Origin of the sequence: Streptomyces sp. NPDC047002, from assembly GCF_040704505.1 — a bacterium.
Lineage (GTDB): Bacteria > Actinomycetota > Actinomycetes > Streptomycetales > Streptomycetaceae > Streptomyces.
In genome coordinates this window covers 110,604-168,274 of record NZ_JBEYWC010000014.1, presented here as the reverse complement: position 1 = coordinate 168,274, position 57,671 = coordinate 110,604, and the positions used below count along the sequence as shown (strand labels likewise).

The 57,671-nt window shown below is 73.3% G+C and carries 46 protein-coding genes, 1 tRNA gene and 1 pseudogene (2 of these 48 cut by a window edge); 28 read left to right on the top strand and 20 right to left on the bottom strand.

All coding sequences use genetic code 11. The features are described from left to right. From AB0910_RS16185 to iolC, 5 genes are all read right to left on the bottom strand, one after another. A protein-coding gene (locus AB0910_RS16185; RefSeq protein ID WP_366745223.1) for a CoA-acylating methylmalonate-semialdehyde dehydrogenase crosses the window boundary here: on the bottom strand, positions 1-1,211 show its 5' portion. 292 nt of this gene lie to the left of the window's left edge; the window shows 1,211 of its 1,503 coding nt (coding positions 1-1,211); it begins with the start codon at positions 1,209-1,211; its stop codon lies off the left edge, out of view. A 58-nt stretch (positions 1,212-1,269) separates the two neighbouring features. Beyond that, a complete protein-coding gene (iolD, locus tag AB0910_RS16180) occupies positions 1,270-3,162 on the bottom strand; it encodes a 3D-(3,5/4)-trihydroxycyclohexane-1,2-dione acylhydrolase (decyclizing) (protein WP_366745222.1) in 1,893 nt (630 codons plus the stop codon). Next, positions 3,159-4,190, bottom strand: a complete 1,032-nt coding sequence (gene iolB / locus AB0910_RS16175) for a 5-deoxy-glucuronate isomerase (RefSeq protein WP_366745221.1) — start codon at positions 4,188-4,190, stop codon at positions 3,159-3,161. Before iolB ends, iolD begins: the two co-directional genes overlap by 4 nt. 71 nt (positions 4,191-4,261) lie before the next feature. Then, on the bottom strand, positions 4,262-5,143 hold the full coding sequence (locus AB0910_RS16170) for a deoxyribose-phosphate aldolase (RefSeq protein WP_366745236.1): 882 nt from the start codon (positions 5,141-5,143) through the stop codon (positions 4,262-4,264). 95 nt (positions 5,144-5,238) lie between these two features. Then, positions 5,239-6,261, bottom strand: a complete 1,023-nt coding sequence (gene iolC, locus AB0910_RS16165) for a 5-dehydro-2-deoxygluconokinase (protein WP_366745220.1) — start codon at positions 6,259-6,261, stop codon at positions 5,239-5,241. Positions 6,262-6,419: 158 nt separating this feature from the next. Between iolC and AB0910_RS16160 the strand changes: the two genes are divergently transcribed. The 3 genes from AB0910_RS16160 to AB0910_RS16150 all read left to right on the top strand — a co-directional run bounded on the left by AB0910_RS16160 (position 6,420) and on the right by AB0910_RS16150 (position 8,234). Further along, positions 6,420-7,355, top strand: a complete 936-nt coding sequence (locus AB0910_RS16160) for a sugar phosphate isomerase/epimerase (protein ID WP_366745219.1) — start codon at positions 6,420-6,422, stop codon at positions 7,353-7,355. A 352-nt stretch (positions 7,356-7,707) separates the two neighbouring features. Then, the gene (locus AB0910_RS16155) at positions 7,708-7,905 is read left to right on the top strand and encodes a MerR family transcriptional regulator (protein WP_345644049.1); all 198 of its coding nucleotides are present in this window, start codon (positions 7,708-7,710) and stop codon (positions 7,903-7,905) included. A gap of 110 nt (positions 7,906-8,015) precedes the next feature. Next, on the top strand, positions 8,016-8,234 hold the full coding sequence (locus AB0910_RS16150; protein ID WP_366745218.1) for a heavy-metal-associated domain-containing protein: 219 nt from the start codon (positions 8,016-8,018) through the stop codon (positions 8,232-8,234). A gap of 453 nt (positions 8,235-8,687) precedes the next feature. Here AB0910_RS16150 and AB0910_RS16145 read toward each other — a convergent pair whose 3' ends face one another. The 5 genes from AB0910_RS16145 to AB0910_RS16125 all read right to left on the bottom strand — a co-directional run bounded on the left by AB0910_RS16145 (position 8,688) and on the right by AB0910_RS16125 (position 15,688). Continuing rightward, complete coding sequence (locus tag AB0910_RS16145; RefSeq protein WP_366745217.1) at positions 8,688-10,001, bottom strand: citrate synthase; 1,314 nt, start codon at positions 9,999-10,001, stop codon at positions 8,688-8,690. A 120-nt stretch (positions 10,002-10,121) separates the two neighbouring features. Then, positions 10,122-12,407: an ATP-dependent RecD-like DNA helicase gene (locus AB0910_RS16140; RefSeq protein WP_366745216.1), complete on the bottom strand. Its 2,286-nt coding sequence runs from the start codon at positions 12,405-12,407 to the stop codon at positions 10,122-10,124. Between the two features lie 115 nt (positions 12,408-12,522). Beyond that, complete coding sequence (locus AB0910_RS16135) at positions 12,523-13,320, bottom strand: sugar phosphate isomerase/epimerase family protein (RefSeq protein ID WP_366745235.1); 798 nt, start codon at positions 13,318-13,320, stop codon at positions 12,523-12,525. Between the two features lie 44 nt (positions 13,321-13,364). Further along, positions 13,365-14,540, bottom strand: coding sequence for a dihydrodipicolinate synthase family protein (locus AB0910_RS16130; protein WP_366745215.1), 1,176 nt, complete (start codon positions 14,538-14,540; stop codon positions 13,365-13,367). Further along, positions 14,537-15,688 (bottom strand): Gfo/Idh/MocA family oxidoreductase, encoded by a 1,152-nt coding sequence (locus AB0910_RS16125; RefSeq protein WP_366745214.1) that lies wholly within the window; start codon positions 15,686-15,688, stop codon positions 14,537-14,539. Before AB0910_RS16125 ends, AB0910_RS16130 begins: the two co-directional genes overlap by 4 nt. Positions 15,689-15,828: 140 nt before the next feature. Between AB0910_RS16125 and AB0910_RS16120 the strand changes: the two genes are divergently transcribed. Continuing rightward, entirely contained in the window at positions 15,829-16,914 is a 1,086-nt protein-coding gene (locus tag AB0910_RS16120; protein ID WP_366745213.1) for a LacI family DNA-binding transcriptional regulator, read from the top strand. Between the two features lie 172 nt (positions 16,915-17,086). Beyond that, positions 17,087-17,902, top strand: coding sequence for a sugar phosphate isomerase/epimerase family protein (locus tag AB0910_RS16115; protein WP_366745212.1), 816 nt, complete (start codon positions 17,087-17,089; stop codon positions 17,900-17,902). Between the two features lie 126 nt (positions 17,903-18,028). On the opposite strand, the gene AB0910_RS16110 is transcribed toward AB0910_RS16115, so the two are convergent. Together AB0910_RS16110 and AB0910_RS16105 are read right to left on the bottom strand one after the other, a co-directional pair. After that, positions 18,029-19,480, bottom strand: a complete 1,452-nt coding sequence (locus tag AB0910_RS16110; RefSeq protein ID WP_366745211.1) for a S28 family serine protease — start codon at positions 19,478-19,480, stop codon at positions 18,029-18,031. 131 nt (positions 19,481-19,611) lie between these two features. Continuing rightward, positions 19,612-23,436 (bottom strand): ABC transporter ATP-binding protein, encoded by a 3,825-nt coding sequence (locus AB0910_RS16105; protein ID WP_366745210.1) that lies wholly within the window; start codon positions 23,434-23,436, stop codon positions 19,612-19,614. A 546-nt stretch (positions 23,437-23,982) separates the two neighbouring features. Here AB0910_RS16105 and AB0910_RS16100 point away from each other — a divergent pair. The 3 genes from AB0910_RS16100 (at position 23,983) to AB0910_RS16090 (ending at position 27,589) form a co-directional block, all read left to right on the top strand. Next, on the top strand, positions 23,983-25,161 hold the full coding sequence (locus AB0910_RS16100) for a methyltransferase domain-containing protein (RefSeq protein ID WP_366745209.1): 1,179 nt from the start codon (positions 23,983-23,985) through the stop codon (positions 25,159-25,161). Positions 25,162-25,524: 363 nt separating this feature from the next. Then, complete coding sequence (locus AB0910_RS16095) at positions 25,525-26,682, top strand: acyl-CoA dehydrogenase family protein (RefSeq protein WP_366745208.1); 1,158 nt, start codon at positions 25,525-25,527, stop codon at positions 26,680-26,682. Between the two features lie 31 nt (positions 26,683-26,713). Beyond that, the gene (locus tag AB0910_RS16090; RefSeq protein WP_366745207.1) at positions 26,714-27,589 is read left to right on the top strand and encodes an acyl-CoA thioesterase II; all 876 of its coding nucleotides are present in this window, start codon (positions 26,714-26,716) and stop codon (positions 27,587-27,589) included. A 97-nt stretch (positions 27,590-27,686) separates the two neighbouring features. Here AB0910_RS16090 and AB0910_RS16085 read toward each other — a convergent pair whose 3' ends face one another. Then, positions 27,687-28,472, bottom strand: a complete 786-nt coding sequence (locus AB0910_RS16085; RefSeq protein ID WP_366745206.1) for a phosphatase — start codon at positions 28,470-28,472, stop codon at positions 27,687-27,689. A gap of 484 nt (positions 28,473-28,956) precedes the next feature. Beyond that, positions 28,957-29,694, bottom strand: coding sequence for a TetR/AcrR family transcriptional regulator (locus AB0910_RS16080; protein ID WP_366745205.1), 738 nt, complete (start codon positions 29,692-29,694; stop codon positions 28,957-28,959). Between the two features lie 89 nt (positions 29,695-29,783). Here AB0910_RS16080 and AB0910_RS16075 point away from each other — a divergent pair, with 89 nt between their 5' ends. From AB0910_RS16075 to AB0910_RS16060, 4 genes are read left to right on the top strand one after another with little or no spacing between them, the layout of a single operon-like run. Further along, positions 29,784-31,400, top strand: coding sequence for a carboxyl transferase domain-containing protein (locus AB0910_RS16075; protein WP_366745204.1), 1,617 nt, complete (start codon positions 29,784-29,786; stop codon positions 31,398-31,400). A 16-nt stretch (positions 31,401-31,416) separates the two neighbouring features. Continuing rightward, the gene (locus AB0910_RS16070) at positions 31,417-33,474 is read left to right on the top strand and encodes a biotin carboxylase N-terminal domain-containing protein (RefSeq protein ID WP_366745234.1); all 2,058 of its coding nucleotides are present in this window, start codon (positions 31,417-31,419) and stop codon (positions 33,472-33,474) included. Continuing rightward, positions 33,471-34,445 carry a hydroxymethylglutaryl-CoA lyase gene (locus AB0910_RS16065; RefSeq protein WP_366745203.1) on the top strand — a complete coding sequence of 325 codons (975 nt, stop codon included), beginning with the start codon at positions 33,471-33,473 and terminating at the stop codon, positions 34,443-34,445. Before AB0910_RS16070 ends, AB0910_RS16065 begins: the two co-directional genes overlap by 4 nt. 8 nt (positions 34,446-34,453) lie before the next feature. Beyond that, on the top strand, positions 34,454-35,614 hold the full coding sequence (locus AB0910_RS16060) for an acyl-CoA dehydrogenase family protein (protein WP_366745202.1): 1,161 nt from the start codon (positions 34,454-34,456) through the stop codon (positions 35,612-35,614). A gap of 868 nt (positions 35,615-36,482) precedes the next feature. Here the strand turns inward: AB0910_RS16060 and AB0910_RS16055 are convergent. Both AB0910_RS16055 and AB0910_RS16050 read right to left on the bottom strand, forming a co-directional pair. Continuing rightward, complete coding sequence (locus AB0910_RS16055; RefSeq protein WP_366745201.1) at positions 36,483-36,893, bottom strand: PIN domain-containing protein; 411 nt, start codon at positions 36,891-36,893, stop codon at positions 36,483-36,485. Then, complete coding sequence (locus tag AB0910_RS16050) at positions 36,890-37,111, bottom strand: type II toxin-antitoxin system VapB family antitoxin (RefSeq protein WP_366745200.1); 222 nt, start codon at positions 37,109-37,111, stop codon at positions 36,890-36,892. Before AB0910_RS16050 ends, AB0910_RS16055 begins: the two co-directional genes overlap by 4 nt. 211 nt (positions 37,112-37,322) lie before the next feature. Here AB0910_RS16050 and AB0910_RS16045 point away from each other — a divergent pair, with 211 nt between their 5' ends. From AB0910_RS16045 to glmS, 8 genes are all read left to right on the top strand, one after another. Continuing rightward, positions 37,323-38,363, top strand: coding sequence for an ABC transporter substrate-binding protein (locus AB0910_RS16045; RefSeq protein WP_366745199.1), 1,041 nt, complete (start codon positions 37,323-37,325; stop codon positions 38,361-38,363). A gap of 1 nt (position 38,364) precedes the next feature. Then, positions 38,365-39,225 carry a siderophore-interacting protein gene (locus AB0910_RS16040; RefSeq protein ID WP_366745198.1) on the top strand — a complete coding sequence of 287 codons (861 nt, stop codon included), beginning with the start codon at positions 38,365-38,367 and terminating at the stop codon, positions 39,223-39,225. Between the two features lie 433 nt (positions 39,226-39,658). Then, positions 39,659-41,125, top strand: a complete 1,467-nt coding sequence (locus AB0910_RS16035) for an aspartate aminotransferase family protein (RefSeq protein WP_366745197.1) — start codon at positions 39,659-39,661, stop codon at positions 41,123-41,125. Beyond that, entirely contained in the window at positions 41,109-42,428 is a 1,320-nt protein-coding gene (locus AB0910_RS16030; protein WP_366745196.1) for a lysine N(6)-hydroxylase/L-ornithine N(5)-oxygenase family protein, read from the top strand. Before AB0910_RS16035 ends, AB0910_RS16030 begins: the two co-directional genes overlap by 17 nt. Further along, complete coding sequence (locus tag AB0910_RS16025; RefSeq protein WP_366745195.1) at positions 42,425-43,045, top strand: GNAT family N-acetyltransferase; 621 nt, start codon at positions 42,425-42,427, stop codon at positions 43,043-43,045. Before AB0910_RS16030 ends, AB0910_RS16025 begins: the two co-directional genes overlap by 4 nt. After that, the gene (locus AB0910_RS16020; protein WP_366745194.1) at positions 43,042-44,832 is read left to right on the top strand and encodes an IucA/IucC family siderophore biosynthesis protein; all 1,791 of its coding nucleotides are present in this window, start codon (positions 43,042-43,044) and stop codon (positions 44,830-44,832) included. Before AB0910_RS16025 ends, AB0910_RS16020 begins: the two co-directional genes overlap by 4 nt. A gap of 151 nt (positions 44,833-44,983) precedes the next feature. Further along, positions 44,984-45,259 (top strand): hypothetical protein, encoded by a 276-nt coding sequence (locus tag AB0910_RS16015; RefSeq protein WP_366745193.1) that lies wholly within the window; start codon positions 44,984-44,986, stop codon positions 45,257-45,259. A 73-nt stretch (positions 45,260-45,332) separates the two neighbouring features. Further along, positions 45,333-47,162 (top strand): glutamine--fructose-6-phosphate transaminase (isomerizing), encoded by a 1,830-nt coding sequence (gene glmS, locus AB0910_RS16010; protein ID WP_366745192.1) that lies wholly within the window; start codon positions 45,333-45,335, stop codon positions 47,160-47,162. Positions 47,163-47,543: 381 nt separating this feature from the next. On the opposite strand, the gene AB0910_RS16005 is transcribed toward glmS, so the two are convergent. Then, positions 47,544-48,065, bottom strand: coding sequence for a universal stress protein (locus tag AB0910_RS16005; protein ID WP_366745191.1), 522 nt, complete (start codon positions 48,063-48,065; stop codon positions 47,544-47,546). A 1,305-nt stretch (positions 48,066-49,370) separates the two neighbouring features. On the opposite strand from AB0910_RS16005, the gene AB0910_RS16000 reads away from it, so the two are divergent. From AB0910_RS16000 to AB0910_RS15990, 3 genes are all read left to right on the top strand, one after another. Continuing rightward, positions 49,371-50,621, top strand: a complete 1,251-nt coding sequence (locus AB0910_RS16000; protein ID WP_366745190.1) for a helix-turn-helix domain-containing protein — start codon at positions 49,371-49,373, stop codon at positions 50,619-50,621. Positions 50,622-50,631: 10 nt separating this feature from the next. Then, positions 50,632-51,234, top strand: coding sequence for an oligoribonuclease (gene orn / locus AB0910_RS15995; protein ID WP_366745189.1), 603 nt, complete (start codon positions 50,632-50,634; stop codon positions 51,232-51,234). Between the two features lie 91 nt (positions 51,235-51,325). Further along, positions 51,326-51,398 (top strand) — tRNA-His (locus AB0910_RS15990). Between the two features lie 682 nt (positions 51,399-52,080). Here the strand turns inward: AB0910_RS15990 and AB0910_RS15985 are convergent. Then, positions 52,081-52,608, bottom strand: coding sequence for a flavoprotein (locus AB0910_RS15985; protein ID WP_366745188.1), 528 nt, complete (start codon positions 52,606-52,608; stop codon positions 52,081-52,083). Positions 52,609-52,726: 118 nt separating this feature from the next. Here AB0910_RS15985 and AB0910_RS15980 point away from each other — a divergent pair. Next, positions 52,727-53,152 (top strand): annotated as a pseudogene (locus tag AB0910_RS15980) (helix-turn-helix transcriptional regulator); the annotation flags it as partial. A gap of 507 nt (positions 53,153-53,659) precedes the next feature. Then, positions 53,660-53,989, top strand: a complete 330-nt coding sequence (gene cutA / locus AB0910_RS15975; protein WP_366745233.1) for a divalent-cation tolerance protein CutA — start codon at positions 53,660-53,662, stop codon at positions 53,987-53,989. 78 nt (positions 53,990-54,067) lie between these two features. Here the strand turns inward: cutA and AB0910_RS15970 are convergent, their stop codons facing one another. Beyond that, on the bottom strand, positions 54,068-54,658 hold the full coding sequence (locus AB0910_RS15970) for a hypothetical protein (RefSeq protein ID WP_366745187.1): 591 nt from the start codon (positions 54,656-54,658) through the stop codon (positions 54,068-54,070). A gap of 220 nt (positions 54,659-54,878) precedes the next feature. Between AB0910_RS15970 and AB0910_RS15965 the strand changes: the two genes are divergently transcribed. Further along, a complete protein-coding gene (locus AB0910_RS15965; RefSeq protein ID WP_366745186.1) occupies positions 54,879-55,376 on the top strand; it encodes a hypothetical protein in 498 nt (165 codons plus the stop codon). 68 nt (positions 55,377-55,444) lie between these two features. Then, positions 55,445-55,801 carry an ANTAR domain-containing protein gene (locus tag AB0910_RS15960; RefSeq protein WP_366745185.1) on the top strand — a complete coding sequence of 119 codons (357 nt, stop codon included), beginning with the start codon at positions 55,445-55,447 and terminating at the stop codon, positions 55,799-55,801. Between the two features lie 21 nt (positions 55,802-55,822). On the opposite strand, the gene AB0910_RS15955 is transcribed toward AB0910_RS15960, so the two are convergent. Then, a complete protein-coding gene (locus tag AB0910_RS15955) occupies positions 55,823-56,974 on the bottom strand; it encodes an aromatic acid exporter family protein (protein WP_366745184.1) in 1,152 nt (383 codons plus the stop codon). Positions 56,975-57,513: 539 nt separating this feature from the next. On the opposite strand from AB0910_RS15955, the gene AB0910_RS15950 reads away from it, so the two are divergent. Then, positions 57,514-57,671, top strand: partial view of a CDGSH iron-sulfur domain-containing protein gene (locus AB0910_RS15950; RefSeq protein ID WP_366745183.1) — the 5' portion only. It continues 97 nt past the right edge of the window; only the first 158 of its 255 coding nucleotides appear in the window; its start codon is at positions 57,514-57,516; its stop codon lies off the right edge, out of view.

Sequence of the window (57,671 nt, the reverse complement as noted above, 5' to 3'; positions counted from 1 at the left end):
TTGATCAGCTCGACGGCCTCCTCGTAGGTCTCCGCGCGCAGCACGCACAGCACCGGGCCGAAGATCTCGTCGCGGTACGCGTCGGAGCCGGTGGGGACGCGGTCCAGCAGGGACAGGCCGATCCAGTGGCCGTTCTCGTAGCCCTCGACGGTGAAGTCCGTGCCGTCGAGCACCACTTCGGCGCCCTGGGCCGCCGCGCCCCGCACATAGCCCGCGACCTTGTCGCGGTGGGCGGCGGTGATCAACGGGCCCATCTCGGACGCGGGGTCGCCGCCCGGCCCGATGGTGATCTTCCGGGCGCGCTCCACGATCCGCTCGACGAGCGGGTCGCCCGCGGAACCGACCGCCACCACGGCGGAGATGGCCATGCAGCGCTCCCCCGCGGAGCCGTAGGCGGCCGACACCGCGGCGTCCGCCGCCGCGTCGAGGTCCGCGTCGGGCAGGACCAGCATGTGGTTCTTGGCGCCGCCCAGCGCCTGCACCCGCTTGCCCGCCGCCGTCGCCCTGGCGTGGATGTGGCGGGCGATGGGGGTGGACCCGACGAAGGACACGGCCGCCACGCCGGGGTGGTCGAGCAGCCCCTCGACCGCCTCCCGGTCGCCGTGCAGGACGTTCAGCACGCCGTCGGGCAGGCCCGCCTCCTGCGCGAGCCGCGCCAGCAGCACGGAGGCCGAGGGGTCCTTCTCGCTGGGCTTCAGCACGAAGGTGTTGCCGCACGCGATCGCCACGGGGAACATCCACATCGGCACCATCGCGGGGAAGTTGAACGGCGTGATGCCCGCGACCACCCCGAGCGGCTGCCGGATCGACGCCACGTCCACCCGGCTCGCGACCTGCGTCGACAGCTCGCCCTTGAGCGCCGTGGTGATGCCGCACGCGAGCTCCACGATCTCCAGGCCGCGCGCGACCTCGCCGAGCGCGTCGGAGTGGACCTTGCCGTGCTCCGCGGTGATCAGCGCGGCGATCTCGTCGCGGTGCGCGTCGAGCAGGGCGCGGTAGCGGAAGAGGACCGCGGTGCGCTGCGCGAGCGAGGACGTGCCCCACGTGGCGTAGGCGGCGCGCGCGGCGGCGACCGCGGCGTCCACCTCGTCGGCCGAGGCGAACGCGACCCGGGTGGTGACCTCGCCGGTCGCCGGTTCTGTGACGTCGCCGTACCGGCCGGACGCGCCCTCGGCGGACGCGCCGCCGATCCAGTGGTTCACGGTCTTCATCGGCGGGATCTCCTTCGCAGTTCTGGTCGCGTCCGGTGGCCCGCGGCGCCCGCGCCCCTCACAGGTGGCGGCGGCGCGCGGCGCGCTCCCTGTCGTACGCCTCGCGGGCCAGGAGCGCGGCCCGGCGGGACGCCGTCTCGGCCACGGGCACATCCCACCACGCCTGGGCCGGCGGCACCGCGGACACTGTGTCGGGCGTTTCGGTCTCCACGTAGACACATGTGGGGGCGTCGGCGGCGCGCGCGGCGGCCAGCGCCTCCCGCAGGTCGCCGACGGTCTTCGCGCGCAGCACCCGCATGCCGAGGGCCGCGGCGTTGGCCGCGAGGTCGACAGGAAGCGGCTCTCCGGTGTACGCGCCTGCCGCGTCGCGGAAGCGGTACGCGGTGCCGTAGCCCTCCGCGCCGACCGACGCGGAGAGGCCGCCGATGGAGGCGTAGCCGTGGTTCTGCAGGATGACCAGCTTGAACGGCAGCCGCTCCTGCACAGCGGTGACGATCTCGGTGGGGTTCATCAGATACGTGCCGTCGCCGACGAGCGCCCAGACCGGGCGGCCGGGCGCGGCCGTCAGCACGCCGATGGCGGCCGGGATCTCGTAGCCCATGCAGGAGTAGCCGTACTCCACGTGGTACTGGTCGCGCGACCTGGCCCGCCACAGCTTGTGCAGGTCGCCGGGGAGCGAGCCGGCCGCGTTGATGACGATGTCGTCCGCGGTCACCAGCGCGTCGAGGGCGCCGACGACCTGCCCCTGCGTGGGGCGCGCCGTGTCGTCGGGCGCGGCGAACGCGGCGGTGACCCGCTCCTCCCAGCGCTCCTTGGCCGCGCGGTAGTCCGCCGCGTACGCCGCCTCGACGCGGTGGCCGGCGAGCGCGTCGGCGAGGGCTTCGAGGGCGGTGCGCGCGTCGGCGACCAGCGGGTGCGCGGCGAGCTTGTGCGCGTCGAAGCCGGTGACGTTGAGGTTGAGGAAGCGGACGCCGGGGCGGGCGAAGAGGGTCGAGGACGCGGTGGAGAAGTCCGACCAGCGGGTGCCGACGCCGATGACCAGATCGGCCTCGCGTGCGAGGGCGTTCGCGGGCGCCGTGCCGGTGTGCCCGACGGCCCCCACGTCGCAGGGGTGGTCGTACGGCAGGGAGCCCTTGCCCGCCTGGGTCGACGCGACGGGGATGCCGCTCGCCCCTGCGAACGCGTCGAGCGCCTCCTCGGCGCGGCTGTGGTGCACCCCGCCGCCCGCCACCAGAAGCGGGCGCTCGGCTTCTCTCACGAGCCGTACGGCGTCGGCGAGTTCGGCCGGGTCGGGCGCCTGGCGGCGGATGCGCCACACGCGCTCGCCGAAGAACTCCTCGGGCCAGTCGTACGCCTCCGCCTGGACGTCCTGCGGCAGCGCGAGGGTGACGGCGCCGGTCTCCGCCGGGTCGGTGAGGACCCGCATCGCGGCGAGCGCCGCGGGCACCAGCGCCTCCGGCCTGGTGATCCGGTCGAAGTAGGCGGAGACGGGCCGCAGGGCGTCGTTGACGGACACGTCGCCCGCGGTGCGCGCCTCCAGCTGCTGGAGCACCGGGTCGGCGGGGCGGGTGGCGAAGGTGTCGCCCGGCAGCAGCAGCACGGGCAGCCGGTTGACGGTGGCGAGCGCGGCGCCGGTGACGAGGTTGGTCGCGCCGGGCCCGATGGACGTCGTCACGGCCTGCGCGGAGAGCCGGTCGCACTGCCGGGCGTAGCCCACGGCGGCGTGCACCATGGCCTGTTCGCTGCGGCCCTGCACGTACCGCAGGGCGCCGTCCGCCTCGACCAGCGCCTGCCCGAGGCCCGCGACGTTGCCGTGGCCGAAGATGCCCCACACGGCGTCGATGAGCCGGTGGCGCTCGCCGTCCCGCACGGTGTACTGCCGCGCGAGGAAGGCGACCAGCGCCTGCGCGGTGGTCAGCCTGCGGGTGGCGGAAGTCGGCGTGGAGCTCATCGGAAGTCCCCTCGGACGGCACCGCGGTCGGCGGCGGGCGCGGTGTCGGCGGGTCCCGCGCCGCCCGCGGGCGCGGTGCCGGGCGGCGGCGCGGGCGCGTCCGCCGTGTACAGCGGGAGCCGCGGGTCGACGGCCTGGCCCGGCCAGGTGTCCCTGATCCAGCCGTGCCCGGGGTGGTCGCTGATGAGCCATGCCCGCTCGCCCGAGCCCGCCATGACGTTGAGGTAGTACATCGCGCGGCCTGGCGCCGCGATCGACGGGCCGTGCCAGCCGTCGGGGATGAGGACCGTGTCGCCGCCGCGCACCTCGACGAGCAGGTCGGTGCCGCCCTCACGCGAGGGCGAGACGCGGTGGTATCCGACGCCGTCGTCGGCGGCGCCCCCCGGGCCGGGGTCCCCGCCGCCCGCCGCGCCCTCGCGGCCGTCGATCTCGAAGTAGTAGATCTCCTCCAGCACGGACTCGGCGCCCGGACGGTGCTCGTCGTGCTTGTGCGGCGGGTAGGACGACCAGTTGCCGCCGGGCGTCAGCACCTCCACCGCGATCAGCCGGTCGCACGCGAAGACATCGGCGGCGGCGAAGTTGTTGACCTGGCGCGAGCAGCTGCCCGCGCCGCGCAGCTCCACGGGGACCTCCGGCGCGGGGCCGTAGCGAGCGGGGAGTCGTCGCTCGCACTTCGCCCCTGCCAAGGCGAACCGGCCCCCCGCACCGGAGGCGATCTGGGCGCTGCCGTCGCGCGGGAGGTACGCGAAGTCGCTGACCCCGCGGAAGACGCTGTCGCGGCCGCGCAGTGCGAAGGTCTCACCCTCCGTGCGCACCGTACAGCCGCCGGTGAGCGGCAGCACGATCCACTCGCTGCCGCCGGTGGCGAAGGTGTGGCTGCCGCCGGGCGGCAGGTCGAGCACGCGCAGCGAGCAGTACGTCCACCCGGCGCGCCCCGGCCCGATGTCGAGCGCGTAGGGGCCCGCGGCTGCCTCGCCCGCGCGCACGTGGCGGTCCGTGCCGCCCGGGTGCCCTGTCGGTGCCGTCATGCGTTCACTCCTTCCCCCGCCCGGCCGCCTCCGCCGTGCGGGCCCGTGCGCCGCCGGGGCCCGCCCGGCGTTCAGAGCAGCCCCACGGCCGTGTCGACCGCCTTCACCACGTCACCGTCCGCCGGGTACAGCAGCGACCTGCCGGCGACAAGCCCCTGCACGGTCGGCAGCCGCAGCGCGCTGCGCCACTTCTCGTACGTACCCTCCTGGTCGTCCCCGATCTCACCGCCGAGCAGGACGGCGGGCAGCGTGGACGCCGCCATGACGCGGGCCATGTCCGCGGGTTCTTCGGTGACCGGCACCTTGAGCCAGGTGTAGGCGGAGGTCCCCGCGAGCCCGGAGGCCACGGCGATGGAGCGGGTGACGGCGGCGGCGCTCAGGTCGCTGCGCAGCTGCCCGTCGGGGCCCCTGCGGCACAGGAAGGGCTCCACGAAGACGGGCAGGCCGCGGGCGGCCATCGCGTCCACGGCGCGCGCCGCGGACAGCAGCGTGGCGACCGAGCCGCTGCCCGGGTCGTCGTAGTCGACGCGCAGCAGCAGCTTGCCCGCGTCGAACCCGGCGGCCACCACGTCCTGCGCGCGGTACCCGGTGAAGCGGTCGTCCAGCTCGAAGGCGGCGCCCGCGAGGCCGCCCCTGTTCATGGAGCCGACCACGACCCGGTCTTCGAGGGCGCCGAGGAGCAGCAGGTCCTCAAGGACGTCCGCGGTGCCGAGCACGCCGTCCACGCCCGGCCTCGACAGCGCGAGGCAGAGCCGGTCGAGCAGGTCGGCGCGGTCGGCCATGGCGAGCGGGTCGCCGCCGACGCCGAGCGCGCCGCGGGCCGGGTGGTCGGCCGCGATGATCATCAGCCGTCCGGTCGGGCCGAGCAGCGGCCTGCGCGACCGCAGCGCCGCCGCCTCGGCGACGGCCCCCGGCCGCGCGGCGCGCAGCCGGGCGAGCGCCCCGACGTCGATCAGGCCCTGCGCGGTCCTCGGCACGGCGGGAGGCCTGGTGCGGGCGGCGGCGGGCTCCCGAGCCCCCGGCCCGCGTGCGGCGTACTCCCGGGCGCTCACCGTCCGCTCCCCGGGCCGTGCGGCGCCGCGGTCCCTGCCGCCTCGACGGGCGGCGCCTCGCGCTCGGGCGGCACCGGGCCGCCGGCCACGACCTGGTCGACCTCCTCCGCGTACGGCATCGCGGAGGAGCAGGCGAGCCGGGAGGCGACGATCGCGCCCGCCGCGTTGGCGTACCGCATGGTGTGCTCCAGCGGCCGGCCCTCGACGAGGCAGCGGCACAGCGCACCGCCGAACGCGTCGCCCGCGCCGAGGCCGTTGACGACCGCGACGGGGACCGGCGGCACCTGCGCGTACGTACCGTCGCGGTGGACGGCGAGCACACCGGCCGGGCCCTGTTTGACGACGGCGAGCTCGGGTCCCGCGGCGAGCAGGGCGCGGGCCGCCGCGTGCGGCTCGCGCTCGCCGACCGCCGCCTCGCACTCGTCGAGGTTGCCCACGGCGACCGTGGCCCGCGCGAGGGCCGCCGCGTACACCTCGCGCGGGTCCTCGTCCCAGAACATCGGCCGCCAGTCGAGGTCGAAGACCGTGATGCCGCGCCGGGCGCGGTGGTCGAGCGCCGCGAGCGTGGCGGTGCGGCTCGGCTCTGCGCACAGCCCGGTGCCGGTCATCCAGAAGACGCGGGCCGCTCCGACGGCGCCGAGGTCGAGCTCGTGCGGGTGGATCTCCAGGTCGGGTGCCTTGGGGCGGCGGTAGAAGTGGAGCGGGAAGTCGTCGGGCGGGAAGACCTCGCAGAAGGTGATCGGCGTCGGGTACGCGGCCACCGGGTCGACCCAGCGGTCGTCGACGCCGAACTCCCGCAGCTGCCGGTGGAGGTAGGCGCCGAACGGGTCGGCGCCCGTGCGGGTCACGACGGCCGTGCGCAGCCCGAGCCTGGCGCAGGCGACGGCGACGTTGGCGGCCGAGCCGCCGAGGAACCTGCCGAAGCTGTCCACGTCCTGGAGGGGCACGCCGGTCCGCAGCGGGTACAGGTCCACGCCGATCCGGCCCATCGTGATCACGTCGTACGGTCCGGGGTCCATGGGTGCCGCCCCTCCGCCTCTCTCGGACCTGCCTCGCGGGCTCTCCTCGCGGAGACCGGGACCTGTCTACTGCGCCGCGCGAAGCCCTGTCAACGCTATGTCCGGACATTCGGACGTTGTCTTGACACTGCTTCGCGGCGGCCGGGAAGCTGACCGCCATGGCCTCATCAGCGCCCTCGTCACCGCCGCCGCAGCCGCCGTCGTCGTCGCGCATCCGAGTGGGCTCGGCCCCCGACTCGTGGGGCGTCTGGTTCCCCGACGACCCGCGCCAGGTGCCGTGGCGGCGCTTCCTCGACGAGGTCGCGGAGGCGGGGTACGAGTGGATCGAGCTGGGCCCCTACGGCTATCTGCCGAGCGAGCCCGCGCGGCTGCTCGACGAGACGGCCGGCCGGGGCCTGCGGGTCTCGGCGGGCACGGTCTTCACCGGGCTGCACCACGGCCCCGGCGTCTGGGACGCCACCTGGGAGCACGTGGCGTCGGTCGCCGCCCTCGCGCGGGCCGCTGGCGCCGAGCACCTCGTCGTCATCCCCGCGTTCTGGCGGGACGACAAGACGGGCGAGGTCGTCGAGGACCGGACGCTGACGGCCGCGCAGTGGCGGGACCTCACGTCCCTGACCGAGCGCCTCGGCCGCGAGGTGCGGGAGCGGTACGGGCTGCGCACCGTCTTCCACCCGCACGCCGACACCCATGTGGACACCCCAGAGCACGTGGCGCGCTTCCTCGACGCCACGGACTCCGACGCGGTGTCGCTCTGCCTGGACACCGGGCACTACGCGTACTGCGGCGGCGACAGCGTCGAGCTGATCGAGGCGTACGGCGAGCGGCTCGGCTATCTGCATCTGAAGCAGGTGGACACCCGGGTGCTCGCGCAGGTGGCGGCGGAGGGGCTGCCGTTCGGGCCCGCCGTGGCGCGGGGCGTGATGTGCGAGCCGCCGGGCGGGGTGCCCGCGCTGGAGCCGGTGCTCGCGGCGGCGGGGCGGCTCGGCGTCGACCTGTTCGCGATCGTGGAGCAGGACATGTACCCGTGCGAGCCTGACCGGCCGCTGCCGGTCGCCCGCAGGACCCGGCGCTTCCTGCGCGGCTGCGGGGTCTGACCGCACGGGCCTCCGGCTCCGTTTCCCTCCGGCGACGGGCGGCGGGCCCCCGCGCCCGCCGCCGTCAGCGCGCGTCCCCGCGCTTCACTACAAGGGTTTCCCTTTCGCCACAAGAGTTGACGTTCGCGGACTTCCACCCCAGAGAACCGTTTCTGTCACAAAAGTTGATCATTGGTCACGGATATCTCCGTTACACGGGTTTCGGGCCACAGGCGCGTGACAGGCATCGACACCCCGTCACTCTGCGCAGCTGAATGGGCACAGGCTCGGTGATCCACGAGCCGATCGCACCGCGGACCCCCCGGCGGCCGTCAGGACCGCCGCCGCGGTGCGCGCAGGGAGGCGCCTCACCATGACCGACACCGGACTCTGGTCCTACAAGGAGATCGCCGCGCACATCCGCGTGCAGCCGGACACCGTCCGCTCGTACCGCAAGCACGGCCTCCTTCCGTCGCCCGACCACGTGGAGAACGGCAAGCCGTACTGGTTCGCGGACACGATCCGCGCCTGGGTGGCGAACCGCCCGGGCAACCGGGGACGGCGGGGCTGACCGCGCCGGGCCGGCCGCACGCCCCCCCCCGATCGGCCGGGCAGTCGGCCCTATACCCCCTAGGGGTACAGTGGGGACACCCTGCCACCACGTTCGTCCGGGAGGACGCCATGAGCAACGTCATCACCGTCTACCAGGTCACGGGCATGAGCTGCGGCCACTGCGAGGGCGCGGTCGCCGAGGAGATCTCCGGGATCGAGGGCGTCCTGTCCGTCGAGGCCGCCGCGGACACCGGCAAGGTGACGGTGACGTCGGCGAGCCCGCTCGACGAGGGCGCCGTACGCGCCGCGGTCGACGAGGCCGGGTACGAGCTCGCGGCCCGCCCCTGACCGGCCCCGCGCCCGCCGGCGGCGGCCGCCACCTGGAGACATGACCAGGTCTTTACCGTTGCCTGTCCTTCACATGGGGCACGAGTCCTTCACAGCGAGACCTAGATCACATAGATTTATGGGTAACCATTCGAGCAGCTCGTGTGTCATAGAGGACGATGCCATTGAACGTCTTGGGGGACGTTCACGAGATGTCTTGGGGGACATCTCGGGCAAGGCGCTAGACCGGGGACGTGCACCGGGGAGCTTGAGCGGCCCTCCCGTACGTACCCCGGTCGAACCGCACACGTAGCCGCACCTGGTTACGGCATACGCCCGGCCCGGATCCCGTGGGGGGAATCCGCTCCGGGGATATGGAAAGCGCCCCGCCTACCGACCCGTGGGGGGATCGGTGGCGGGGCGCTTTTCGCGTCTCCCGACCCGCGCTCGGCGGGTCCGGCTCAGCGGGTCCGCTCAGCGGGCCTCGACCGGCACGAAGTCGCGCTCGACCGCGCCCGTGTAGATCTGCCGCGGACGGCCGATGCGGGAGCCGGGCTCCTTGATCATCTCGGTCCACTGGGCGATCCAGCCGGGCAGCCTGCCGATGGCGAACAGGACCGTGAACATCTCGGTCGGGAAGCCCATGGCCCGGTAGATCAGGCCGGTGTAGAAGTCGACGTTCGGGTAGAGCTTGCGCTCGACGAAGTAGTCGTCCGCGAGGGCGTGCTCCTCCAGCTTGAGCGCGATGTCGAGCAGCTCGTCCGACTTGCCGAGGGCCGAGAGGACGTCGTGCGCCGCCGCCTTGATGATCTTCGCCCGGGGGTCGAAGTTCTTGTAGACGCGGTGGCCGAAGCCCATCAGCTTGACGCCGTCCTCCTTGTTCTTCACCTTGCGGATGAAGGTGTCGACGTCGCTGCCGCTGGCCTGGATGCCTTCCAGCATCTCCAGCACGGACTGGTTGGCGCCGCCGTGCAGGGGGCCCCAGAGGGCGTTGATGCCGGCGGAGATCGAGGCGAACATGTTCGCCTGCGAGGAGCCCACGAGGCGCACGGTGGACGTGGAACAGTTCTGCTCGTGGTCCGCGTGCAGGATGAACAGCTTGTCCAGGGCGGAGACGACGACCGGGTCGAGGTCGTACTCCTGGGCCGGGACGGAGAAGGTCATCCGCAGGAAGTTCTCGACGTACCCGAGGTCGTTGCGCGGGTAGACGAAGGGGTGCCCGACGGACTTCTTGTACGCGTACGCGGCGATCGTCGGCAGCTTGGCGAGCAGCCGGATCGTCGAGAGGTCGCGCTGGCGCTCGTCGAACGGGTTGTGGCTGTCCTGGTAGAACGTCGACAGCGCGCTGACCACGGAGGACAGCATCGCCATCGGGTGGGCGTCCTTGGGGAAGCCGTCGTAGAACCGCTTGACGTCCTCGTGGAGCAGCGTGTGCCGGGTGATCTCGCTCTTGAACGCGGCGAGCTGGTCGACGGTGGGCAGCTCACCGTGGATCAGCAGGTACGCCACCTCGACGAAGCTGGACCGCTCGGCCAGCTGCTCGATGGGGTAGCCGCGGTACCGCAGGATGCCCTGCTCGCCGTCCAGGTAGGTGATCGCGGACTGGTAGGCGGCCGTGTTGCCGTAACCGCTGTCCAGGGTCACCAGACCGGTCTGATTGCGGAGCTTGCCGATGTCGAAGCCCTTGTCACCGACGGTGCTGTCGATCACCGGGTAGGTGTACTCGCCATCGCCGTACCGAAGTACTACCGCGTCGTTGTCGCGTTTCTCGCTCACGTCATCCCTCACCGACGTAGTGCCTCTTCTTCGAGGTGCCCTGATGTCTCTACCATCCCCCATTTGGCGCAGGAAGGTGCACTCGGGGTCGACCATTGGGCTCATTGGCGGCACTCAGTGCCGCCAACCTCCTCATCCTGCCCCCTTCGCCCCGGTTCCGGAAGTCCTACGTGATGTTTCATACCCCGACGCTCCGAGGGCGAGGCGGTGGTCGAGCGCGGTGAAGCGGCGGCCGGCCGACACGGCACGCACGGCCTGCCCGATCGCCTGCCGCGAGCCCACGAGGACGACGAGCCGCTTGGCCCGGGTGACCGCCGTGTACAGCAGATTGCGCTGGAGCATCATCCAGGCGCTCCTGGTCACGGGGATGACGACGGCCGGGTACTCGCTGCCCTGGGAGCGGTGGATGGTGACCGCGTACGCGTGGGACAGCTCGTCCAGCTCGTCGAAGTCGTACGGCACCTCCTCGTCCTCGTCGGTGAGCACGGTCAGCCGCTGGTCCTCCTGGCTCAGGGCGGTGACGACGCCGACGGTGCCGTTGAAGACTCCGTTGCGCCCCTTCTCGTAGTTGTTCCTGATCTGCGTGACCTTGTCGCCCACGCGGAAGACCCGGCCACCGGCGCGCCGCTCGGGCAGGTCGGGGCGCGCGGGCGTGATGGCCTGCTGGAGCAGCCCGTTGAGCACGCCGGCGCCCGCGGGGCCGCGGTGCATCGGGGCGAGCACCTGCACGTCCCTGCGCGGGTCGAGGCCGAACTTCGCGGGGATGCGGCGCGCCGCCACGTCCACGGCGAGGCGGCCCGCGTCCTCCGTCTCCTCGGCGACGAACAGGAAGAAGTCGTCGAGCCCCTGGGTGACGGGCGGCCTGCCCTCGTTGATCCGGTGCGCGTTGGTGACGACGCCGGACTGCTGGGCCTGGCGGAAGATCCGGGTGAGCCGCACGCGCGGCACGGGTCCGCCCTCGGCGAGCAGATCGCGCAGCACCTCGCCCGCGCCCACCGAGGGCAGCTGGTCCACATCGCCGACGAGCAGCAGGTGGGCGCCGGGCGGCACGGCCTTCACCAGCTTGTTGGCGAGCAGCAGGTCCAGCATGGACGCCTCGTCCACCACCACGAGGTCCGCGTCGAGCGGGCGGTCCGCGTCGTACGCCGCGTCGCCGCCCGGCTTGAGTTCGAGCAGCCGGTGCACGGTGGAGGCCTCGGCGCCCGTCAGCTCGGCGAGCCGCTTCGCCGCCCGGCCGGTCGGGGCGGCGAGCACCACGGTGGCGCCCCGGGCGCGTGCCAGCTCCACCACCGAGCGCACGGTGAACGACTTGCCGCAGCCGGGGCCGCCGGTCAGGACGGCCACCTTCTCCGTCAGCGCGAGCCGCACCGCCTGCTCCTGCTCGGGGGCGAGGGAGGCGCCCGTGTGCCCGGAGAGCCAGCGCAGCGCCCTGTCCCAGTCCACGTCGCGGAAGGCCGGCATGCGGTCCTCCTGGGCACGCAGCAGGCGGCGCAGCCGCCCGGCGAGCGACAGCTCTGCGCGGTGGAAGGGGACGAGGTAGACGGCGGTGACGTCCTCGCCGTCCGGTCCGGGCACCCGCTCGCGCACCACGCCCTCCTCGTCAGCGGCGAGCTCGGCGAGGCACTCGATGACGAGCCCCGTGTCGACCTGGAGCAGCTTGACGCCGTCCGCGATCAGCTGGTCCTCGGGCAGGAAGCAGTGCCCCTGGTCGGTGGATTGCGACAGCGCGTACTGGAGCCCCGCCCTGACCCGCTCGGGGCTGTCGTGCGGGATCCCCACGGACTGGGCGATCCGGTCCGCGGTGAGGAAGCCGATGCCCCACACGTCGGCGGCGAGGCGGTAGGGCTCCTCGCGGACGACGGTGATCGACGCGTCCCCGTACTTCTTGTAGATGCGCACGGCGATGGAGGTGGAGACGCCGACGCCCTGGAGGAAGACCATGACCTCCTTGATGGCCTTCTGCTCCTCCCAGGCGTCGGCGATCTTCCTGGTGCGCTTGGGGCCGAGCCCCGGCACCTCGATCAGCCGCCTCGGGTCCTGCTCGATGACGTCGAGGGTGTCGAGGCCGAAGTGGCTCACGATGCGGTCGGCGAAGACCGGTCCGATGCCCTTGACGAGCCCGGAGCCCAGGTAGCGGCGGATGCCCTGGATCGTGGCGGGCAGGGTGACGCGGTAGTTGTCGACGGTGAACTGCCTGCCGTACTGCGGGTGGGAGCCCCAGCGGCCCTCCATGCGCAGCGACTCGCCCGGCTGGGCGCCGAGCAGCGCCCCGACGACGGTCAGCAGGTCGCCGCCGCGCCCGGTGTCGACGCGTGCGACGGTGTAGCCGGTCTCCTCGCTGGCGAACGTGATCCGTTCCAGTACCCCTTCGAGGACGGCGAGGCCCTGCGGGGTGGTCTGCTGGGGCGTACGGGGCATGCCCAGACGCTACCGCCGCGCTCGGACGGCCCTGTGCCCCCGGGCCCCGCGGGATGCGGGGCCCGGGGGGCGCGGGGCCCGGGGGGCGCGGGGCCCGGGGCCCGGGGCGTGGTGCTCAGAGCGCGTGCCGCACGTAGCGGCGGGCCACGTCCGCGAGGAGTTCCGCTCCGTCGCGCCGCCACAGCTCGTCGTTGAACAGCTCCACCTCGATCGGGCCCCGGTAGCCCGCGGCGTCCACCCGCTCGCGCCAGCCCCGCAGGTCCACCGCGCCGTCCCCGATCAGGCCGCGGCCGTTGAGCACGCCCGCGGGCAGCGGGGTGACCCAGTCGGCGAGCTGGAAGGAGTGGATCCTGCCCGCCGGCCCGGCGCGCGCCACGGCGTCGGGGGCCCGGTCGTCCCACCAGATGTGGTAGGTGTCCACGACCACACCGACCTGCTCCGCGGGGAAGCGCTCCGCGAGCGCGAGCGCCTGGTCGAGCGTGGAGACCACGCACCGGTCCGAGGCGAACATCGGGTGCAGCGGCTCGATCGCGAGCCGCACACCGCGCTCCCCCGCGTACGGGGCGAGTTCGGCGAGGGCGTCCGCGATGCGCTCCCTGGCGGCGCCGAGGTCCCGCTCGCCCGCGGGCAGCCCGCCGGAGACCAGCACCAGGGTGTCGGTGCCGAGGGCGGCGCACTCGTCGACAGCGGCCCGGTTGTCGGCGAGCGCCGCGGCCCGCTCGCCCGGGTCGACCGCGGTGAGGAAGCCGCCCCTGCACAGGGTGGTGACGCGCAGCCCCGCGTCCCGCACGAGCCGCGCCGCGGCCGCGACCCCGTACTCCTGCACGGGCGCGCGCCACAGCCCGACGCCGGGCACGCCCGACCGCACGCAGGCCTCGGTGAGCTCGGGCAGCGAGAGCTGCTTGACGGTCATCTGGTTGACGCTGAAGCGGCTCAGGTCGCCGGCCACGCGCGCGCTCACTCCCCCACCCCGTACACGGCGAGCAGGCTCCGCATCCTGGCGGCGGCCAGCGCGGGGTCGGGGAACAGGCCGAGCGCGTCGGCGAGTTCGTACGCCCGCGCCAGGTGCGGCAGGGAGCGCGCCGACTGCTGGTGCCCCGCCATCGCGAAGTGGCCCTGGTGCCCGGCCAGCCAGGCGAGGAGGACCACGCCCGTCTTGTAGAACCGGGTGGGCGCCTCGAACAGGTGGCGGGACAGCCCGACGCTCGGGTCGAGCAGCTCCCCGAAGCCCTTGGCGTCGCCGGTGTCGAGCACCCGCAGCGCCGCGGCCGCCAGCGGCGCGAGGGGGTCGAAGACGCCCAGCAGGGCGTGGCTGAAGCCCTGTTCGTCCCCGGCGATCAGCTCCGGGTAGTGGAAGTCGTCGCCGGTGTAGCAGCGCACGCCGTCCGGCAGGCGGCGGCGCACGGCGACCTCGCGCCCGGCGTCGAGCAGGGAGATCTTGACGCCGTCGACCTTGTCGGGGTGGTCCGCGATCACGTCGAGGAACGTGGCGGTGGCCGCGTCCAGGTCGGTGCTGCCCCAGTAGCCGTCGAGCGCGGGGTCGAACATCGGCCCGAGCCAGTGCAGGACCACCGGCCGGTCGGCCTGGCGCAGCAGATGGGCGTAGGTCTCCCGGTAGGTGTCGGGGCCCTCGGCCACGGCGGCGAGGGCGCGCGAGGCCATCAGGACGGCCTGCGCCCCGGTCTCCTCGACGAGCGCGAGCTGCTCCTCGTACGCGGCCCGCACCTCGGCCAGGGAGTGGGCGCCGGGGGCGAGCTGGTCGGTGCCGACGCCGCAGGCGATACGGCCGCCGACGGCCCGCGCCTCGGCGGCCGAGCGGCGGATCAGCTCGGCGGCGCCCGCCCAGTCGAGGCCCATGCCGCGCTGCGCGGTGTCCATGGCCTCGGCGACGCCGAGTCCGTGCGCCCACAGGTGGCGGCGGAAGGCGAGGGTGGCGTCCCAGTCGAGCGCCGCCGACCCGTCCGGGGTCGTGTCGGCGTACGGGTCGGCGACGACGTGCGCCGCGGCGAGGACCGTACGGGAGGCGGCGGGCGCGCCCCCCGCGGCCGCGGCGAGGAACGCGGCGGGCTCTGCGCGGTGGGTGTAGGGCCTGAGTCCGCCGCCCGCCACGGGCAGCAGCAGCCGGGCGCTCACAGGCTCAGCTCCGGCACGTCGAGGCGGCGGCCCTCCGCGTGGGAGCGCAGGCCGAGTTGGGCGAGCTGCACGCCGCGCGCGCCGGCCAGCAGGTCCCAGGCGAACGGCTCGTCGAGCGCGACATGGCGCAGGAACAGCTCCCACTCGGCCTTGAAGCCGTTGTCGAACCCGGTGTTGTCGGGGACCTCCTGCCACTGCGCGCGGAAGTCGTAGGTGGCGGGCAGGTCGGGGTTCCACACCGGCTTCGGGGTGGTGCCGCGGTGCTGCGCGCGGCAGGTGCGCAGGCCGGCGACGGCCGAGCCGTGGGTGCCGTCGACCTGGAACTCGACCAGTTCGTCGCGGTTGACCCGCACCGCCCAGGAGGAGTTGATCTGCGCGACGGCGCCGCCCTCCAGCTGGAAGATGCCGTATGCGGCATCGTCGGCCGTCGCCTCGTACGTCCTGCCCTGCTCGTCCACGCGCTGCGGGATGTGCGTGGCGACGTGCGCCTGGACGGAGGTGACGCGGCCGAAGAGGTCGTGCAGCACGTACTCCCAGTGCGGGAACATGTCGACGGTGATGCCGCCGCCGTCCTGCGCGCGGTAGTTCCAGGAGGGGCGCTGGGCCTCCTGCCAGTCACCCTCGAAGACCCAGTAGCCGAACTCGCCGCGCACGGAGAGGATCCGGCCGAAGAAGCCGCCGTCGACGAGACGCTTCAGCTTCAGCAGGCCCGGCAGGAAGATCTTGTCCTGCACGACGCCGTGCTTGACGCCCGCCGCGGTGGCGAGGCGCGCGAGGTCGAGCGCGCCGTCGAGGTCGGTCGCGGTGGGCTTCTCGACGTAGATGTGCTTGCCCGCGGCGACGGCCTTCTTGACGGCCTCGACGCGCGCCGAGGTGACCTGCGCGTCGAAGTAGACCTCGACGCTGTCGTCGGCGAGCACCGCGTCGAGGTCGGTGGACCACTCGGTCAGGCCGTGGCGCCCCGCGATCTCCCGCAGCGCGTGCTCGCGGCGGCCGACGAGCACCGGCTCGGGCCACAGGGTCTCGCCGCCACCCAGGTCGAGGCCGCCCTGCTCTCTCAGCGCCAGCACGGAGCGCACCAGGTGCTGCCGGTAGCCCATCCGTCCCGTGACGCCGTTCATGGCGATCCTGACTGTTCTGCGTCCCACGAGGTTCCCTCCACCCACACGTAGCAAGCGCTTTCTACCGTGAGGAAAGCTAACCTGCTCCGGGGCCCCGGACAAGGGCGGCGCCGGGATCGGCTGCCCGGCGGGCGCCAGGGGCGGCGCGGACACGGCGGAGGAGAGCGATGACAGTGACCCTGGCGGATGTGGCGGCACGCGCCGGGGTGTCGCCCGCCACCGTCTCCCGCGTGCTGAACGGCAACTACCCGGTGGCCGCGGCGACCAGGGACCGGGTGCTGCGCGCCGTCGACGACCTGGACTACGTGCTCAACGGCCCGGCGAGCTCGCTCGCCGCCGCCACCTCCGACCTGGTGGGCATCCTCGTCAACGACATCGCCGACCCCTTCTTCGGCATCATGGCGGGCGCGGCCCAGACGGAGATCGCGGGCCAGGAGGCGGCGGGCGGGCCGGGCCGCACCGGCGGCGAGAAGCTCGCGGTGGTGTGCAACACCGGCGGGTCGCCCGAGCGCGAACTGACCTATCTCACCCTGCTCCAGCGCCAGCGCGCGGCGGCGGTGATCCTCACCGGCGGCGCGCTGGAGGACGCGGAGCACGGCGCGGCCATGGCGGCGAAGCTGGGGCGGCTCGCCGCGGCCGGGACCCGGGTGGTGCTGTGCGGCCGCCCGCCGCTGCCCGGCGGCGACCCCGCGCTCGCCGCCCTCGCCTTCGACGACCGGGGCGGCGGGCGGCGCCTGACGGAGCATCTGCTGGCGCTCGGGCACCGCGCGATCGGCTATGTGGCGGGCCCGCGGGAGCGCACCACCACCCGCCACCGCCTCGACGGCCACCGCGCCGCGCTACTGGCCGCAGGGGCGCGGGGCGCGGGCGACGCCGCCGCGCAGGACCGGCTCACCCTGCACGGCCCGTACACCCGCGGCTCCGGCTACGAGGCCACCCTCGAACTGCTGCGCAGGGAGCCCGGCCTGACCGCGGTCGTGGCGGCCAACGACACGGTCGCGCTCGGCGCCTGCGCGGCCGTGCGCGACCAGGGGCTGCGCATCCCGCAGGACGTGTCGGTCGCGGGCTTCGACGACCTGCCGTTCTCGGTGGACGCGGTGCCCGCGCTGACGACCGTGCGCCTGCCGCTCCAGGCGGCGGGGGCGCGCGCCGGGCGGCTCGCGATGGGCACGGAGGCGCCGCCGCCCGGCGGGATCGCGACGATCCCCGCCGAGCTGATGGTCCGGGCGTCGACGGCGCCGCCGCGCGGCTGAACCGGGCCCCACACGACAGCGGGGTGCGGGCGTGCGTCCGCGCGGGGTGCGTGCCGCACGCGGGCCGCGATCCGCACGGTTCCCCGCGGCGTCGAGGGGCAGGCTGGGGCGTGCGGGGTCCGTGTGCAGGCCCCCGCGGCGCGGACGAGGACCAAGAGGGAGGAACACACTCGTGAAGCTGGCCTTCTCGACCCTGGGGGTGCCCGGCATGCCGGTCCCCGACGTGGTCGCACTCGCGGCGTCGGCGGGCTACCGGGGGGTGGAGCTGCGCGCGCACCGGGAGGAGCCCGTGCACCCGGGCCTCGGCGCCGCCGAACGCGCCGCCGTGGTAGAGGAGTTCGCCCGCGCGGGCGTGGAGATCCTCGCGGTCGCGGGATACGCGAGGGCCGCCGACCTCACGGTCTCGGACAGCGCTTTCGACCAGGAGCTCGACGGCCTGCTGCGGCTCGCCCACGACCTGGGGGCCCGGTACGTGCGGGTGTTCCCCGGCGCGGGCGACACGCCGGGCCCCGAGGCGGACGCCGCGGCCGCCAGGCGGCTCGGCCTCGCGGCCGAGACCGCGGGCGACCTCGGGGTGCGCATCCTGCTGGAGACACACGACTCGCACCGCACGGGCCGGGAGGCGGAGCGCGTGGTGGCCGCGGTGGGCCATCCGCGGGTCGGTGTGCTGTGGGACGTGATGCACACCTGGCTGGGCGGCGAGACGCCCGATGCCACCCGCGCCGCCCTCGGCCCCTACCTGGGATACGTGCAGGTCAAAGACATCGCCTCGCGCGAGGACACCACACCGCTCGCGCTCGGCGCCGGAGTGCTGCCGCTGGCCGCGTGCCTCGGCGGCCTCTCCCCCGCCACCCTGCCCGACGGCACGCCGCCCGAGGATTTCTGGGTGTGCTGGGAGTACGAGAAGCGGTGGTACGCGGACGCGCCGCCGCTGCCCCCGCTGCTGGCCGCGGGGCGCGAGCACCTTGAGGCGCTGCGCACGGCCTGAGGACGCCCCGCGCGACCGTGCCCGCCGCCTGTCTGCCGGGGCGGCGGGCGCGCGGTGCGCGGTGCGGTGCCGCGGCGGCCGTACGGCCGGGCCCCGGCCCGTACGCGGCGGGCCGGGGCCGCCGGGCTACGGCAGTGTCGCGGGCCCCCGGGTCAGCGGCCGCTCGTCCAGCCGCTTGTCGAACGGTGCGAGCGGCCTCGCCTTGGTCTCGTCCCGCTGGACCGTCGGGGAGGCGACGCCCGCCCAGGCGAGGATGCGCGCCGTCGCCCTGGCCTTCTGGGCGGGCACGAGGCCCGCGACGTCCGCGCCGTGGTTGGCGCCCGGCGCCGTGAAGACGTAGCTGTCGTGCGAGCCCTGTCCGACGCGGAAGCGCTCGGAGCCCCACGGGTCGTTCTGCCCGTACACGAACAGCATGTGGTCGGCGTGGTGGCGCACCCAGCCGTCCACGTCCGGCATCGCCGACGGGTCGAAGCGCATCGGGATCGAGCGCGGCACGAAGTGGCGCGGCGGCTGGTAGCCGTAGCGGCTGAGGCCGCCGAGCCAGGGCTGCCTGATGTCGGGCGAACCGAGCTGGGTGCCCGCCTGGTAGTAGTACGGCGTGTACGTGGCGAGCCCCTGGTCGGTGTAGGCGGAGAAGCCGGAGATCGCGTCGACGCTGTCGTAGATCTGCTGGTCCGTGGCGGCCCCTGCGTCGGCGGGCAGGGAGTCGCAGTCGGAGACCAGGCTGTACTGCCAGAACGCCCACACGTAGTCGAGCACGACCGCCTCGTACGCCTTGTCGAGACCGCCGACCGTGTCGAAGGTGTAGCCGCCCGCGCGGGCCCAGTCGGCGTACCTCGCCTCAAGGGGAGCGCGCCGGATCAGGGCCTCGCGCTGCACGGACTCGACGCGCTCGCGGCACGCGGGGGTGCCGACGGTCGCGAGGAAGCGGTCGTACGCCGAGTCCTCCGCGTTGACCACGTCGTTCGGCGCCACGTACGCGACGACGCCGTCCATGTCGCGCGGGTAGAAGCGCTCGTAGTAGGTGGCGGTCATGCCGCCCTTGGAGCCGCCGGTCGCCAGCCAGTGCTTCGGGTAGATCTTCTTGAGCGCTGCGAAGACGCGGTGCTGGTCGCTCGCCGCCTGCCAGATGTCCAGCTTCTTCCAGTCGGCGGGCTCGGGCCGCGACGGGGTGAAGTAGCGGTACTCCAGGGAGACCTGGTTGCCGTCGACGATCTGCGCCGGCTCGCTGCGGCTCGGCGTGGTGGAGACGTTGTAGCCGCCGGTGAAGAAGACCGTGGGCCGGTCGACTCCCTTGTGCAGCAGGGTGATCCGCTGCTCGAAGGTGCCGCGCGACGGGTGGCGGTGGTCGACGGGCTGGGTGTAGCCGAGGACGAAGTAGCGGTAGCCGTCGACCGGCTTCTCCTGGAGGAGGCTCATGCCGGGGATCGCGAGGATGCGGTCCTCGATGTCCGTGCCGGGCCCCGCGGGGGCGGCGGCCACGTCGGTGTGCGGTTGCGCGGCGTCGGCCGCGCCTGCCGTGCCGAGCGCGCCTATCAGCAGCGCGAGACCCAGCAGCCATCTGAGCGCCTTGCCCATTCACACTCCCTCGTGTTCATGACAGACGCAGCGACAGTACGGGGACCGGCGGGCGGCCCGCCAGGCCCCGGGTCCTTTCGGGGAGCCGAACCACCCGGCCGGCTCCCCGCACGCTCCCCGCGCCGGCGCGCTCACGCCACGGCGGGCTCCTCCTCGCCGACGAAGCTGCGCCACAGGCGCGCGTACCGGCCGCCGAGGGCGAGCAACTCCTCGTGGGTGCCGTCCTCGGCGACCCTGCCGTGGTCCATCACGACCACCCGGTCGGCGCGCGCGGCCGTGGTCAGCCGGTGCGCCACCACCAGCGTCGTACGGCGTCCCGTCAGCCGCTCCGTCGCCTGGTTGACGGCCGCCTCGCTCGCCAGGTCGAGCGCGGCGGTGGCCTCGTCGAGCAGCAGCACGTCCGGGTCGACGAGCTCGGCCCTGGCGAGCGCGATCAGCTGGCGCTGGCCCGCGGAGAGGTTGCGGCCGCGCTCGGCGACCCGGTGCAGATAGCCGCCGTCGAGCGTGGCGATCATGTCGTGCGCGCCGACCGCGCGCGCCGCCGACTCGACCTCGGCGTCGCTCGCGCCGGGGCGGCCGTACGCGATGGCGTCGCGGACCGTGCCGGGGAAGAGGTACGCCTCCTGCGGCACCACGCCGAGCCGGTGGCGGTAGCCGGCGAGATCGAGGTCGCGCAGGTCCTCGCCGTCCACGGTGACCCGCCCGCCTGTCGGGTCGTAGTACCGCGCGACCATCTTGACGAGCGTGGACTTGCCCGCACCCGTCTCGCCGACGAAGGCGACCGTCTGGCCCGCGGGGATGCGCAGGTCCACCGCGCTCAGCGCGGCCTCCGCGCGCGCGGCGCCCGGCGCCGCGCCCTCCTGCGCCTCGCCGCCCACGCTGTCGGCCGCGTAGTGGAAGTCGACGCCCTCGAAGGCGATCTCGCCGCGCAGCGAGCGCACCGGGCGCGGGTGCTCGGCCGGGGGCGTGGACGTCGGCTCGCGCAGCAGCTCCTGGATGCGGGTGAGCGAGACCGTGGCCTGCTGGTAGCCGTCGAAGACCTGCGAGAGCTGCTGCACCGGCGCGAAGAACAGGTCGATGTAGAGCAGGTAGGCGACGAGCGCGCCGGTGGTGAGCGTCCCGTCCTGGATGCGGCCCGCGCCGACGATCAGCACGGCGGCCGCGGCGAGGGACGAGAGGAACTGCACGAACGGGAAGTACACGGAGATCAGCCACTGGCCGCGGGTGCGGGCCTGAAGGTAGTGCCTGCTGCGCCCGGCGAACCGCTGCCCGCCGTCGCGCTCGCGCCGGAACGCCTGCACGATCCTCAGGCCCGACACGGTCTCCTGGAGGTCCGCGTTGACCACGCCGATCCGCTCGCGGGCCAGCGTGTACGCCCGCACGCTCTTGCGGCGGAAGACGTACGTGCCGACGACGAGCGCGGGCAGCGTCGCGAACACCACGAGCGCCAGCTGCACGTCGATGACCAGCAGCACCACCAGGATGCCGAGGAAGGTGATCGCCGAGACCAGCGCGGTGACCAGGCCCGTCTGGAGGAACGTCGACAGGGCGTCCACGTCCGTGGTCATCCTGGTCATGATCCGGCCGGTCAGCTCGCGCTCGTAGTAGTCGAGCCCGAGCCGCTGGAGCTGGGCGAAGATCTTCAGCCGCAGCGCGTACAGCACCCGCTCGCCCGTCCTGCCGGTCATCCGGGCCTCGCCGATCTGCGCGGCCCACTGGGCGAGCGCGACGAGCAGGCCGAGCCCGGCCGCCGTCCACACCGCGCCGGTCGCGACCCGGTCGACGCCCTGGTCGATGCCGTGCCGCACCAGCACGGGCAGCAGCAGGCCCATTCCGGCGTCCGCCGCGACGAACAGCAGGCTCGCCGTGAGGGCGCCGCCGAACCCGTGCAGCAGCCTGCGCAGGCCGTACGAGTCCTCGGGGCGCACCGCGCGGTCCTCGTCCACCTCCGGCTCGTCCACGGCGGGCGGCAGCGCGGCGACCTGCGCGAGCAGCTCTGGGGTGGCGCCGGCGCCACCCGCATCGCCCTCAGCGCCCACAGCGAGTGCCTCGTCCCGTGCCCACAGCGTGGGCGTGATGCCGCGCTCGGCGTCGAACCCGGCGTCGAACTCCGCGTCGATGCCCGCGCGGGCGGCCTCCTCGCACGCGGCGCTGCGCTCGGCCTGGGGGCGCCGCTCGGCCCCGGGCGCGGGCACCGCCGTCTCGAAACCGGGCTCGGCGGGCGCGTCGCCGAGCTCGTCCGGGTCGGTGAGCAGCCTGCGGTAGAGCGGTGAGCGGCGCTGGAGCTCGTCGTGGGTGCCGATGTCGGCGAGCCGCCCGCCGTCGAGGACGGCGATCCGGTCGGCGAGGCCGAGGGTGGAGCGCCGGTGCGCGATGAGCAGGGTCGTACGGCCCGCCATCACGCCGCGCAACGCCTCGTGGATCTCGTGCTCGACGCGGGCGTCCACCGCGGAGGTGGCGTCGTCGAGCACGAGCAGCCGCGGGTCGGTGAGGATCGCGCGGGCGAGCGCGACGCGCTGGCGCTGGCCGCCCGAGAGGGTGAGGCCCTGCTCGCCGACCTTGGTGTCGTACCCCTCGGGCAGCGCGGCGATGAAGCAGTCGGCCTGCGCGAGGCGGGCGGCGCGCTCCACGTCCTCGCGGGTGGCGTCGGGGCGCCCGTAGGCGATGTTGGCGGCGACGGAGTCGGAGAACAGGAAGCTGTCCTCCGGCACCAGGCCGATCGCGGAGCGCAGCGACGCGTACGTCAGCTCGCGCACGTCGCGGCCGCCGACGAGGACGGCGCCGTGCGCCACGTCGTAGAAGCGCGGCAGCAGCAGGGACGCGGTGGACTTGCCGCTGCCGGACGAGCCGACGAGGGCGACGGTCTCGCCGGGCTCGACGCGCAGCGAGAAGCCGTCGAGCACGGGCCTGCCCTCCTGGTAGGCGAAGGTGACGTCGTCGAACTCGACGGATGCCTCGGCGTCGGCCGGCAGCTCCTTGGTGCCCTCGGCCATCAGGGGCTCGGTGTCGATCAGTTCGAGTACGCGCTCGACGCCCGCGCGGGCCTGCTGCCCCACGGTCAGCACGACGGCGAGGCTGCGGACCGGCCCGACGAGCTGCGCGAGGTACGTGGAGAACGCGACGAACGTGCCGAGCGTGATCGTGCCCCGGGTGGCGAGCCAGCCGCCGAGCGCCAGCATCGCGACCTGGCCGAGGGACGGCACGGCCTGGAGCGCGGGCGTGTAGCGGGCGTTCAGCTTGACCGTGCGCAGCCGGCCGGCGAACAGCTTCCTGCCGATCGCGCGCAGCTTCCCCGTCTCCTGGTCCTCCTGCCCGAAGCCCTTGACGACGCGCACGCCGGTGACGGCGCCGTCCACGACGCCCGCGACGTCGGCCGCGCGCATCTGCGCGTACCAGGTGGCGGGGTGCAGCCGGGAGCGGCTGCGGCGGGCGATCGCGTAGACGGCGGGGGCGACGGCCAGCGCGACCAGGGTCAGCGGCGGCGAGAGCACGGCCATGATCACGAGGGAGACCACGAACAGCAGGATGTTGCCGATCGTCATGGGCAGCATGAACAGCAGCCCCTGGATCAGCTGGAGGTCGCTGGTGGCGCGGCCGATGACCTGCCCGGTGCTCAGCGCGTCCTGGCGCCGCCCGTCGAGGCGGGTGAGCGAGCCGTACATGTCGGTGCGCAGGTCGTGCTGGACGTCCAGCGCGAGCCTGCCGCCGTAGTAGCGGCGCAGCAGCGTCGCGACGTAGATGACGGCGGCCGAGGCGACCAGCAGGCCCGTCCACGTGGTGAGCGACCCGTGGTGCGAGCCGATCACGTCGTCGATGACGACCTTGGTGATCAGGGGGACGAAGGCCGTCACGCCCATGCCGGCGAACGAGGCGCCGAGCGACAGCACCACCCTGCGGCGGTACCGCCACGCGTAGCCCGTCAGCCGCCGTGCCCAGCTCTGTTTGCCCGCCGCCACTGGTGATGCGCCTCCTGTTGTCGTCGTCGCGCCGTACGGCCCGGCCGCGGGCCTCCCCCACCCGCGGCCGGCGGGCCCCGGCCATGCCTACCAGCCCCGTCTGCCGCGGGCACCAACGCCAAGCAACACAGAATTCATCCTTCCGCTTCCCGTCACCCCCAGAAGAACCCCAAGTCAGGACCAACGACCGACCCCCAGGGACCCCCGCCCTAGGCCCCGAGCCGCACACATGTCCGCCCCCGCGCACCGCGGCACCCCCGGCGCGGCCGGCGCACCGCCGGGAGCACGGCAGGGCCGGGAGCCCCCGCGCGAGCACCGGCCGCCCGGCGCCATCCGCCGGTTCCCTCTTTCGAGGACTGCCACGGCCCGCGGGAGCCGGGCATCCTGAGGCCCTGGGCTGCGGGGAGAGAGGGAGGACCATGGCGAAACACGAGAAGCCGCCGCAGGAGCCTGGCCAGGGCACTCCGCCACCGGGAAACAGCGACGGTCAGGTTCCGCCGCCACCGCCGTCGACCGGCAAGCGCAAGAAGTAGAGGGAGCGGGCGAATGGCCGGGAGGGGACAGATCGTGCCGGAGCTGGACAGGCTGGCCGGGGCGCTCGCCGAGCAGATGGCCGGGCGCGGGGACTGGCCGTCCCGCTCGCCGTGGATCCGCGCGGCCATGGAGGCACTGCCACGGCACCTGTTCGCTCCCGATCTGCTGTACCACTGGGACGGCCGCGCGTACGTGCCGGTCGACCGGCGTACGGACCCGGACGGCTGGACACGGCTGGTGTACGCGGATCCCGATACGGCAGCGGTCCCCCAGGTCACGAACGGGCTCCCCAGTTCGAGCCTGTCGTGTGCCGCGGTGGTGGCCGACATGCTGGACTCCCTCCTCCTTGAACCGGGACAGCGTGTCCTCGAACTGGGCACGGGCACCGGCTGGAACGCGGCGCTGCTGGCCCGCAGGGCGGGCCACGGCCGCGTCGCGAGCGTGGAGGTGGACGAGGGCTTGGCCGGCGCGGCGCGGGAGCGCGTCGAGGCCGCGGGCACGCCCGTCGACGTCCGTGTCGCGGACGGCGCGCTCGGCCTGCCGGAAGGCGCCCCGTACGACCGGGTCATCGCCACCTACGCCGTCCCGCGGGTCCCCTGGACCTGGGTCGAGCAGTGCGCCCCCGGCGGACGGATCGTCTTCCCGTGGGGCCCGCTCGGGCACGTCGCGCTGACCGTGGCCCCGGACGGCCGGTCCGCCTCGGGCCGGGTGCAGGGGCTCGCCCAGTTCATGTCGGCCCGCGGCGCCGAGGACCGGGCCCGGGACTACGCGGCCGTACGCGGGACCGGGCCCGCGGACGGCGAGCGGCCCGTCCACCGCGACCTGACGCCCCTGCACGAGGGGTACGGGCTCCGGTTCGCGCTCCGCGTCGCCGTCCCCGGCCTCCGGCTCACCACCGCGGTCGACGAGGACGGCGTCAACGCCTGGCTCCACGACGGCCACGGCTCATGGGCCTCCCTCACCGCGGAGCCCGACGGCACCACCACGGCCCGCCGAGGCGGGCCGCGCCGGCTGGCCGACGAGGTCGAGCACGCCTGGGACAGGTGGCGGGCGCTCGGCAGCCCGGGCCCGCGCGAGTACGGCATGACGGTGCACCAGGACCGGCAGTACGTCTGGTGCCTCGACCCGGCCACCGGCCCGCGCTGGCCCGTCGGCGACGGCGCACCGGCACAGCCGCGTCCCGCGCACTGAGCCCCGGCCGCGGTACGGCCCCGCCGAGGCGGGGCCGTACCGCGGCCGGCGGGCGGCGTGCCCAGGGCCTGTCTGACCATTCCCGTCGTCGCCCAAAGGACGGCCGCGCGGCGTCAGGTGCGTGCTCTCGGCGTGCCGGGCCTGGGCCCCACCGCGCGGTCCGGATGCCGGTCGCGGTCGTGTGAGGGCGCTCAGGCCGGGTCGGCCGCGGGGGCGGGGGCCGGCCTGGACACGCCTGCTGACCGCCCGGTAACTTGGGCTGAGCAAGCGCTTAGGGCTGTGCGTCGCCGCGTCGCACCGGCCGAGCCGCTCGCGCCCCGCGTTCCCGGAGGCGGCCCATCGCGCCGCAGAGGAGGCCCTGCCATGCGCCGTACGGTCTACAACGAGGACCACGAGTCGTTCCGCCAGACCCTCAGGGCCTTCATCGAGGGCGAGGTCGTCCCGCAGTACGAGGAGTGGCTGGCCGCGGGCCAGGCGCCGCGCGACTTCTACCGGAAGCTGGGCGAGCTGGGCGTCTTCGGCATCGAGGTGCCCGAGGAGTACGGCGGCGCCGGCATCGAGTCGTTCAAGTTCCAGGCCGTGATCTCCGAGGAGACCGCGCGCGCCGGCGTCGCGTTCGGCGGCTCCGGCGTGCATGTCGCGCTGTGCCTGCCGTATCTGAAGGCGTACGCCTCGGACGAGCAGATGAAGCGGTGGATGCCCGGCTTCGTCAGCGGCGACACCATGTTCGCCATCGCCATGACCGAGCCCGGCACCGGCTCCGACCTCGCGGGCATGAAGACCACGGCCAGGCTGTCCGACGACGGCACCCACTACGTGCTCAACGGCGCCAAGACCTTCATCACCGGCGGTGTGCACGCCGACCGCGTGATCGTCTGCGCCCGCACCGCGCCGCCGTCCGCGGACGACCGCCGCTTCGGCATCTCGCTGCTCGTCGTGGACACCGCGTCCGAGGGGTACGCGGTCGGCCGCAAGCTCGACAAGATCGGCCTCAAGACCTCCGACACGGCCGAGCTGTCCTTCACCGACGTCAAGGTCCCCGTCGCCGACCTGCTCGGCGAGGAGAACAAGGGCTTCTCCTACCTCGGCCAGAACCTGCCGCAGGAGCGCCTCGGCATCGCCTTCGGCGCGTACGCGCAGGCCGCCGCCGCGATCCGGTTCACCAAGCAGTACGTGCAGGACCGCACGGTCTTCGGCAAGTCCGTCGCGTCCTTCCAGAACACCAAGTTCGAGCTGGCCGCCTGCCAGGCCGAGGTGGACGCGGCCGAGGCCGTCGCCGACCGGGCCCTGGAGGCGCACGACCTGGGCGAGCTGACGGCCGCCGAGGCCGCGTCAGCCAAGCTGTTCTGCACCGAGGTCGCCAGTCGCGTCATCGACCGCTGCCTCCAGCTGCACGGCGGCTACGGCTACATGAACGAGTACCCGATCGCCCGTCTGTACGCCGACAACCGCGTCAACCGCATCTACGGCGGGACGAGCGAGGTCATGAAGATGATCATCGCCAAGTCCATGGGTCTGTGACCGGGCGCGCGTCCTGGGCGAGACTCCTGCCATGAACAGCGAACTCGACACCCTGCTCGGCCTGCTCGACCTGGAGCGGATCGAGGAGGACATCTTCAGGGGACGCAGCCACACGGCCGTCGTGCCGCGCGTCTTCGGCGGCCAGGTCGCCGCCCAGGCCCTGGTCGCCGCGGGCCGCACGGTGCAGGAGGACCGCGGGGCGCACTCGCTCCACGCGTACTTCCTGCGCCCCGGCGACCCGGGGGTGCCCATCGTCTACACGGTGGACCGCATCAGGGACGGTCGCTCGTTCACCACGCGCCGGGTGGTGGCCGTCCAGCACGGGCAGCCGATCTTCCACCTTTCGGCCTCCTTCCAGGTGCACGAGGAGGGGCTCGACCACCAGGCCCCGATGCCCGAGGCGCCCGACCCCGAGTCGCTGCCCTCGGGGGACGAGCGGCTCGCGCGCTACGCGGAGCAGTACCTCAGCCCCCAGGTCGCCGACCGGCTGCGCCAGACCCGCTCGGCCATCGACCTGCGGTATGTGCAGGAGCCGCCGTTCGCCACGGTCGGCCAGGTGCGCGAGGCGCGCTCCCAGGTGTGGTTCCGCACCTACGGCAAGCTCGCGGACGACCCGCTGCTGCACGTCTGCCTCGCGACGTACGCCTCCGACATGACGCTGCTCGACTCGGTCCTGCTGGCGCACGGGCGCGGCGGCTGGGCGGTCGGCGACATCGTCGGCGCGAGCCTTGACCACGCGATGTGGTTCCACCGGCCGTTCCGCGCCGACGAGTGGCTGCTGTACGACCAGGAGTCGCCGTCGTCGTCCGGCGGGCGCGGCCTCGGCCAGGCCCGCATCTGGACGCGGGACGGGCGGCTCGCCATCTCGGTGATCCAGGAGGGCGTGATGCGGGTCCCGCGCGGCTGACGCGGTCCCGCGGCCGGCGCACCCGATCCCGGCCGCGTGTGCCCGGCACGCGCCGCGCCGCGTCACGCGCCCCGCCACGTCAGGCGGACCGCCCGCGTCAGGCGGCGGACAGGCCCGCGGTGTGCAGCAGGTACGCCGTCATCGGGTCGTAGTGGCGCGGGCTCGTCACATGGTCGTCGAGCGGGATGGTGACCTGGAGCGTGCCCTCGGCCTCCGCGAGGAACAGCGCCGGGTCGTTGCAGTCCGCGTACCCCATCGCGTCGAGGCCGCGCTGGCCCGCGCACCCGGCCCAGCCGTGGTCGGCGACGACGAGGTCGGGCAGCGGCCTGCCCTCGCGCTCCAGGCTGTCGAGCACCGCCCGCATCGGCTCGGGCGAGTGGGTGTGCCAGAGCGTGGCCCCGCGCTCCAGCATCGTCACGTCCGCGAACTGGACGACCATGCCCTCGTCGGCGAACAGCCCCTCAGGGATCCGGACGATCTCGCAGCCCGCGGCGCGCAGCGCGTCCGCCGTCTGCCGGTGCACGTCGAGCAGCCCGCCGGGGTGGCCCGTGGCGAACAGCACCCGCTCCTTCGCCTCGGCCGCCTTGCGCAGCCGGCCCGCCATCCGGTCGAGGGCGTCGATGGTCAGCTCGGGGTCGATGGTGTCCTGCCCCGACCTGAACTGCGGGTCGTCGACGACGCCGCAGCGCTCCGCCATCACCGCGAGCACGTCCTGCTCGTCCGTCCACCGGTCGCCGAGCTCGATGCCCAGCCAGTAGTGGCGGTCGCCGTTGGCGAGTTTCCGGTAGTGGGAGAGGTTGTTGTCGCGGGGCGTCGCGACGTCCCCGGCGATGCGGGTCCTCACGAGGTGCTCGGCGAGCTCGGCGCGGCTGGGTATCGGCATGTGCCCCATTGTGCCGTCACCCGGCGCCGGGCCGCCGCCCGTCCCCGCGGTCGCGTGCGCAGCGCGCCGCTGGGTACCCTGCCCGCCGCAGATCTCACACTTTCCGGCGGTGTCATCGACGGCGCCGCGACTACCGGCTCTCCGCCGAGCGCGGGCACCCGCTGGTCCTCGCCTTCTGCCCGGGCGACAACAGCGCCGTGTGCACCCGGCGGATGTGCTCGCACTCCGGCGGCCTCGGACAGCGCACCGAGCTGGGGCCGCAGATGTGGGGCATCAGCCCGCAAGGCAGCCTGTCAGCAACATGAGGGCTTCGCGCGGGTCAACGGGCTGCGCTTCCCGCTGCTCGCCGACACCGACCGCGCCGTCGCGCGGGCCTTCGGGATCGCGGCGCCCGACCGGGCCTGACGCCGACGCGCCGGGAGCCGTGCGTCCGCGCATCCGTGCGCCGGGGGGTACGCCTCCGGATCCGGCCTGCCGCGCCCGGTCAGCCGCGCCCGGCCTCGCCGCCGACGCCCTCGGCCGGGCCGGTCCCGCCTGCCCCGGCCACCGGGGCCTGTCGCTCCCCCGGGTCCACCGGGTGGACGCCCGACACGCCGGAGGACGGTGCGGCGTCCGCGCGCGCGGGCCACGGCGCGAGCGAGGCGAAGGCGCCGTGCGCCAGCCTGCGCAGCAGCTCCGCCGTGCCCGCGCGGTCCGGCAGACCGTCCCGGTACGAGCTGAAGTGCGGGGTCGAGTTCAGCAGGCCGAACACCGCGTGCACGGCGGCGCGGGCCTCGGCCTCGGGCACCCGCCCGTACAGCTCCCGCACGACGCCGACCCACAGCTCCACGTACTGCCGCTGCAGCTGGCGCACCAGCCTGCGGTCGGTGTCCCGCAGCCGGTCGAGCTCGCGGTCGTGCAGCGTGATCAGCGGCCGGTCGTCGAGCGCGAAGTCGATGTGCCCCTCGATCAGCGAGGCGAGCACCGCGGCCGGGCCGCCGTCCGCCGCGGAAGCGGCGCGCCGCCTGCCGCCGTCGAGAAGGCGGCGGCTGATGCCCACGAGCAGCTCGGCGAGCATCGCGTCCTTGCCGGCGAAGTGCCGGTAGAGCCCGGGGCCGCTGATGCCGACCGCGGCGCCTATCTCGTCCACCCCCACGCCGTGGAACCCGCGCTCCGCGAAGAGGCGGGCCGCGTGCCTGAGGATCTGCTCCCTGCGGGTCGGTGCCGCCGTTCTGGTCGTCATCGATTCATTCTAGACAGAGGTGTTAGCGGTCGTTAACCTGGTCGGTGGGGTTAACGCTCATTAACCGAACCGTGCAGGGGGTCCCGCAGATGCGACAGGCACCGGTGCTCGCGAGCGCCGCCGATCCCTCGGCCGAGAGCTGGCGGGTGAACGAGGCGGCCCACGAGGCGCTCGCCGACGAGCTGCGCGGGCGCCTCGCCGCGGCGGCGCGGGGCGGCGGCGAGCGGGCCCGCGCCCGGCACACGGCCCGCGGCAAGCTGCTGCCGCGCGAGCGGGTGGACGCCCTGCTCGACCCCGGCTCCCCCTTCCTCGAACTGGCGCCGCTCGCGGCGGAGGGGATGTACGGCGGGGACGCCCCCGCAGCCGGTGTGATCGCCGGGATCGGCCGGGTCTCGGGCCGGGAGGCGATGATCATCGCCAATGACGCGACGGTCAAGGGCGGCACGTACTACCCGATGACGGTCAAGAAGCACCTGCGCGCGCAGGAGGTGGCGCTGGAGAACCGCCTGCCGTGCCTGTACCTGGTCGACTCGGGCGGCGCCTTCCTGCCGATGCAGGACGAGGTCTTCCCCGACCGCGACCACTTCGGCCGCATCTTCTACCACCAGGCGCGGATGTCGGCGGCGGGCATCCCGCAGATCGCCGCGGTCCTCGGGTCCTGCACGGCGGGCGGCGCGTACGTGCCGGCGATGAGCGACGAGGCGGTGATCGTGCGCGGCCAGGGCACGATCTTCCTCGGCGGCCCGCCGCTGGTGAAGGCGGCCACGGGCGAGGTCGTCACGGCGGAGGAGCTGGGCGGCGGCGAGGTCCACTCGCGGATCTCCGGCGTGACGGACCACCTCGCCGAGGACGACGCGCACGCACTGCGCATCGTGCGCACGATCGTCTCGACGCTGCCGGGGCGCGGCCCGCTGCCCTGGTCGGTGGAGCCGGTCGAGGAGCCGAAGGCCGACCCGGGCGGCCTCTACGGCATGGTCCCCGTCGACCCCCGCACCCCGTACGACGTGCGGGAGGTGATCGCGCGGGTGGTGGACGGCTCGCGGTTCGCCGAGTTCAAGGCCGAGTTCGGCACGACGCTGGTGACGGGCTTCGCCCGGGTCCACGGCCACCCGGTGGGCGTCGTCGCGAACAACGGCATCCTCTTCTCCGAGTCGGCGCAGAAGGGCGCGCACTTCGTCGAGCTGTGCGACCAGCGCGGCATCCCCCTGCTGTTCCTCCAGAACATCTCGGGCTTCATGGTCGGCAGGGACTACGAGGCGGGCGGCATCGCCAAGCACGGCGCGAAGATGGTCACGGCGGTGGCCTGCGCCCGGGTGCCCAAGCTGACGGTGGTGGTGGGCGGTTCGTACGGCGCGGGCAACTACTCGATGTGCGGGCGGGCCTACTCGCCGCGCTTCCTGTGGATGTGGCCCAACGCGAAGATCTCCGTGATGGGCGGCGAGCAGGCCGCGGCGGTCCTCGCGACCGTCAAGCGCGACCAGTTGGCGGGCCGCGGCGAGGAGTGGCCCGCGGCGGACGAGGAGGCGTTCAGGGCCCCGATCCGCGAGCAGTACGAGCGGCAGGGCAGCGCCTACTACGCGACGGCGCGGCTGTGGGACGACGGGGTGATCGACCCGCTCGACACCCGCAGGGTGGTCGGCCTCGCGCTGACGGCCTGCGCCAACGCACCGCTGGGCGAGCCGGGTTACGGCGTCTTCAGGATGTGAGGAGTCGGGAGTGACGATGTTCGACAGTGTCCTGGTCGCCAACAGGGGCGAGATCGCCGTCCGGGTGATCCGCACGCTGCGGGCGATGGGGCTGCGCTCCGTCGCGGTGTTCAGCGACGCGGACGCGGACGCGCGCCATGTGCGCGAGGCGGACACGGCCGTCAGGATCGGTCCTGCGGCCGCGGCCGAGAGCTATCTCTCGGTGGAGCGGCTGCTCGACGCGGCCCGCCGCACGGGCGCGGACGCCGTGCACCCCGGATACGGCTTCCTCGCGGAGAACGCGGGCTTCGCCGCCGCCTGCGCCGACGCGGGCCTGGTGTTCGTCGGGCCGCCCGCGTCCGCGATCGAGCTGATGGGCGACAAGATCCGGGCGAAGGAGACGGTGGCGGCAGCGGGCGTGCCGGTGGTCCCCGGCTCCTCGGGCAGCGGCCTCTCCGACGCCGAACTCGCGGCAGCCGCGCGGGAGATCGGCATGCCGGTGCTGCTCAAGCCGTCGGCGGGCGGCGGCGGCAAGGGCATGCGCCTGGTGCGCGAGGAGGCGGCGCTCGGCGAGGAGATCGCGGCGGCCCGCAGGGAGGCCCGCGCGTCCTTCGGCGACGACACCCTGCTCGTGGAGCGGTGGGTGGACCGGCCGCGCCACATCGAGATCCAGGTGATGGCCGACGCGCACGGCCGCGTCGTGCACCTCGGGGAGCGCGAGTGCTCGCTCCAGCGGCGCCACCAGAAGGTGGTCGAGGAGGCGCCTTCGGTCCTGCTGGACGGGGCGACCCGCGCGGCGATGGGCGAGGCCGCGGTAGCCGCGGCGAAGTCCTGCGGCTATGTGGGCGCGGGCACCATCGAGTTCATCGTGCCGGGCGCCGACCCCTCCGCGTACTGCTTCATGGAGATGAACACCCGCCTCCAGGTGGAGCACCCGGTCACCGAGTACGTGACCGGGCTCGACCTGGTCGAGCTCCAGCTGCGGGTCGCCGCGGGCGAGCCGCTGCCGCTCGCGCAGGAGGACGTGGCGCTGACCGGGCACGCGATCGAGGCGCGGCTGTGCGCGGAGGACCCGGCGCGCGGCTTCCTGCCCACCGGCGGCTCGGTGCTCGCGCTGCGCGAGCCCGCGGGCCCCGGCGTGCGCACGGACTCGGGCCTCAGCATCGGCACGGAGGTCGGCAGCGCGTACGACCCGATGCTCGCCAAGGTCGTCGCGTACGGCCCCGACCGGGCGACCGCGGTGCGCAGGCTGCGCGGCGCGCTCGCCGGGACGGTGACGCTGGGCGTCACGACCAACGCGGGCTTCCTGCGGCGGCTGCTCGCCCACCCCAGGGTGGTCGCGGGTGACCTGGACACGGGCCTGGTCGAGGCGGAGGCCGAGGGGCTGTTGCCCGCAGGCGTGCCGCCCGAGGTGTACGCGGCGGCGGCGCTGCTGCTGCGCGCCGAGCGGGACGCGGCGCGGCAGGCCGGCGTCTGGCGCGACCCGTTCGCCGCGGGCGACGGCTGGCGGCTCGGCGGGACGCCCGCCTGGGTGCCGTACCCGCTGCGGGTGCCGGGCGGCGAGCCGGTGGCGGTGCTGCTGCGCGGCGGCGAGGCGCGGGTCGGCGAGGCCGCCCCGGCCCCGGCCAGGCTGGTGGGCACGGGCACAGCTACAGGTACAGACACCGGGACCGGCACAGACACCGGCACCGGGACCGGCACCGGGCGTGAAGCGGCGTACGTCGGTGTGGAGTTCGGCGGCGCCGTGCACCGCTTCGCGGCCCTGGCCACGCCGGAGGGCGTGTGGCTCGGCAGGGACGGCGACAGCTGGGAGGTCCGCCGCCACGACCCGGCGGCGGCCGGGCGCTCCGCGGCCGCGGCGGGCGGCGGCTCGCTGACCGCGCCGATGCCCGGCACGGTGACGGTCGTCAAGGTCGCGGCCGGCGACACCGTCGCGGCGGGCCAGAGCCTGCTGGTGGTCGAGGCGATGAAGATGGAGCACGTCGTCTCCGCCCCGTACGCGGGCACCGTCACCGAACTCGACGTGCGGCCGGGCGCGACGGTCGCCATGGACCAGGTGCTCGCCGTCGTCACACCCGACGAGGAGGGCTCATGAGCGAGGCGCCGCGTACACCGGAGGCCGCGGGCGGTCCTGAGGCGCTGCCGATGGCGGTGCCCGCGGACGGCCTGCCGCCCCGGGTGCGGATCTACGAGGTCGGCGCGCGCGACGGCCTGCAGAACGAGTCGGCGGTCGTCCCCGTCGGGGTGAAGGCCGAGTTCATCCACCGCCTCGCGGACGCGGGCCTGGCCACTGTCGAGGCGACCAGCTTCGTGCACCCCAAGTGGGTGCCCCAACTCGCGGATGCCGCCGAGCTGTTCCCGATGCTCCACGACATCAGGGGCGTGGCGCTGCCGGTCCTCGTGCCCAATGAGCGCGGCCTGGAGCGCGCGCTCGACCTGGGGGTGCGCGGGATCGCGGTGTTCGGCAGCGCCACCGAGTCGTTCGCGAAGGCCAACCTCAACCGCACGGTGGACGAGTCGCTCGCGATGTTCGCGCCGGTGGTGGCCCGCGCGAAGGAGCACGGGCTGCGGGTGCGCGGCTACCTGTCGATGTGCTTCGGCGACCCGTGGGAGGGGCCCGTGCCCGTCCACCGGGTGGTGCGGGTGGCCGGGGTCCTGCGGGACCTCGGCTGCGACGAGCTCTCCCTCGGCGACACCATCGGCGTCGCCACCCCGGGCCATGTGCGGGCCCTGCTCTCCGGGCTCGGCGAGGCGGGCGTGCCGGCCGACGCGCTCGGGGTGCACTTCCATGACACGTACGGCCAGGCGCTCGCCAACACCCTGGCGGCGCTCCAGCACGGCGTGACCACCGTCGACGCGTCGGCGGGCGGCCTCGGCGGCTGCCCGTTCGCCAAGAGCGCCACCGGCAACCTCGCCACCGAGGACCTCGTCTGGATGCTGCGCGGCCTCGGCATCGAGACCGGCGTCGACCTCGGCCGGCTGGTCGCCACCAGCACCTGGATGGCCGACCGGCTGGGCCGGCCAAGTCCCTCCCGTACCGTACGGGCCCTGACCCGCAAGGGGTGACGCACACGATGTCCCTGGACCACACACTCTCCGACGAGCACGAGGAACTCCGGCGCACGGTCGAGGAGTTCGCCCACGACGTGGTCGCCCCGAAGATCGGCGACTTCTACGAGCGGCACGAGTTCCCCTACGAGATCGTCCGCGAGATGGGCCGCATGGGCCTGTTCGGGCTGCCGTTCCCCGAGGAGTACGGCGGGATGGGCGGCGACTACCTGGCGCTGTGCCTCGCCTTGGAGGAGCTGGCCCGGGTCGACTCGTCGGTGGCGATCACCCTGGAGGCGGGCATCTCCCTGGGCGCGATGCCGGTGTTCCGCTTCGGCACGGAGGAGCAGAAGCGGGAGTGGCTGCCGCGGCTGTGCTCGGGCGAGATGCTGGGCGCGTTCGGCCTCACCGAGCCGGAGGGCGGCTCGGACGCGGGCGGCACACGCACCACGGCGGTGCGCGAGGGCGACGAGTGGGTCATCAACGGCACCAAGTGCTTCATCACCAACTCGGGCACGGACATCACGGGCCTGGTGACGGTCACCGCGGTCACCGGCCGCGCGGACGGCGGCAGGCCCCGCATCTCCTCGATCATCGTGCCCGCCGGCACGCCGGGCTTCACCGTGGCGCCGCCGTACTCCAAGGTCGGGTGGAACGCGTCGGACACCCGGGAGCTGTCCTTCGCCGATGTACGGGTCCCCGCCGCGAACCTGCTCGGCGAGGAGGGCCGCGGCTACGCGCAGTTCCTGCGCATCCTCGACGAGGGCAGGATCGCGATCGCCGCGCTGGGCACGGGCCTCGCGCAGGGGTGTGTGGACGAGTCCGTGCGGTATGCGCGCGAGCGGCGGGCCTTCGGGCGGGCGATCGGCGACAACCAGGCCATCCAGTTCAAGCTGGCCGACATGGAGACGCGGGCGTACCTCTCCCGCCTCGGCTGGCGGGACGCCGCGTCCCGGCTGCTGCGGGGCGCGCCCTTCAAGAAGGAGGCGGCGATGGCGAAGCTGCACTCGTCCACGATCGCCGTCGACAACGCCCGCGACGCGACGCAGATCCACGGCGGCTACGGCTTCATGAACGAGTTCCCCGTGGCCAGGATGTGGCGCGACGCCAAGATCCTGGAGATCGGCGAGGGCACGAGCGAGGTCCAGCGCATGCTCATCGCCAGAGAACTGGGCTTCCCCGGCTGAGCCGGCGCGGGCCCGGGGCCCTCGTCCTCGCGAGAGAGACAACGGTCATGGCCTGGGTTTTCCTCCCTGCCCGGTCCGCGCTTGGGGTCTGCTGCGGCGTCTGTGGTCGCGTGCACCCCCTGCGCTCACGTACGTGGCATCGGACTCCGCGGGCCGCGGATCGTCCTTCCGCAAAAACCCGCCCTGGGACATCTGCCGCCGCTAACGTGCTCAGCGTCCCGACGGCGCCGTGGCACCTGCGGGTTTCCCGTTCCCGTCCCCCCGGAGCGTTGCGGTGAGGCAGTATGCGTCGGCCTCAGGTTTCGCGCGCATCGTGCAGACAAACCGGCCGAGAAACCGAGTTGCTCACCCTGGACTCCTGGCGGAACGATTGTCGGTACTCACGCGTTGCCTTGCGACTCATCCATGGGCCAGGAGGCCAGGGCAAGACACGACTGGTCAGGCGGCCGGTGCCGATACTCCTGCTGGCGCGGTCTGCGGGAATGTGGTGGCAGATCCCGACAGCGTCCTGGCGACGCGAATGCCTTGCAGGGTTCAAGGTGTTGGAGGAATCCCTCGAAGCGTCGGGGAACAGTGCCGCGGCGCTCGAGCTCCGGACACGGCGCATGCGCCACAGCCGCAACGCCCAGGTCGACTTGCACGTACGGCATTGAAGATGACACAACCGACGCGATCGGAAAGCGAATGGAACCACAAGTGATGCAGCGTCGAGTTGTGGCGACGTTTCCGGCCTGCCGACGCCGATGGCATCGCGACCGCACTCAGCGACGACGCGGTAGGCGTTGGACCTGGAGGCATGGGACAGGGGCGCTCGACTGCACGTCCGTGGAAGTTTCCTGCCCGTACATGCCGGGCCGACGAGACGGCGTCAGGCGGTGTCGTGCACGTTGCATTCGGCCAGTTCGGGTGCCTGACGGGCGATTGCGCGGTAGTCGGCGTCGTCATGGAGGACGGTCAGGCCGTGGTGGGCCGCGGTGGCGGCGATGATGAGGTCCGCCGCCGAGGCACTGCGGTGCTCTCCGGCCCCTGCCATGCGGCGCTGCACCGCGCCGACCCAGCGTCCCGCGTTCTTGGGTACCGCCACGTCGGGGTAGAGGTCGGTGAACATCTCCGTGATCTCGTCGTACTCGCGCCCGTTCCTGGCACTGTGGAGGAACTCGGTGCGCTGCGGGTAGCAGGAGGCGACGACACCGGCATCGATGGCGTCGTACCAGGCCGACTGGAGTGCGGGATCGCGAAGCAGCCGAACCAGGCCTGATGTGTCAAGCAGGTACATCACCGGTCGGACTTCTCCGCCCTGTGAAGGCGCTCGGCGTCCTCGACGGCACCCCACTCGCGCGCGCGCTCGAAGTGACGAGTGATGCGCGCCGCCCGCTCCTGCCGGTCGGCGAAGTAGTGAAGTGCGAGATTGACCGCTTCCTTCTTCGTCCTGACCTTGGACAGCGCCATGGCGCGTTCCAGCGCGTCGTCGTCGATGTCGATCTGAGTCACGGACACACGACACCTCTCCTGCATGTTGGCAATATACATAGAAGAGTACATCACCAACATTGAGGCGTCCACGAGAAGGCGGCGGCCTCGCCGTAGCCCGAGGCCCTCGGGCGGGGCGGTGGGGGTGTGAGGTTAGGCTTACCTATCTATACATGCCCACCAGCCGGTTCCGGGCCCTGCCGTGGTCCGGGCGGCGCGAAGAAAGCGGGACATCGCCATGCCCGACATCCGTACCGCCCCCTCCGTGGGCCGCCGCGGGGTGCTCGCCGCCGGCGGAGCCCTGGGCCTCGGCGCGGCCCTGGCCGCCTGCGGCGGCGGGAAAAGCAGCGGCGGCACGGACAGCGCGAGCGACGGCGCGTCGCCGAAGGCGGGCCCCTGGTCCTTCAAGGACGACCGGGGCGTCGTCGCGAAGGCGGACCGCACGCCCCGCAACGTCGTGGCATTCATCGGGACGGCCGCCGCGCTCCACGACTACGGCATCGAGTGCAAGGGCGTCTTCGGGCCGACGAAGAAGAAGGACGGCTCAGCCGACGTCCAGGCAGGCGGCCTGGACGTGGACAAGGTCACGGTCATCGGCAACGTCTACGGCGAGTTCAACGTCGAGAAGTACGCGGCGCTCGCCCCCGACCTGCTCGCCACCGAGCAGTGGCAGAAGGGCGAGCTGTGGTACGTGCCGGACAAGTCGAAGGCCGAGATCACCGAGCTCGCGCCCGTGGTCGCTCTCGAAGCCTCGCAGACGACCATGCCGAAGGCGATCCAGCGCCACGAGGACCTCGCCGCCTCGCTCGGCGCAGACCTGAGGGCGAAGAAGGTCACGGACGCGAAGGCGGCCTTCGAGAAGGCGGCGGCGCGGCTGCGGGCGGCGGCCAAGGCCCGCCCGGAGATCACCGTGCTCATCGGCTCGGCCAGCCAGGACCTGTTCTACGTGTCGCTCGCGAAGACCTCGGCCGACACCGCGTACTTCCAGCAGCTCGGGGTGCGGTTCGTGGCCCCCAAGGTGGACAAGCAGGGCTTCTTCGAGAGCCTGAGCTGGGAGAACGTCGGCAAGTACCACGCCGACATCATCATGATGGACAACCGCTCCTCCGCGCTCCAGCCGTCCGCGCTGGCCGGCAGGCCGACCTGGGGGCAGCTGCCGGCGGTGCGGGCGGGGCAGGTCGTCCCCCGGGTGACGGAGCCCGTGTACTCGTACGCGCAGTGCGCGCCCGTCCTCGACTCCCTCGCGCAGGCCGTCGAGAAGGCGAAGAAGGTGAGCTGACATGGCGACGGCGACGGCCCCGAGCCCCTACCGCTTCTTCGACCTGACCGTCGAAAGGACCCGCGGCGTCGGCCCCTCGACGCTCCGGGTGACGTTCACCGGCACCGACCTCGCGCACTTCGCGTCACTCGGCCTCGACCAGAGCCTGTCGCTGTTCCTGCCGAGGCCGGGACAGGAGCGGCCGGTGCTGCCGAGGGAGCACGGCGGCGGCTGGTGGGCGGCCTGGCAGGAGATCGACGAGGGCGAGCGCGCCGTGATGCGCTCGTACACCCTGCGCGCGCTGCGGCGCGGTCCTGACGAGATCGACGTGGACTTCGTCCTCCACGGCGACCTCGGCCCGGCCTCGCGCTGGGCGGCGCGCGCGGTGCCGGGGCAGCGGGTCGTGGTGCTCGGCCCGCGGGTCGCGGACAACGCGGCGGTGCGCTTCCGGCTGCCCGGGTCCGCCGACTCGGTGCTGATCTGGGCGGACGAGACCGCGCTGCCCGCGGCCGAGGCGATCCTGGCGGCGCTGCCTGCGGGCATCGCGGCCGACGTGTGGATCGACGTGCCGCGCACCGCGGACCGCAGGCCGCTGCAGACCGCGGCGGACGCGCGGATCGCCTGGCAGGTCGCGGAGGACGCCCCGAACGCGGCGCGCGGCGCCCGCGCCCTCGCGGCGATGCGGGCCGCGGCCCGCCGCGGCACCCGCCCGTACGCCTGGCTCTCCGGCGAGTCGACCGCGGTCAGGTCGCTGCGCAGGATGCTCGTACGGGAGCGGGGCATGGCCAAGTCGGACGTGACGTTCGTCGGTTACTGGCGCCAGGGCGCGACCGAGGACCAGACCCGCGCCGAACTCCTCGCCAGGCCCACGGCCCGCACCTGACCCCTCGGCCCGGAGCCCGCGCCCCGCGCGCGCGTCGCGGGGCGCGCAGCGTGGCCGCCGCGGCCGGGGCGACGCGGGCCGGGGCCACTGCGGCGCCGGGAGCGCCCGCGGGCGGCGGCCGAGCTCGGCGTCGTTTCGCGTACCGCTCGGGGCGGGCCGCCGCTTCCGTCGCGCCCGGGCCTGCCATGCCTCTTCGCCGCCAGGCCCCGGAACGCCCGGGCGCGGGATCCCCGCGCGGCGCACCCGCCCGCCCGGGCCACGGGGGCGCACTCCGCACGCGCCCGTGCCCGCGCTCGCCGACGGCCTCGTGGGCACCCCCGGCGCCCCCGGCCAGAACAGGAAGTTAGGTTAGGCTAACCTTGCTTAGTGCGCACGGACCCCGTGTGCGTGCGTCGACTTCCGTATCCCCACCCCCCGCCCGGAAGGACCCCCTATGCGTTCTCACCTGCTCAACGACACCACCGCAGAGCGCTACCGGCGCTCCGTGGCCGACGGGGTCGGGCGGGTGGCCGCGCGCCTCGCGTCGGTGCGATCGCCCTTCTCCGGTGTGACTCCCGACGCACTCCGCCCCGAGATCGACGCCGTCGACCTGGACCGCCCCCTCGGTGACAACGACTCGGCCCTCGACGAGCTGGAGCGCGTCTACCTGCGCGACGCCGTCTACTTCCATCACCCGCGCTACCTCGCGCACCTCAACTGCCCCGTGGTGATACCCGCGCTGGTGGGCGAGGCCGTGCTCTCCGCCGTCAACTCGTCCCTCGACACCTGGGACCAGAGCTCGGGCGGCACCCTCATCGAGCGCCGCCTGATCGACTGGACGGCCGCCAGGATCGGCCTCGGGCCCTGCGCCGACGGCGTGTTCACCAGCGGCGGCACCCAGTCCAACCTCCAGGCGCTGCTGCTCGCCCGCGAGGAGGCGAAGATCGCCGAGGACACGCACGGCCGCAGGCGGCTGCGCGTGTTCGCCTCCGACTGCGCCCACTTCTCCGTGCAGAAGTCGGCGACGCTGCTCGGACTCGCCCCCGACGCCGTCGTGCCCGTGCCGGTCGACCGCGACCGGCGCATGCGGCCGGCAGCGCTCGCCGCCGCGGTCGAGGGCTGCCTCGCCGACGGCGACGTGCCGATGGCGGTCGTCGCGACCGCGGGCACCACCGACTTCGGCTCCATCGACCCGCTGCCCGAGATCGCCGCGGTGTGCGAGCGCTTCGGCACCTGGCTGCACGTGGACGCCGCGTACGGCTGCGGCCTGCTGGTCTCCCCCACCCGCAGGGACCGCATCGACGGCATCGAGCGGGCCGACTCGGTGACCGTCGACTACCACAAGTCCTTCTTCCAGCCGGTGAGTTCGTCCGCCCTGCTGGTGCGCGACGGGGCGACGCTGCGGCACGCCACGTACCACGCCGACTACCTCAACCCGCGCCGCGCGCTCACCGAGCGCATCCCCAACCAGGTCGACAAGTCCCTCCAGACCACGCGCCGCTTCGACGCGCTGAAACTGTGGATGACGCTGCGCGTGATGGGCGCCGACGGTGTGGGCCGGCTGTTCGACGAGGTGTGCGACCTCGCCGCCGACGGCTGGCGGCTGCTCGCCGCCGACCCGCGCTACGACGTGGTGGTGCGGCCCCGGCTCTCCACCCTGGTGTTCCGCTACATCCCCCGGGACATCACCTCGCCGGCCCAGATCGACCGGGCCAACCTCTACGCCCGCAAGGCGCTGTTCGCGTCCGGTGACGCGGTCGTCGCCGGCACGGTCGTGGACGGCCGCCAGCACCTGAAGTTCACCCTGCTCAACCCGGAGACCACCGTCTCCGACATCGCCGCCGTCCTCGACCTGATCGCGGACCACGCGGAGCAGCACCTCGCGACGGAGAACGGGGGACGCCTTGCCCGCGCATCCTGACACCGCGGCCGCCCGGGTCCACGACGTCCTGGGCGTCGGGCTCGGCCCGTTCAACCTGGGCCTCGCCTGCCTCGCCGAGCCGCTCACCGAACTCGACGCCGTGTTCCTGGAGAGCAAGCCGGACTTCGAGTGGCACGCGGGGATGTTCCTGGAGGGCGCGCACCTCCAGACGCCGTTCCTCTCCGACCTGGTCACCCTCGCGGACCCGACGTCGCCGTACTCCTTCCTCAACTACCTGAAGGAGGCGGGCAGGCTCTACTCGTTCTACATCCGCGAGAACTTCTATCCGCTGCGCACCGAGTACAACGACTACTGCCGCTGGGCGGCCGGGAAGCTGTCCTCCGTGCGGTTCGGCCGCACCGTCACCACCGTGGCGTACGAGGAGGCCGACGAGGTCTACCGCGTGCACACCGACCGCGGCGAGACCTACCGCGCCAGGCACCTGGTCCTCGGCACCGGCACCCCGCCGTACGTGCCGGAGTGCTGCGCGGGCCTGGGCGGCGACCTCATCCACAACTCCCGCTATCTGGAGGCGAAAGCGGCCCTCCAGGCGAAGGAGTCCATCACCGTCGTCGGCAGCGGGCAGAGCGCGGCGGAGATCTACCACGACCTGCTCTCGGAGATCGACACCCACCGCTACTGGCTGAACTGGGTGACCCGCTCGCCCCGCTTCTTCCCGCTCGAATACACCAAGCTGACCCTGGAGATGACCTCGCCCGAGTACGTGGACTACTTCCACGCCCTGCCGGAGGACACCCGCTACCGGCTGGAGAGGGAGCAGAAACCCCTGTTCAAGGGGATCGACGCGGAGCTGATCAACCAGATCTTCGACCTGCTCTACCAGAAGAACCTCAAGGGCCCCGTCCCCACCCGGCTGATGGCCAACACCGCGCTGCGCTCTGCCCGTTACGAGCCGGGCGCGCCGCCCGGCGGCACGTACACGCTGGGCCTGCACCAGGAGGAGCAGGGCCGGGACTTCTCGCTCGCCACCCAGGGCCTCGTCCTCGCGACCGGCTACCGCTACCGCACACCGGAGTTCCTCGCGCCCGTCGCCGAGCGGCTCAGGCTCGACGGGCACGGGCGCCTCGACGTCGCCCGCAACTACTCCGTCGACACGACGGGCCGGGGCATCTTCCTCCAGAACGGCGGGGTGCACACGCACAGCGTCACCTCGCCCGACCTGGGCATGGGCCCCTACCGCAACGCGTACATCATCGGCGAGCTCCTCGGCCGCTCCCCCTACCCGGTGGAGAAGGCCGTCGCGTTCCAGGAGTTCGCCGCGCCCGAAGGGACGCTCGCATGACCGACCCCGTACCCGGCCCCGCGCGGGGCCGCAGGCTCAGCGCGTACGCCGCGCACTTCACCCGCACCGACCCGCGCCTCGGCGCGTTCACCGTGCGCGGGGTCGACCCGCTGAAGGACGCCGTGCTGCTGCACCGCTGGGTCACCCATCCGAAGGCGTCGTTCTGGCTGATGCGGCACGACTCGCTGACCGACGTGGAGCGGGCGTACATGGCGATAGCCGCGGCCGAGCACCACGACGCGTACCTCGGGCTGCACAACGGCGCCCCGGCGTTCCTGATCGAGCGGTACGACCCCGCGCACGTCGAGCTGAAGGGCCTCTACGCGGCGGAGCCCGGCGACACCGGCATGCACTTCCTGGTGGACCCGCAGCCCGCGCGGCCGCTGCACGGCTTCACCCGCGCGGTGCTCACGACGGTGCTGGAGTTCCTCTTCTCCGACCCGGCGGTGCGGCGCGTGGTCGTCGAGCCCGACGTGCGCAACACTGCCGTGCACGCGCTCAACGAGGCGGTCGGCTTCCGGGTGGTGGAGAAGCTGGCCAAGCCGGAGAAGGAGGCGCTGCTGAGCGTCTGCACCCGGGCGGACTTCGCCGCGGCCACCGGGGGCGGTGCGCGATGAACCGCCCCTACCCCGCGCACGCCGCCGCGGCCGTCGCCCACCTCACGCCCGCGCTGTGGGCCGAGGCGAACCGCGCGCTGGTCCGCAAGGCGCTCGCCGAGTTCTCGCACGAGCGCCTGCTGGCCCCCGAGCACCTCGGCGACGGCGCGTACCGCGTGCTGAGCGACGACGGCGCGACCGAGTACCGCTTCAGCGCCGAGCGGTTCGCGCTCGACCACTGGCAGGTGGCCGCCGACTCGGTGAGCCGCCACCGCGGTGGGCGCGAACTCCAGCTCGACGCGCTGGAGTTCATGACCGAGCTGCGCGGCGCGCTGGCGCTGTCCGACGCGGTGCTCCCGGTGTACCTGGAGGAGATCTCCGCGACCCTCGCGGGCACCGCGTTCAAGCTCGCCAAAAAACCCGCCACGGCGGCCGAGTTGGCGTCGGCCGGCTTCCAGGACATCGAGACCGGCATGACGGAGGGGCACCCCTGCTTCGTCGCCAACAACGGCCGGCTCGGCTTCGGCGTGCACGAGTACCGGGCCTTCGCGCCGGAGGCCGCGTCCGAGGTGCGGCTGGTGTGGCTGGCCGCGCACCGCGACCACGCCACCTTCACCGCGGGCGCCGGCCTCGACCACGACACGCTGATGCGCGCCGAGTTGGACGACGCGGAGCGCGACCGCTTCTCCGCGGTGCTGCGCGGGCAGGGCCTCGACCCCGGCGACTACCTGCTGCTGCCCGTGCACCCCTGGCAGTGGTGGAACAAGCTGTCCGTGACCTTCGCGGCCGAGGTGGCCGCGCGCCGCCTCGTCCTGCTCGGCGAGGGCGACGACCGGTACCTGGCCCAGCAGTCGATCCGCACGTTCTTCAACTCCAGCCGCCCGGACCGGCACTATGTGAAGACGGCGCTCTCCGTGCTCAACATGGGCTTCATGCGCGGCCTGTCCGCCGCGTACATGGAGGCGACGCCCGCCATCAACGACTGGCTCGCGGGCCTGGTCGAGCAGGACGGCGTGCTGCGCGCGGCCCGCTTCTCGATCATCAGGGAGCGCGCGGCCGTCGGCTACCACCACCGGACGTTCGAGGCGGCGACCGCCAAGGGCTCCCCGTACCGCAAGATGCTCGCGGCGCTGTGGCGGGAGAGCCCGGTGCCCTCGCTCACCGGCGGCGAGCGGCTCGCCACCATGGCGTCGCTGCTGCACACCGACCGGGACGGGAGGTCGCTGGCCGCCGCGCTGGTCGCCGAGTCGGGGCTCGCCCCCGCCGAGTGGCTGCGCCGCTACCTGGACGCCTACCTCGTGCCGGTGCTGCACTGCTTCTACCGGTACGGCCTGGTGTTCATGCCGCACGGCGAGAACGTCATCCTCGTCGTCGAGGACGGCGTGGTGCGGCGGACGGTGTTCAAGGACATCGCCGAGGAGATCGCGGTGATGGAGCAGGACACCCCGCTGCCGCCCGAGGTCGAGCGCATCCGGGCCGACGTGCCCGAGGAGATGCGGCTGCTCTCGGTCTTCACCGATGTGCTCGACTGCTTCCTGCGGTTCCTCTCCCCCGCCCTCGTCACCGAAGGCGTGCTGGAGGAGGGCGAGTTCTGGAGCACGGTCGCCGACTGCGTCCGGGTGTACCAGAGTTCGGTGCCCGAGCTGGCCGAGCGGTTCAAGCGGTACGACATGTTCGCGGGCGAGTTCGCCCTGTCCTGCCTGAACCGGCTCCAGCTCCGCGACAACGAGCAGATGGTGGACCTCCAGGACCCGTCAGGGGCGCTCCAGCTCGTGGGCACGCTCCGCAACCCGCTGGCGGCAGGCTGACGCCGCCGTCGGCCCCCCGACCCCGCCTCCGCCGTCGCGTCCTTCGGCGGGGGCGGGCCCCTCCGCCCGTACACCCCCCGAATGCGCGGTTCTCTGCCCGATTCCGGGCAGAAATGTTGCTCAGCTCCCCGAATATCGGCACTATCAACGCGTGCTCGATCGCCGCGCGTCGTACGACGACCTCATCGACCACCTGGTCGGCTCGACCGCGCTGCGGCGCGGGGAGGCCGCCCGGGTGGTGCTCGACGTGCTGGCGTACTTCGACGAGACGACGGAGGAGTTCGTACGCCGCCGCCACCGGGAGCTCCAGGCCGGCGGCGCGCTGAACTCGGTGATCTTCGAGCGCATCGCGGCCGAGCTGCCGCACCGCGCCGTGGCGCCGCCGCAGCTCTCGCTGCGCCAGCTGCGCCGCATCGTCTACGGATGACACGCGGGCGCGGCGGGCGGCCGCCGCGCGGACGGCAAGGGCACACCCGATACCAGGAGGGGCAGAGCCTGACATGTGCGGAATCGTGGGTTACATCGGCAAGCGGGACGTCGCTCCGCTGCTGCTCGAAGGGCTGCAGCGGCTGGAGTACCGGGGGTACGACTCCGCCGGGGTCGTGATCACCGGCAAACCGGCCGCAGGCCGTCCCGCCGCGCTGCGGGCGGTGAAGGCCAAGGGCCGGGTGCGCGACCTGGAGGCCAGGATCCCCAAGCGCTTCGCGGGCACCACCGGCATCGCGCACACCCGCTGGGCCACGCACGGCTCCCCCAGCGACGAGAACGCGCACCCGCACCTGGACGCCGAGGGCAGGGTCGCCGTCGTCCACAACGGGATCATCGACAACGCCGCCGAGCTGCGGGTCAAGCTGGAGGCGGACGGCGTCGTCTTCCAGTCCGAGACGGACACGGAGGTCCTCACGCACCTGGTGGCGCGCTCGCAGGCGCCCACCCTTGAGGAGAAGGTCCGCCAGGCCCTCCAGCTCATCGAGGGCACGTACGGGATCGCCGTCCTGCACGCCGGCTTCCCCGACCGGATCGTGGTCGCGCGCAACGGCTCGCCCGTGGTGCTCGGCATCGGCGAGAAGGAGATGTTCGTCGCCTCCGACGTGGCGGCCCTGGTCTCGCACACCCGGCAGGTCGTCACGCTGGACGACGGCGAGATGGCCACCCTCAAGGCCGACGACTTCCGCACCTACACCACCGAGGGCTCGCTGACCTCGGCGACGCCGACCCACGTGGAGTGGGAGGCCGAGTCGTACGACATGGGCGGCCACGACACGTACATGCACAAGGAGATCTCCGAGCAGGCGGAGGCCGTGGACCGGGTCCTGCGCGGCCGGATCGACGACCGGTTCTCCACGGTGCACCTGGGCGGCCTCAACCTGGACGCGCGCGAGGCGCGCGGCGTGCGCCGGATCAAGATCCTCGGCTGCGGGACCTCGTACCACGCGGGCATGATCGGCGCGCAGATGATCGAGGAGATCGCCCGCATCCCCGCGGACGCGGAGCCCGCCTCGGAGTTCCGCTACCGCAACCCGGTGGTCGACCCGGACACGCTGTACGTGGCCGTCTCGCAGTCCGGCGAGACGTACGACGTGCTGGCGGCCGTGCAGGAGCTCAAGCGCAAGGGCGCGCGGGTGCTCGGCGTGGTCAACGTGGTCGGCTCGGCGATCGCCCGCGAGACGGACGGCGGCGTGTACGTGCACGCGGGTCCCGAGGTGTGCGTGGTGTCCACGAAGTGCTTCACCAACACCGTGGTCGCCTTCGCGCTGCTCGCGCTGCATCTCGGCCGGATCAGGGACCTCTCGGTGGCCGACGGGCGGCGGATCATCGAGGGCCTGCGGCGGCTGCCGGGGCAGATCGAGGAGATCCTGGCCGCCGAGGGCGACATCGAGAAACTCGCCTCGTCGTACGCGAACGCGAAGTCGATGATGTTCATCGGCCGGGTGCGCGGCTACCCGGTGGCGCGCGAGGCGTCCCTGAAGCTCAAGGAGGTCTCGTACATTCACGCCGAGGCGTACCCGGCGTCGGAGCTCAAGCACGGCCCCCTCGCGCTGATCGAGCCCGCGATGCCGACGGTCGCGATCGTGCCCGACGACGACCTGCTGGAGAAGAACCGCGCCGCCCTTGAGGAGATCAAGGCGCGCGACGGGCGCATCCTCGCCGTGGCCCACCGCGAGCAGCCCAAGGCCGACCACACGATCGTCGTGCCGAAGAACGAGACCGAGCTCGACCCGATCCTGCTGGGCATCCCGCTCCAGCTGCTCGCCTACCACACGGCGCTCGCGCTGGGCCGCGACATCGACAAGCCGCGCAACCTGGCGAAGTCCGTCACCGTCGAGTAGCCGCCCCGGCACCTTCGCACCGCCGCACAGCCGCCCCGGTCGGGCGGCGGGCGGGGTGGGGGGCGCGGCGCCCGGTGAGTGCCACCCGTTGGCACCGGGCGCCGCGCCCTCGGAAGGGGCCGGCGCCTGCCCTGGACACCGGCCCGTGGCCCTTCGCCGGCCCGCCAGGCCGGTCCGGCGCACCGGGCTCGGCGCGCGGCCGCGCCGCCGACGGGGTCCGCGGCCGTTATGTACCCTTCACCGGGCCGCGACGCACCTCTACGCGTGAGTAAATTCACTTTCACTGCAAGGGTATTGACGGTACGTCATACGCATGGGGCAGGTGGGGCGGGCGAGTCGGCGCACGGGGCGGCGCCGACCGAGGCAACAGGCGTCAGCGGCTCACGGGATGACGACCACAGGACGGCGCGCGCGGCGCGCGAGCCGGCCGGCGACGGATCCGAAGATGCGCCCCACGATCCCGTGCGTCGACCCCACGACGATCGCGTCGGCCGAGTACTCCTGGCCGACCTCCTCCAGCTCGTGGCAGATGTCCCCGCCGCGCTCCACCAGGATCCAGGGCACCTCGGAGAGGTGCTCGGCGCAGGCGAGTTCGAGTCCGAGCACCTCGGTGCGGTGGTCGGGCACGTCGACGAAGACGGGGGGCTCGCAGCCCGCCCACACGGTCGTCGGGAGTCTGTTGGCCACATGGACGATGATCAGGCCGGAACTGATCCGGCTGGCCATTCCGATGGCGTACGCGAGCGCTCGCTCGCTCGATGTGGAGCCGTCGAACCCGACCACCACTCCGTGGCGGAAGGCCGGATCGCAGGACGTGCTCGACTGTTCCTCCGCCAGCAGTTCCGCCAAGGGGTCGGCTACCTGCTTGCGGTCAGCGGGTTCAGGGATTTCGTGACCGGCCATGGATGTCTCGGCGAAGGAGGTCCTCTTGGGAAGGAACGACGATGGCGACGACGGGCGGGCGACGGGCGAAGCTGTGTCCGGGAATCATCTTTCCCAAGCCCTTACCCCAAGGGTACGGCGACACTCCTCTCATGCCCAGGCTTTGGCGTCCCACACGCGGCGCTCGCGCGCGGCGTTCCAGGGAGCATGCACGAGCGGACGGCGCAGCGCAATGCTCGATGGCGAGTACATCCGGCCACGGGGCGCCCGCGGGCGCCCACGCGGGGGCGTGCGGCGCGCGTACGGGGAGGCGGCCGTGCGCGCGGGGCCACGGGCGGTCGCCGGACGGCGGCTGGGCGGTGGCGGGGCGCGGTCACCGCGGGTGGTGCACAGGCAGGTGGTGACCGTACGTAGTCACGGCCGGTGACGCGCTCGGGGGCGGCGGTGCGGGCCGGGGGCGGCCCCCTCTCGGCGGGTGCTTGCACGAGGGCGGGGTGCACGGGCCTCACGGCGCGCCGGCGCCGTGCCGCGCGGTGCCGACCCGGATGCCGCGCGGTGCCGACCCGGATGCCGCGCGATGCCGACCCGTACCGCACGCCGCCCGGTCGTGCCGGGCGCCGTGCCGCGCGGTGCCGGCGGTGCCACGGGTGGCCCGTACCGCTCCAGGGGCCACGGCGGGACGCCTCCGGGCGGGGTGCCGTGTGCCAAGATCCCCGCCGCGGCCGGATGCGGGCGGCTCCCGGGCCCCTGCGTCCACCCGACCGCCCGGCCGACCAACCGGCTGAACGCACAGAGCCCTGTGGGCCCGCCGGACGCGCGCCCCGGCGGACGGTGCACGCCCCGGCGCACGGGGGCGCACACGGGGTCACGCAGCGGCTCATCAATGCATGGGGGCTCACAAACGTTTCCCGCACGCGCTTCTGGAGATTGAGCAGTTCACACGGACCTTCCCATCTCTTTTCGGCCAACTTCACGCTCCTCCTGAACCCTTGGCGAAATCCTTCGCCAACCCCCTTGCGACCAGGCACGAGACTCTTTCCGTTCGCCAATCCCGCCCATCGGGACGGGCCGTGGGCGGGAGGCGTACTTCCCTGCACGGCCCGCGAGTGGAACGCTTCGTGATCGAATGCTTCACGCCAAGTTGCCTTGTCGACATAACGCCGGGTGCGGAACTGGTCACGGCGGCACCACGGGACCCAGTAGATTCGATCATGAGCATCGAAGGCCGGGGACCCGTGCAAAACCGAGGGGAATCGTGCAGGAGCGAGCAGGCCGACAAGAACGGCAAGAACGGGGAGACGCGAACACCGAGGGGGGCTTAGCGCCATGAGCCAGGACTCCACCGCCACACAGGAGTCAGTACGGAAGCTTTCCGGGCGTCGCCGCCGGGAGGTCGTCGCAGTGCTGCTGTTCAGCGGCGGTCCCATCTTCGAGAGCTCCATTCCGCTCTCGGTGTTCGGCATCGACCGGCAGGACGCCGGCGTGCCCCGCTACCGCCTGCTGGTCTGCGCGGGCGAGGAGGGCCCCCTGCGGACCACGGGCGGCCTCGAACTGTCCGCGCCGTACGGCCTCGACGCCATCGGCAGGGCGGGCACGGTCGTCGTGCCCGCCTGGCGCTCGATCACCGCGCCGCCGCCGCTTGAGGCGCTGGAGGCGCTGCGCAGGGCGCACGAGGAGGGCGCGCGGATCGTCGGCCTGTGCACGGGCGCGTTCGTGCTGGCCGCGGCGGGCCTGCTGGACGGCCGCCCGGCCACCACGCACTGGATGTACGCGCCGACGCTGGCCAAGCGGTACCCGTCGGTCCATGTGGACCCGCGGGAGCTGTTCGTCGACGACGGCGATGTCCTCACCTCCGCGGGCACGGCGGCCGGAATCGACCTGTGTCTCCATATAGTCCGCACGGACCACGGTTCCGAGGCCGCGGGGGCGCTCGCGCGCAGGCTCGTCGTACCGCCGCGCAGGAGTGGGGGCCAGGAGCGCTACCTGGACAGGTCTTTACCTGAGGAGATCGGCTCCGACCCGCTCGCCGAGGTCGTCGCCTGGGCGCTCGAGCACCTGCACGAGCAGTTCGACGTGGAGACGCTCGCGGCGCGCGCGTACATGAGCCGCAGGACCTTCGACCGGCGGTTCAGGTCGCTCACCGGCAGCGCGCCGCTCCAGTGGCTGATCACCCAGCGGGTGCTCCAGGCGCAGCGGCTGCTCGAGACGTCCGACTACTCGGTCGACGAGGTCGCGAACCGCTGCGGCTTCCGCTCCCCGGTGGCGCTGCGCGGCCACTTCAGGCGGCAGCTCGGCTCGTCGCCCGCCGCGTACCGCTCCGCCTACCGGGCGCGGCGGCCGCAGGGCGAGGCGCCGGAGCCGCGGGCCGTGACGGCCGCGGGCTCGGGTCAGGGACCGATGGATCCGGGCGTACCGCAGCAGGCCCGGCGCCCCGGCGCCGGACAGAACGGGTCCGGCGCGCCGGCCGCGGGGGCCGTCGGGCCCGGGGCCGGGCCCGACGGGGAGAGACCGGGCCAGGACGTCTTCGCCGGGGGCTCGGGACGGCCGGGCCTGCCCGGACAGCGGAGCGCGCCGTAGGGTAAGGCGCATGAACGATCGAATGGTGTGGATCGACTGCGAGATGACCGGGCTCTCGCTGGCGAACGACGCACTCGTCGAGGTGGCCGCGCTGGTCACCGACTCGGAGCTGAACGTGCTCGGCGAAGGGGTGGACGTCGTGGTCCGCCCGCCGGACGGGGCCCTGGAGACGATGCCCGAGGTGGTGCGCACCATGCACACCGCCTCGGGCCTCCTCGACGAGCTCGTGGCGGGCACGACCCTCGCGGACGCCGAGGCCCAGGTCCTCGCGTACATCCGCGAGCACGTCAAGGAGCCCGGCAAGGCGCCGCTGTGCGGCAACTCCGTCGGCACGGACCGCGGCTTCCTCGCCCGGGACATGCCCGACCTGGAGGGCTACCTGCACTACCGGATCGTCGATGTCTCCTCGGTCAAGGAACTGGCGCGCCGCTGGTACCCGAGGGCGTACTTCAACAGTCCGGAGAAGAACGGCAACCACCGGGCGCTCGCCGACATCCGCGAGTCCATCGCGGAGCTGCGCTACTACCGCGAGACCGTCTTCGTCCCGGCCCCCGGCCCGGACTCCGACACGGCGAAGCGGATCGCCGCGAAGCACGTCGTACACCCCGCCTGAGCACCCCGCGGCGCCCCCGCACCACGGCGGCGCGAGCACCCCCGCGGACCCTGTACACTTTTTCTCGGCCGGTCGGAAACGACCGGTCGTGGTGGGTGTAGCTCAGATGGTAGAGCACCTGGTTGTGGTCCAGGATGTCGCGGGTTCGAGTCCCGTCACTCACCCTTGGTGAAGAGGCCCTCAGCCTGTGGAAACGCAGGAGGGGGCCTCTTTCGTCGTGTCTGTGGCCGCATCGGTGACCACACAGGATCTTGAGAAGGGCTCTGTCTTCCATGCATGGCGAGCCTCCGTAAGCGCGTCCGCAAGGACGGCACCACCGCACATCAGGTCTGCTGGCGCGAGGGCGGCTCCAGGGACACCGCTCCTCACTCCGAGGTCTTCGACTCCCAGCTCCGAGCCTGGGCCGACGCTCCCAGGGCCCCGTCGCCGTGGCCAAGCCGAAGATCTCCCTCGCGCACCTGATCGCCGCCGCCGAGAAGGACCCGAGTGCCGCCCATGGCCACACGACCTACCCCGGACGGCGTGAAGCCCGTATAGGGCGCCCTCCAGAAGCTCGGCTACCTGGGCGCGGCCTACTCCCAGGACGGCTCCCTCACGATCGACGGGTACTCCGCCTGGCAGAAGGCCCACTCCAAGGCCCACAACCTCGGCTGGACGGGGACCGACGTCGACGGCATCCCCGGTGCCACGTCCTGAAGGCCCTCGCGGCCAAGGTCGGCACCTTCACCGAGGCCACGTAACGGCCTGGCCCCTCAACCTGGCAGGACATCGAACGGCCCCTCGTCTCCCCGGTGGAAGCGAGGGGCCGTTTTCGCGTTCCAGGCCACTCCGGCCGACCTGCTCACCTCACAGGCTGCCGACGGCGTCCAGCGCCACGGCCCAGGGATACGGATGCTTCTCGCCCGGCGCGTTCGGTACGAACCCGCCCTCTCCGTACAGCACTCGAACTCCGACCGCACGTAGTTCATCGAGGCTCCGAGCGAACTGCGGGTGCTGCGCGTAGGCCGCGTTCACGCACGGCATCGTCACCATCGGGATGCCCTTGCCGATCCCCTCGGCGACGACGCCGACGACGAACTTCGATGTCAGGCCGAGAGCCCACTCGTTGATCGTGTTCAGGGTCGCGGGCGCAACGAGGATCGCGTCAGCAGGCGGCCACGCGTCGGGCTGGCCGGGCAGCTTGTACTCGGACCTCACCGGTCCACCGGTGAGCCGCTCCAACTCGCTGATCTGTGCGTCGAGCCACCGCGCCGCCGTCGGTGTCAGACCGAGGCGTACATCCCAACCACGGGCCTGCGCTTCCCCGATGACCTGGGCGACATCGTGGACAGGCGGCGCCGCAGAGCCGAACAGGTACAGCATGCGAGAGGTCATGGCCCCATCCGACCACACACCGAACTGCCCCTGGTCCGTACAGATCAGGGGCAGTTCGGTTCCGGGCCTCAGGCGGCGCGGTATGTTCCAGATGTCGAGTCAGGAACGGAGAACCAGTATGCCCAACCTTGACGACGAGCACACGGGCACCAGGATCAGGGACCAACGGAAACTGGCCCGGCTCACGCAACGCGCCCTGGCCGACCGCCTCCCCTACTCGTACAGTCTGCTCAACCAGGTCGAATGCGGCGCCCGGCCCGCCACGGCAGACTTCGTCGCCGCCGTCGCCCGCGTCTTGCAGATAGACGTCACGGCCCTTACAGGACAGCCCTACGTGACCGAATTGCAGCAGGACAGGCTCGCCGAGCTTGTACGCCCGATCCGCGAGGCCCTCGACCTGTACGATCTCGGCGCCGACCCGGACCTGACCGTCCGCAGTTCGGACGAGCTGATGGTGGCGGCGGACCAGCTGTGTAAGCAGATCCGCGCCACCCACCTGCGCAAGGCGGCGCTCACCCTGCCCCACGTGATCGCCGAGTTGACCGCTCGTGCGAGATCTGCGAGGAGTCCCGTACGACGTACGCGGGCAGCGTCGAGCGCGCCTCGACCGTGCGTGTCCTGCGGGCCTGTGCCCGGCACCTGGGCACCGTCGAGGCCCAGGCCCGCACAGCCGGGGATCAGGAGGAGGCGCTCCTCCGGACGGCGACGAGGAGCCGCCCCGGGCGCAAGCCGCCCGCCTTCTGAGCTGCTCCGGTTGGCGGGAGCCCCCGCTCGTCACGTTCGCCGACAGGAGCCTCTGGGAGGGCCCCGATCGTCCGAGAACGATCGGGGCCCTCCCCCACGTCGGCCACTCAGGTTGGAGGGATTTCCTCAGGCTCCCTCCGTCCGAGACGTACACGGCGTTTGCGTCTGCTCAGCAGTATTCCCATGTCATCGTCCATGTCGGGGACCACTTGACGAACGATGTACAACCCGCTCACGGCGCAGGACGGTTGACAGCCCATCTGTGCCGGTCCCCGCCCTGGAGTGCCGGCGGATAGGCTCGCGCGGCATGACTGACTTCGTCCAAGTGTCCACTGCTACCGAAACCCGGGACCAGGCCGTCCGACTCGCCCGGTCCGTCGTACGGCGGCGTCTTGCGGCGGGAGCCCAGATCATCGGCCCCGTGACGTCGGTGTTCTGGCACCTCGGGGAGTTCGGCACCGGGGAGGAGTGGCAACTCCTCCTCAAGACTCGTGCCGACCGGTACCCGGCGCTCGAAGCCCATCTGCTCGAACACCACCCGTGGGACAGTCCCGAGGTGTCCGCCGTGCCGATCGTCGCGGGCGCGGAGGGGTGCCTTCGCTGGGTGGAGGAGGCCACGGAGCCCGAGGCCGGGTAGATCAGGTTTTCGCTCGCCCCCCTTCGGTCTGGCTCAGCCGGGCGTCGGCCGGCCACGAGCGACGCAGCGCCTCGTCTCTCAGGGGCAGGTCTCGCTGAGCTTCACCGCCCCGAAGTCGAGCTCTGTTTCCGTGGAGGCGTGCTTGCCCGGCTCAACGTTCTGGCTGCACACCTTCCAGTCGCGGTCGAGGATCTGGAAACGGCCGGCTCCAGTGCTGTCGTGCGATCTCAGCAGGAAGAATCCGGCGGCCTGTGCCTTGTCCTGTGCCGCCTGCAGTCCCATGCCGACGAAGCTGGGCACTGCGGTGGAGTCCGAGGCCGTGTCGGCCTCGGCTGCTTTCGACCGCATGGTCCTCGTCGCTGTGGCCGTCACCGTCACGGTGGGGACCGCAGCGGCCGCCCGGGCAGCGGGTCGGTCCGTGACGGTCGCGGTGGCCGTGACGGTCGGCGCAGGCTTTGCGTCCGCGGCAGTCGTCGTGCTGTCACCGTTTCCCGACGTCCCGATGGCCACGCCGATGAAGAACAGCAGCGCCGCACCCGGGATGACGAAGCGCTTGCGGGTCCAGCCGGGCCGACGACCGTAGTCACGCGGCTCCTTGGGATCGGGCTGCCGCCCCCACGGGGCAGGGCTGTCCGGCGCTGACGACGGTGATTGTTCTCCCCAGGTCATGCAATCCCCCCACATAGATGAAGAAGGCGACCTTAACGCCCGGCTCGGACAGCGGGTGCCGGGAAGAACCCGGTCGTGTTCCATCCGTGACCGAGCAGTGCGGCTGAGTGGTCCCGGGGCTGCGCGGCCCCACGTGTACGGGGCCGCGCGGCGTGGTCCGGGTGGGTCGTTGTGGAGGTGGTGGGGTGTGGGGGTGCGGGGGTGGGGGGAGCTGAGGGGCATGGGAGACGTGGGAGAAGGCGGAGACGGGCCGGATCTGGCGCATCGGCGGCCCGCGCAGGTGGGGGACGGGACCGTGCGGGCGCTCGGCGCGCTCTCGCGTGCGCTGGAGACGGTGGAGCGTGCGCGGGGGCATCTGTACGCGTTCCACCAGCTGACGGGCGGCGCGGACCTCGCGCTCGACGAGGCGGTGGAGCTGCTGCGCGAGGCGGGGCACGGGGAGTGGGCGGAGCGGGTGCAGCGGGAGATCGTGGGGCGCAACGTCATCCCGGGGCACTGGACGTTCCAGATCGTGGAGGCGTACAACCGCACGTACTACGAGCCGTTCAGGGGCCTCGAACGCGAGGCCGTCGCCGATCTCGCCGACGGGCGGGACCACCTGTACGAGGCCGAGATGAAGGAGGCCCGGCGCACGCGGGGCCATCCGCAGCACACCGCGCGGCCTGACAGCGACACGGATGGTGGCACGGACGGTGCGGGTGGTGCGGAAGCGGGGTGAGGGGGCTCCCCCGGTCGGCGGGGTGGTTCGAGTTGGCACTCTGCGCCGGGGCGGGGAGGGTGGATGGCGTGGACACGTACTCCCTTCGGCGGACGCCGCCGCCGGCCGACGCGGCGGGTGAGCCGTGTGCCGCCACCGTACGGGCGCTTGAGGAGCAGGTCGCGCAGCTCCAGCAGGCCGTGCGCTCGCACGCCCGGGTGGACCAGGCCATCGGCGTCCTCGTCGCGGCGGGCCGGATCAGCCCCGAGGAGGGCTGGGACGTGCTGCGTGAGGTCTCGATGCACACCAACATCAAGCTCCGGGTCCTCGCCGGCCTGGTGGTCGAGGGCGCGCGTACGGGCCGCTGCGACGAGCGGGTCGCCCGGGCGCTCCGCGCGAGGCTGCGCGGGCGCGCGGCAGGCCGGGCCGGGGGTGCCGGGACCTGACCCGGCCGGGGGCCGCGCGGCTCAGTCGCGCCCGGCGCGCGGGGCCTCCTCGGCGCTGCCAGCGGCCACCAGGGACAGCAGCAGCCGGGTCTCGGTCAGCAGGCCGCCGCAGACCGCGGCGGCCTGGCCCGGCCTGCGCGGCAGGTCCTCGGCGAGCGAGTCGAGGACGGACCAGGCCTCGTGCGCCGTCTCGTCGTCGGGGGCCGCTTCCGCGGGTTCCTGAAGGGCGTCGGCCCGGGCCGCGCACAGGGTGGAGACGTGCCCGGCGAGGACCGCGTACCGCTTGAGGAAGTCGGGGGGCAGCCAGGCGAGGGCGCGCGGCTCGCCCGTCGCGTTCACCAGGATGCGTACGGCGGCGGCGAGGTGGCCCACCGCGGCCCGCCAGCGCGCGTCCTCCTCCGGGGGCGGCGGCGGGGGCCCCGGCCTGCGGCGCAGCCGCCTGCCCGGGTTGACGCGGAGGCTCTCCGTGGTCCACTGCCGGGCCTCGTCCACCGCGCCGAGCAGCGCCTCGACGCGCCGTACGCGGTCCCTCGCCCGGTCCGCGTCGTAGTCGGGCCCGTGCTCCGCGATGTCGTCGGAGACGAAACCGAGCAGGTCGGCGCACTCGCGGGCGAGGCGCTCCATCCGGTCGCGCACGTTGCGCAGGTGGACCGGGGGCAGGACGAACGCGTTGACGCCGATGCCGATCACCGCGCCGATCGCGGTCTCCGCGAGGCGGTAGCCGAGCGCGGGCAGCGAGTACGCGCCGTAGGTGATGACGAAGAGGGCCGTCGTCGCCCCGTAGATGCCCTGCCGGCCCAGGCGGCGGTAGGTGCCGGCGAGGACGAGGAAGGGGAGCGCGAGCGCCATCGCGCCCAGGGTGTTGCCGTCGGTGAGGGCCATGGCCGCGGACGCGGCGACCGCGCCCACCGCGATGACGGCGAACTGCTGGAGCCCGGACCGTACGGAGCGGTACACCGTCGCGTCGACCAGCGCGATCGCCGTCCAGGGCGCCATCAGGGCGAGCGGCGCCCTGAAGGCCCAGCCGACCAGCGCCCAGGCGAGCACGGCGGCCCCGGCCGCCTTGAGCGACTGCACCGCGGAGTCCCGCTCGGGCCCGGGGTGCGCGACGGCGTAGCGTGCGGTCCTGCCGACCGCGGCCGCCTCCCATGTGATCCACCGGCCGACCGCCACCGTTCCTCCGTTCCCCGTGTGCCGTGCCTCGGCATCGTTGCCCGTGCCCCGTTGTCTCGCGCCGTGCCCCGTTGCGTGCCGCCGCTCCCCGGCCGGCCGGAACAGCGGGCACGGTGCGAGTGGCCGCGTCGCAGGGCCCGTAACGCACCGGGCCACGTGGCGTCCGTCACCGGTACGGGCAGGCCGCCGCCCGCGCCCCGGCCCCCGCGGGGTACTCGACGGGCGAGGCCATGCACGGCACCGACTACCCGGACCTCGACGCGACACCCGAGGCGGTGGCGTCGACGACCGCCGCGCTCGCCTCGGGCGCCGTCCATCTCGCCGGCCTGCTCAGGGGCGCGCCGTACCCCCCGGTCCGAGGCGGGCGCGCGCCGGGGTTCACACCGCGGTGCGGGACGGCCGTGCCGCGCACGGCGAGGTGTGGTGGACGCGGCAGTGGGCACTCGGCAACACACCGATCACCCAGGGTCGAGAAGCGCCGCGCCCGGAGGCGTACGGCCGCCGGCCGAGGGCCGAAGATCCCTTTCGGAGGTACTTCCATGAACCCGTCCCCCGATCCCGCGCGCCGGGTCACGCTCGAACCGGGCGGACCGCTGCTCCTGGAGGGACCCGTCGACGTCGCGGTCGGCGACGACACCGTCGCACACTCCGACCGCCCCGTCGTCGCGGTGTGCACCTGCCGGCGCAGCCGCCGCTA

Bases quoted from the DNA above. Each gene is read 5' to 3' on its own strand.
- AB0910_RS16160 (WP_366745219.1), top strand. From the start codon at position 6,420: ATGGCCTCATCAGCGCCCTCGTCACCGCCGCCGCAGCCGCCGTCGTCG.
- AB0910_RS16095 (WP_366745208.1), top strand. From the start codon at position 25,525: ATGCGCCGTACGGTCTACAACGAGGACCACGAGTCGTTCCGCCAGACC.
- AB0910_RS16045 (WP_366745199.1), top strand. From the start codon at position 37,323: ATGCCCGACATCCGTACCGCCCCCTCCGTGGGCCGCCGCGGGGTGCTC.
- AB0910_RS16150 (WP_366745218.1), top strand. From the start codon at position 8,016: ATGAGCAACGTCATCACCGTCTACCAGGTCACGGGCATGAGCTGCGGC.
- AB0910_RS16000 (WP_366745190.1), top strand. From the start codon at position 49,371: ATGAGCCAGGACTCCACCGCCACACAGGAGTCAGTACGGAAGCTTTCC.
- AB0910_RS16140 (WP_366745216.1), bottom strand. From the start codon at position 12,407: ATGCCCCGTACGCCCCAGCAGACCACCCCGCAGGGCCTCGCCGTCCTC.
- AB0910_RS16090 (WP_366745207.1), top strand. From the start codon at position 26,714: ATGAACAGCGAACTCGACACCCTGCTCGGCCTGCTCGACCTGGAGCGG.
- AB0910_RS16135 (WP_366745235.1), bottom strand. From the start codon at position 13,320: ATGACCGTCAAGCAGCTCTCGCTGCCCGAGCTCACCGAGGCCTGCGTG.
- AB0910_RS16065 (WP_366745203.1), top strand. From the start codon at position 33,471: ATGAGCGAGGCGCCGCGTACACCGGAGGCCGCGGGCGGTCCTGAGGCG.
- AB0910_RS16110 (WP_366745211.1), bottom strand. From the start codon at position 19,480: ATGGGCAAGGCGCTCAGATGGCTGCTGGGTCTCGCGCTGCTGATAGGC.
- AB0910_RS16025 (WP_366745195.1), top strand. From the start codon at position 42,425: ATGACCGACCCCGTACCCGGCCCCGCGCGGGGCCGCAGGCTCAGCGCG.
- iolC (WP_366745220.1), bottom strand. From the start codon at position 6,261: ATGGACCCCGGACCGTACGACGTGATCACGATGGGCCGGATCGGCGTG.
- AB0910_RS16070 (WP_366745234.1), top strand. From the start codon at position 31,417: ATGTTCGACAGTGTCCTGGTCGCCAACAGGGGCGAGATCGCCGTCCGG.
- AB0910_RS16075 (WP_366745204.1), top strand. From the start codon at position 29,784: ATGCGACAGGCACCGGTGCTCGCGAGCGCCGCCGATCCCTCGGCCGAG.
- AB0910_RS16120 (WP_366745213.1), top strand. From the start codon at position 15,829: ATGACAGTGACCCTGGCGGATGTGGCGGCACGCGCCGGGGTGTCGCCC.
- cutA (WP_366745233.1), top strand. From the start codon at position 53,660: ATGACTGACTTCGTCCAAGTGTCCACTGCTACCGAAACCCGGGACCAG.
- AB0910_RS16085 (WP_366745206.1), bottom strand. From the start codon at position 28,472: ATGCCGATACCCAGCCGCGCCGAGCTCGCCGAGCACCTCGTGAGGACC.
- AB0910_RS16080 (WP_366745205.1), bottom strand. From the start codon at position 29,694: ATGACGACCAGAACGGCGGCACCGACCCGCAGGGAGCAGATCCTCAGG.
- AB0910_RS16100 (WP_366745209.1), top strand. From the start codon at position 23,983: ATGGCCGGGAGGGGACAGATCGTGCCGGAGCTGGACAGGCTGGCCGGG.
- AB0910_RS16155 (WP_345644049.1), top strand. From the start codon at position 7,708: ATGACCGACACCGGACTCTGGTCCTACAAGGAGATCGCCGCGCACATC.
- iolB (WP_366745221.1), bottom strand. From the start codon at position 4,190: ATGACGGCACCGACAGGGCACCCGGGCGGCACGGACCGCCACGTGCGC.
- iolD (WP_366745222.1), bottom strand. From the start codon at position 3,162: ATGAGCTCCACGCCGACTTCCGCCACCCGCAGGCTGACCACCGCGCAG.
- AB0910_RS16035 (WP_366745197.1), top strand. From the start codon at position 39,659: ATGCGTTCTCACCTGCTCAACGACACCACCGCAGAGCGCTACCGGCGC.
- AB0910_RS15970 (WP_366745187.1), bottom strand. From the start codon at position 54,658: ATGACCTGGGGAGAACAATCACCGTCGTCAGCGCCGGACAGCCCTGCC.
- AB0910_RS15965 (WP_366745186.1), top strand. From the start codon at position 54,879: ATGGGAGACGTGGGAGAAGGCGGAGACGGGCCGGATCTGGCGCATCGG.
- AB0910_RS16060 (WP_366745202.1), top strand. From the start codon at position 34,454: ATGTCCCTGGACCACACACTCTCCGACGAGCACGAGGAACTCCGGCGC.
- AB0910_RS16040 (WP_366745198.1), top strand. From the start codon at position 38,365: ATGGCGACGGCGACGGCCCCGAGCCCCTACCGCTTCTTCGACCTGACC.
- orn (WP_366745189.1), top strand. From the start codon at position 50,632: ATGAACGATCGAATGGTGTGGATCGACTGCGAGATGACCGGGCTCTCG.
- glmS (WP_366745192.1), top strand. From the start codon at position 45,333: ATGTGCGGAATCGTGGGTTACATCGGCAAGCGGGACGTCGCTCCGCTG.
- AB0910_RS15985 (WP_366745188.1), bottom strand. From the start codon at position 52,608: ATGACCTCTCGCATGCTGTACCTGTTCGGCTCTGCGGCGCCGCCTGTC.
- AB0910_RS16005 (WP_366745191.1), bottom strand. From the start codon at position 48,065: ATGGCCGGTCACGAAATCCCTGAACCCGCTGACCGCAAGCAGGTAGCC.
- AB0910_RS16020 (WP_366745194.1), top strand. From the start codon at position 43,042: ATGAACCGCCCCTACCCCGCGCACGCCGCCGCGGCCGTCGCCCACCTC.